Genomic DNA, 57,134 nt, shown 5'->3' on the forward strand with positions numbered 1-57,134 from the left:
GAAGATGCTGCCCCGCTCGACCTCGAAGTCGACGCCGCGCAGCACGTGAAGTTGCTCGTACGACTTCTCGACGCCCCGTACCCGGATGGCAGCTCGGGTGTTCACTGCTGTTCCTTCCGCTCGAGCTCGTCGATCGCCGCGGTGAGGCGGGCGCGTTCCTTGTCGATCCACTTCTTGCCGGTGTATGCCTGCGCGAACGTCTCGGCGAACTCGACCGGGTCGTCGCCGACGATCGTCCGCACCGGCGTGCCGTCGGCCGCGGCGCGCTCCCAGAGGTCGGCGAAGTCGCCGAACATTGCCAGCAGGGTGTCCCCGTCGGTGATCCCCCCGTAGTAGGTGAAGTACCGCTGGAATGCCTTCGCGGAGGTTGCGTACGGTTCGGGAAGGCCCTCGATGCGGGCCTTGTACTGCCGGAACTGCTTCTTCTGCTCGAGCGAGCCGGTGATGGCCTCGATCCACTTGGCGCTCATGGTCACTTCTCCCCTTTGTGGAGCCGTTCGATGCGTTCCGCGAGGAAGCTCCAGTTCCTCCAGAACTCGTTGAGTTGGGCGCGTCCCTGCGCGTTGAGGGTGTACACCTTTCGAGGCGGCCCCTTTTCGGACGGAACCTTTTCCACGTCGACGAGGTCCCGCTGCTCGATCCTGACGAGCAGCGCGTAGATGGTGCCCTCGGCGATGTCGGTGAACCCTTGATCGCGCAGTTGTGCGGTGATCTCGTAGCCGTAGGCGGGTTGTGTCGACAGGAGCGAGAGCACAATGCCCTCGAGGACCCCCTTGAGCATCTCGGTCGCCTGCTTGCCCATCGGATCTCCTCCTACTACTCGGTGTTGCTGACTACCGGTACAAAGTAACACTGAGTACCAGTAGATAGCAACACCAAGTAGTGGACGCGCGCCGGCCCCGGTTCCGGCGGGAACCCGAGCACAGAACGAATACGACCTACGAACGACGAAGCCGGACGACATGGGCGCGAATCGGTGCACCCATGCCGTCCGGCCGGCTCGTGGAATTCAGCGACGCTCGGCGAGCGACGACGCGTGGTGCTCGGGGGCGATCCGGTCGTCCGACGCGGGAGCATCGGGCGTCTCCGGATTCTCACTGCGCCCGCGGTACGTGCGATCGAGTCCGAACATGAAGAGGCCGGCGACGACGAGAACAGCGCCGAACAGGTAGTAGAGGGTCTCCGGGGTCCATCCTCCGTCGAGCAGGTAACCGGTGAGAATCGGCGCGACGATGGAGACGAGCCGGCCCACTCCGATCATGAGACCCACACCGGTCGCACGCACCGCCGCCGGATACACCGACGGGCTGATCGCATAGAACCCCGCGACGCCTCCGTTGGCTGCCATTCCGACACAGATGCACAGGACCATCCCCAGCGCGATGACCTCGAATCCGCTTGCATACGCGGCGAATACACCCGCACCGGCAAACATGAGCAGGGTGTTGACCAGTCGCGGCCGCAACACGACGGTCATGGCCGCGAATGCCAGCGCACCGACGACACCGCCGACGTTGATGAGAACCCCCGCCGTGGTGCCCGTACCCGCGTCACCGGTCACGTCGGTGAGCAGCTTCGGTGTCCAGGTGTTCGCGAAGTAGAAGGCCGCCATCAGGCACGAATATCCCAGCCACAGCAGTGCGGTGCGTCGTCCCATCAGCCCGGCGAACAGGCCGCCGCGCACACCCTGCACGCCGCGCGGGGCGGCCGGTTCCGGAAGCGCATCGGCCGTCGGGTATCCGAGTTTCGTGGCGATCGCGTTGTATCGGGCCAAAGCGTTCTTCGGACGCTTGTCGACGAGGTACTCGATGGATTCGGGCAGCGCGCGGACGACCACCAGCAGCAGGACCGCCGTCACCGCTGTGCCGAACACGAACGCGGACCGCCAGCCGAAGTGGGAGATGAGGACACCCGAGATCGCACCGCCGAGTGCCACGCCGGCCGGAAGGCCCGCCCCGTAGATGCCGAGTGTGACCCCGCGTCGCTTCTCGTTGCTGTTCTCGGAGACGAGGATGTTCAGGCTCGCGACGAGACCGCCGATACCGAGTCCGGCGAATGCCCGGAACACGATCAGCTGTTCGAGATTCATCGCCGCCGCGGACAGTCCCATTCCTATGGTCACGAGAACGAGGCACGCGATGGTGCCGCGGCGCCGTCCGATGCGGTCCGACAGCGGCGACAGGAAGAAGGCGCCGACGGCCATTCCGATCAGGCCGGCGCTGAGCAGATAACCGACCTCGACGGAGCCCAGGCCCCATTCCTTGCTCAGGTGCGGGGCGACGAACGCCATGATGAGGATTTCGAAGCCGTCGACCATGCACAGCAGGAAGCAGATCACGATCGTCCGGATCTGATAGGGGCGCATGGGTCGCGTGCGAATTGCTTCGCGGATGTCCATGTGACGGGCCTTTCGAGCAGTGTGGGGGGGTTCCAGCCGCCGCGCCGGATCCCGCGGGGCGAGAGCGCATGGGAGGGCACAGGGGCGCGAGCGAATCGACAGTGCGCAGAACATGCCGGTCGTTCGACAGGCGGGTGGATCACGTAGCCGGAGCGGTTACTCGACCAGGGCGCGGGTCACGGCGGGGCACCGTGGACACTCGCGGCGTGCCAAGAGTGACAGCGACCACCGCGGCTGTCAATTGCCGCTGCGCCGGGCCGGTCGTCACCGCGTCGATCTACAGTGGGTTGTGGCAACTCCCGAGACAAATCCGCTGCCGGCCCGCCCCGCGGGCACGCAGACCCTCTCGCGCGGACTGCACGCGCTGGAACTGGTGTCGAATTCCCCTGGCGGACTGACGATCCAGGACATCGCAGACCGGCTCGGCGTCCACCGCAGCATCGCGACGAGGCTGCTGACCACCATCGCCGAGCATCGGTTGATCAACCGGGGACCCGACGGCCGTTACCGGCCTGCGGGCGGGCTCGCGGCCCTCGCCGGGAGGGTCTACGCCGGCATGCGCGAGCAGGCGACACCGCTCATGCAGGAGCTCGCCGACCGGATCGGCGCGAGTGTGGCCCTCTTCGTCGCCGAGGTCGACGATGCTGTCGCGGTCACCGTGACGGAACCGGCGAACTCCAACGTCCGCGTCTCGTTCCGGCAGGGCGGCCGCCATCCGCTCGGCCGCGGCGCTGCCGGATACGCCCTGCTCGCAGCCCTGCCACCCCGCGAGAACGAGGATCCGCGGGTGACCGAGGGCCGTCGTGCCGGGTATGTCATGAGCTTCGGTGAGGTGGAGCGCGGCTATTGGGGTCTCGGCGTCCCACTGGCGCGACCGGCCAACGAGCCGGCCGCATGCCTGACCTTGATCAGCGCGTCGAAGGAGCTGCTCGAGAATTCCGTCGACGCGACCGTCTCGGCCGCAGCACAGATCAGTGGTTACGACATGTGACCTGCAGTTTCGTCAGCGACCCGCACCGGGCCTCCGGTGCGGGTCGCTTCGTTTCCGGGGCCGCCGAACGTCGGCCCGCCTTGACAGGGCGCGTGAGCTCGAGGTCACATAGTCGCATAGCGTGCACTTATCGCCGATATGCGTGCAAATAACGATCGAACGAAGGCTCAGGGTGCGTCACGGTCACGGGGCGACCGAACGCACCTACAAACCCGAAGGCGGGAACCGATGAACACCACGGAAGACTGCGACGTCGCCATCGTCGGAGCGGGACCGGTCGGCCTCATGCTCGCGAACATCCTCGGCATGTACGGCCACTCGGTCACCGTGCTCGAAGCCCTCGACGACCTGATCGACTATCCGCGCGGCGTCGGTCTCGACGACGAGTCCTTCCGCACCGTGCAGACCGTCGGACTCGCCGATGCAGTGCTGCCGCACACCAGTCCGCAACACATCATGCGACTGGTGAACGGCGCCGGGAAGGTCATCCTCGTCAACAATCCGCAGACCGACGAGTTCGGCTGGGAACGCAAACACGCCTTCATTCAGCCCGAAGTGGATCGTGCTCTGTACAACGGACTCTCGCGCTACGACAACGTTCGGGTGCTGTTCGGGCACCGAGTCGAAGATGTGGTGGAGGACACCGATGCGGTGACCGCGATCGCCGAGAACGTCGGTGCGGACGGAGAGGTGCACCGTCGTCGGATCCGGGCCCGGTATCTCGTCGGCTGCGAAGGCGGGAAGTCACCCACCCGCAAGCGTCTCGGCGTGACATTCGAAGGCGAATCCCCCTCCACGCGTTGGCTCGTCGTCGACGTGAACAACGATCCGCTCGGTACGCCGAACGTGTTCCTCGGCGCCGATCCGAAACGCCCGTACGTGTCCATCGGCCTGCCACATGCCGTGCGACGGTGGGAGTTCATGCTCCACGACGACGAGACCGAGGAGCAGGTCACCGACCCGGCGTTCGTCGAAAATCTTCTCGCCGAACATGTTCCGAACCCCTCGAGCCTCGAGTTCATCCGGCGTCGCGTGTTCACCCACCACGGACGCGTCGCCTCGCACTTCCGCAAGGGCAGGCAGATCATCGCCGGCGACGCCGCGCACCTGATGCCGGTGTGGCTCGGGCAGGGCTGGAACTCGGGCATGCGCGACGCCACCAATCTCGGGTGGAAACTGGCTTCCGTGCTGTCCGGGCAGGCCGGCGACGCCCTGCTCGACACCTACACGGACGAGCGCAAGGACCACGCCAAGGCGATGGTCGATCTGTCGCTCACCTTCGGCAAGTTCATCAAGATCACCAATCCGATCGCGGCGAGCGTCCGCGACGCGGCATCCTCGGCGCTCAACCTCTTCCCGCAGGTCAAGAGCTACTTCGCCGACATGCGCTTCAAGCCCATGCCCCGCTACCACCGCGGTGTTCTCGCCGACCCCACCACCCGTGACAGCGGACGCGCCCGTCCTGCACTCACCAGCAGACTGATCCCGGTGCGGACGGCGAACACGAAGGTCTCTCCGGTCGGTGTCCAGTTCCCGCAACCGCGGGTCACTTCCCGCGACGGCGCGAACCTCCTGCTCGACGACGTGATCGGCAACTGGTGGACGGTGATCGTGTGGGGCAACGACCCGACCGATATGCTGCCGCAGGACTCGATCGACAAGCTCACCGCACTGGGCGCCCGTCTCGTCGCCGTGGTCCCCGAAACGCAGCGGCACTGGATGGAACGCAGCGCCGATCCGCGTGTACTCGTCCTCGGCGATCACACCGGCAGGGTGAAGAAATGGTTCGACGACCGCCCCACCCCCATCGTCTTCCTGCGGCCCGACCGCTTCGTCGCCGGCGCGTGCCTGGCCCAAGACGCCCCGGCCACGCTCGACGCGATCCTCGCCGCGATGCACTTCACGCGGCGCCCCAGCGGCGCCGCGGCACCGCAGCCCGGGCGCGAGCCCGTCGACGCACTCTGATCCCCTCGTCTCCAGGAGCACACCGTGACCGACACCGTCACCATCCCCGACTACACCACCGACGCGTTCTTCGGTCTCGAGGACAAGTGGCTGCAGACCGCCGACGGCGAACTGACCCACTACCACGAGATCGGCGAGGGCACGCCCATCCTGTTCCTGCACGGCTCCGGCACCGGCGTGACCGCCGCCGCGAACTGGTGGCTCAACCTGCCCGCCCTCGGTGAGCACGGCCGTTGCATCGCCATCGACTCGATCGGCTACGGCCAGACCGTCGTTGCGGACGGCACCGAATACGGCATCCGCGAATGGGTGCGCCACGCCGTGCGCGTCCTCGACGCACTCGGCATCGAGAAGACCTGGATCGTCGGCAACTCGCTCGGCGGGTGGCTGGCGTTCCAGTTCGCCATCGACTTTCCGGAGCGGCTGCTCGGAATCGTCTCCATGGGAACCGGCGGAGCGAAGCTGACCGGCGCGCTGAAGTCGCATTCGAATCCCACCCTCACCGAGGAGGGGATCCGCAACACGCTCGAGATGTTCGTCGTGGACAAGTCCCTCGTCACCGACGAATTGGTGTCGTTGCGCTACAAGTCGGCACTCAACGACACCGCGTCGGACCGTCTCGCACAGGTCGTCGCGGCGCGCGACCGTGACCGCCACGAACTTCCGCTCGACTTCGATGTGCTCGCGCGACTGGAGATCCCCGTGCTGCTCATCCACGGCGTACAGGACGTCGTGATCCCGGTGTCACGCACGTGGGAGATCCTCAACGTCGTCCCGCACGCCGACGCCCACATCTTCAGCCGGTGCGGCCACTGGTCGCAGGTCGAGCGGGCGGAGGAGTTCAATGCGCTCATCGGCGACTACCTCGCCCGCCACGGCGTGGCACCCCGGGCGTGAGGTCGGCTCGATGACACAGGCACTGTTGTGCATGTCCCACAGCCCCCTGCTCGATCACGCGAACCCGCCGGCCGACACCAAGACCGCCGTCGAAGCCGCATTCGAACAGGCCAGAACGTTCGTGAAGGACTTCGATCCCGAGCTGATCGTCAATTTCGGTCCGGATCACTACAACGGGTTCTTCTACGACCTCATGCCGCCCTTCTGCCTCGGCTACAACGCGCGCGGCACCGGCGACTACGACTCGTACAGCGGCGAAATCGATGTGCCGACCGCCGTCGCCGAGGATCTCGCCCAGTTCGTCGTCGACCGCGGAATCGACCTGGCGATCTCACGCCGGATGGAGGTCGACCACGGCGCCGTCCAGCCGATGGAGATCCTGTACGACGGCGACGTGTCCGCGAAGCCGGTCCTGCCGGTGTTCGTCAACTCGGTGGCACGGCCGTTCGCGCCGATGTCGCGTGTCCGGGCGCTCGGCCGAGCCGTCGGCGAGTACTTCGCGGACGTGGACCGGCGCGTGCTGTTCATCGGATCCGGCGGCCTCTCCCACGACCCTCCGGTTCCGCAGTTCGCCACCGCCTCCGAAGCGCAGCGCGAATTCCTCACCGCTGGACGGAATCCCACACCGGAGTTCCGAGCCGCCCGGCAGGCCAACACGATCGAGACCGCGCGACGTTTCGCCGCCGGGGAAGCCGACATCATGGATCTGAACCCGGAATGGGATCGGGCCTTCCTCGACGTCTGCCGGTCCGGTCGGGTCGAGGACTTCGATCGATATACCGCCGACGACATGGACGCCACCGCCGGGCACTCCTCACACGAGGTGCGGACCTGGGTCGCCGCCTACTCCGCGTTGCGCGCGTGCGGGCCGTACCGGGTCGAGTACGAGTTCTACCGTCCCATCCGCGAGTACATCGCCGGGTTCGCGATCACCACGGCCCTGCCCGCCTGACCCCTCCGCCCCGTGCGTGGTTCTGGTAGCCGCTGCTACCGAAACCGCGCACGGGTCACAGGGTGCGGCGCAGGAACTCCACGATGTCACGAGCTGCGGTGTGGGCGGCGGGCGCGATGCCCGGAAGTGCCGCGAATCCGTGGATCGTGTCGGGATAGTCGTGGTGGTCGGCCGCGACGCCCGCCGCGCGCAATGTGGCGGCGTAGCGGAAACCGTGGTCGCGCAACGGATCGTGCCCGGCGGTGAGGATCAGCGCGGGCGGCAGCGACTCGTGTGAGGCGGCCCGGATCGGGGAGGCCCGCCAGTCCTCGGTGCCGTAACCGTCGCCGAGATACAGCCGCCCGAACGTCCGCATCTGCTTCGACGTGAGCAGCGGGGCGTTCGCATTGGCGGCCTCGGACGGCCACCGCTCGTACATCTCGACCGCCGGGTAGACGAGCACCTGGGCGCGCAGCGCGGGGCCGTCGGCGTCGCGGGCGTGCAGGGCCGCGACCGCCGCGAGGTTCCCGCCGGCGCTGTCGCCCATGACCGCGATCCGCTCCGGATCCCCGCCCAGCTCGGTGGCGTTCGACCGCACCCACTGCAATGCCGCCCACGCGTCGTCGACGGCGGCCGGATAAGGGTGTTCGGGAGCCAGCCGGTAGGTCGGGCACACGACGATCGCTCCGGCCTGCGCGGCGACACGACCGGCGATCCACCGGGACTGTTCGGGCGACCCGATACACCAGCCGCCGCCGTGGTAGTTCACCACGATCGGCCGGGGCCCGGCGTCGGCAGGGGTATGTATGCGCAACCGGATGCCGTTGTCGATGTGCCGGTCGGTCACGGCGACCCCCACCGCGTCGGTGCCGACGACCAGCCGACCCGGACGCGACGCGATCAGCCGGGCACGCCGCGCCCGCAGCGCGACCATCTGCGGTCCGTCGGACGGCTCACTGGCCAGGACCCGCAGGGCGGCACCGAACAGCCGGGTGCGGGCAGGCAGCGGCGTGACGGGGATCTGTTCCATCCAGCGAATATAGAAGGTCTTCGGCACGCCAAGGAGCCCCTCGCCCGATTTCCGGACGAGGGGCTCCTGTTCATCGGCTACCGCCTTATCGGACGACGAGTTCGCCGTCCTCCACCGCGACCGTCACGGCGCCGCCTTCGGCGAGTTCGTCGTCGAGCAGCAGGTCGGCGATGCGGTCGTCGACCTCGCGCTGGATGGCGCGGCGCAACGGCCGGGCTCCGAACTCGGGCTGGTGGCCGTGTTCGGCGATCCAGTCGACGGCGTCGGCTGCGATCTCCAGTTCGATACCCCTGGCCTGCAACCGCTCCCGCGACTCGTCGAGCAGCAGGTCGGTGATGCGGTGCAGCTGCTCGCCGTCGAGCTTGCGGAACAGCACGATCTCGTCGATGCGGTTGAGGAATTCCGGTCGCATCGATTCGCGCAGCCGGCCCATCACCCGGTCCCGCAGCGGCTTCTCGGCGGCTTCGGCGTCGCCGGTGGTGAAGCCGAGTGCCCCGCCGCGGCTGGAGATGATGTCCGAGCCCAGGTTGCTGGTCATGATCACCACGGTGTTGGTGAAGTCGACCGTGCGGCCCTGGCCGTCGGTGAGGCGGCCGTCGTCGAGCACCTGCAGCAGCGTGTTGAACACGTCCGGGTGCGCCTTCTCGATCTCGTCGAGCAGGACCACCGAGTACGGGTTGCGCCGTACCTGTTCGGTGAGCTGACCGGCCTCGCCGTAGCCGACGTACCCGGGAGGGGCACCGACGAGCCTGCTGACGGTGTGCCGTTCCCCGAACTCGCTCATGTCGACGCGCAGCATCTTGTTCTCCTCCCCGAACAGCACCTCGGCGAGCGCCTTGGCCAGTTCGGTCTTGCCGACACCGGTCGGCCCGAGGAACAGGAAGCTGCCGACGGGCCGGTGCGGATCGGCCATGCCGGCACGGCTGCGTCGCACCGCCCGCGCGACCGCGCGCACCGCCTCGTCCTGCCCGACGACCCGCTTGTGCAGTTCGTCCTCCAGGCCGCGCAGCCGGTCCTTCTCGGCCTGCGTCATGCGGGTCGCCGGGATTCCGGTTGCCCGCGAGACGATCTCGGCGATCAGTTCGGAGTTCACCTCGGGTGCGTCGACATCCTCGACGGCCGGGGTTCCGGCGTCGAGGCGGGCCTGCACGCGGGCGATCTCGTCGCGCAGACGCGACGCCTGTTCGTACTGTTCCGCCTTGACGGCCTCGTCCTTCTCGGTTTCGAGGGCCGCGAGACGGTTGCGCAGTTCGACGGTGTCGACGCGCGGGGTCCGCAACCGCAGGCGCGCACCGGCCTGATCGATCAGGTCGATCGCCTTGTCCGGCAGGTGCCGGTCCGGCAGATACCGGACGGACAGATCGACCGCGGCTTCGAGCGCGTCGTCCGTGTAGACGACACCGTGGAACTCGGCGTATCGGTCGCGCAGTCCGCGCAGGATCGCGACGGCGTCCGCGTGGGCGGGTTCGCCGACGGTGACCGGCTGGAACCGCCGCTCGAGCGCCGGGTCCTTCTCGATGTGCTTGCGGTACTCGTCGAGGGTCGTCGCGCCAACGACGTGCAGCTCGCCGCGCGCGAGTTTGGGCTTGAGGATGTTGCCGGCGTCCATGGCGCCTTCGCTGCCTCCGCCGCCCGCACCGACGACGGTGTGGATTTCGTCGATGAAGACGATCAGCTCACCGGACTGTGCGGTGATCTCGTCGAGCACGTTCGTCAGCCGTTCCTCGAAGTCTCCGCGGTAGCGGGTGCCGGCGACCATCGAGGTGAGGTCGAGCTGGACGATGCGCTTGTCGCGCAACGTGTCCGGCACGTCTCCGTCGACGATGCGCTGGGCGAGACCTTCGACGATCGCGGTCTTGCCGACTCCGGCCTCCCCGACGAGCACCGGGTTGTTCTTGGTACGCCGCGACAGGATCTCGACGGTCTGCTCGATCTCGTCGGCGCGGCCGATGACCGGGTCGATGTGCCCGTCGCGGGCACGGGAGGTCAGGTCGACGCCGAACTTGTCGAGGGTCGGGGTGGCGGACTCCGCCTGCGGCGCCGCCGCAGCCGGTTGCAGCGCTGCCTGCAGCGACTGCGGGGTCACCCCGAGCGACGCGAGCAGCCGGCCCGGTCCGCGGGTGCGGTCGGCGGCGAGCGCGAAGAACACGTGCTCGGGGTCGATGTAGGTCGAGCCGAGCGCGCGGGCGAACTGGTGCGCCTCGAGCAGCGCGGTCCGCACGGCGCCGCTGAGGGCCGGCGCGGTCGCGCCGTCCGCGACGCCCGCTTCCGGGAGTCGTTCGTCGACGGCCGCGACGACCGCGGCGGGGTCGGCACCGGAACGGGTCATGACCGTCCGGGCCGGGTCCTGCTCCGCCATGACGCGGAGGACGTGCAGCGCATCGAGATCGGCGTCGCCGCGTTCGGCGGCGAAACGGGCGGCAGCGGCCATGAGGTCCTGTGTGCCGCGGCTGAGGAAACGGGTGATGTCGATGCGGCCAGGGCCACCAGGCCCGAAGAATGACGGCATTCCGAAGCCTTTCTTCCGAGACTTGAGTCTTACGAACTCAACTAACGTGCCGAATACCCGATCAATTCCCGAGACAACGTGATCTGCATCACCTACTTGGTTGAGCACATCTATATTGCGCACAACATAACGGGGCGCTATGTTCTTCCTCGTGTCCGATGCTTTCACCCTCGACCAGCAGGTCTGCTTCGCCCTCTACAGAGCGTCGCGGGCCACCACCGCCGTCTACCGCCCCCATCTGGATCGGCTCGGCCTCACCTATCCGCAGTATCTGGTGATGCTGGCCCTGTGGGAGCGCGACGGTCGCGGTGTCCAGGACCTGTGCGACGCGCTCGACCTCGACACCGGCACCCTTTCGCCGCTCCTCAAGCGGCTCGAGACCGCCGGGCTGATCGAGCGACGCCGGCAGAGCACCGACGAACGCCGCGTCGTCGTGCACCTGACCGGCGCCGGCACCGACATGCGCTCGGGAGCGCAGGACATCCCGGAATGCATCGCCCGGGCCTCCGGGCTCGACATTCCGGAACTGCTCGCCCTGCGCGACACGCTCCACACCATGACCGCGGCACTCCGCACCACCTCGACTCACACGACAGGGAGCGCACGATGAACGTCCTCTACACCGCCGAAGCCCTCTCCACCGGCGCCGCCCGCAACGGCAGCGTCCGCACCAGCGACGGCCGGCTCGACCTGCAGCTCGCCATGCCCACCGAGATGGGCGGCTCCGGCGACGGCACCAACCCGGAGCAGCTGTTCGCCGCCGGCTACGCCGCGTGCTTCCACTCCGCACTGCAGCTCATCGCCCGCCAGGAGAAGGCCGACATCACCGATTCCGCCGTGGGCGCACGCGTCGGTATCGGCCCCAACGACGGCGGTGGTTTCGAGCTGACCGTCACGCTCGAGGTCACCCTCCCCAACGTGCCGCGCGACCAGGCGCTCGCGCTGACCGAGAAGGCGCACCAGGTGTGCCCGTACTCCAACGCGACCCGCGGCAATATCGAGGTCGCGCTCGAGGTGTCCGAAGACTGACCTCCGCCGCAGGCCCTACTGTGGTGGATGTGTGCAAGCAGGACGATTCGCGGCTCGCGCGGTTCACCGCGACCCTCGGTTTCGCCCTCGACGACTTCCAGCTCCGCGCGTGCCGGGCTCTCGACGACGGCCGGGACGTGCTGGTCTGCGCGCCCACCGGGTCCGGCAAGACCGTGGTCGGCGAGTTCGCCGCGACCCTTGCGCTCGCCGGTGAGGGCAAGTGCTTCTACACCACGCCGATCAAGGCGCTGAGCAACCAGAAGTACAGCGATCTCGCGGCACGCTTCGGCGACGACCACGTCGGCCTGCTCACCGGCGACGTCTCGCTGCGCCCCCACGCACCGGTGGTGGTGATGACGACCGAAGTGCTGCGCAGCATGCTGCACGGCGATTCCCCGCTGCTCGACGGGCTGACCCACGTCGTGATGGACGAGGTGCACTACCTCGCCGACCGCGACCGCGGCGCCGTGTGGGAGGAAACGATCCTCACGCTCCCGTCGGCCGTCCGGCTCGTGAGCCTGTCGGCGACGGTGAGCAATGCCGAGGAGTTCGGTGAGTGGATCGGCCGGATCCGCGGCCCGACGACCGTCGTCGTCGAGGAACATCGACCGGTGCCGTTGTGGCAGCACGTGCTGGCCGGTGGACGGTTGTTCGACCTGTTCTCCCCCGTCACCGGCACCGTCGACGAACAACTCGTCCGGTACATCGCGCACCGGCAACTCGTCGAGGCCGCACCCGCGATTCCCGGCCGGGGACGACGCCGTCGACGCACCGCCACCCCGGGGCCGGCCGGCGCCGATCGCCCGGAACTGGTGGCGCGACTCGAAGCCGAGGCATTGCTGCCGGCGATCTGGTTCCGGTTCAGTCGCTCCGGTTGCGACACCGCGGTCGACGAATGCCTGCGTTCGTCACTGCGCCTGACCGATGCCCACGACGTCGAGCGGATCCGCTCGATCGCCGAAAAGCACGTTGCGACAGTATCTCCCGCAGATCTCGACGCGCTGGGATACGTCGGGTGGCTGGACGGTCTCGAGCGCGGCTTCGCGGCCCACCACGCCGGCATGGTGCCGGTGTTCCGGCACGCGGTCGAGGAACTGTTCGGTCTGGGCCTGGTGCGCGTCGTCTTCGCCACCGAAACCCTCGCGGTGGGTGTGAACATGCCGGCGCGCACCGTCGTGCTCGAAAGGCTCGTCAAACCGACCGCGCACGGCCCAGAACGGATCACTCCCGGGGAGTACACGCAACTCACCGGCCGCGCCGGTCGCCGCGGCATCGACACCGAGGGGCACGCCGTGGTGCTGTGGACCCCCGAGGTGCAGCCGGCGACGGTCGCCGGGCTGGCCTCCACCCGCACCTATCCGCTGACCAGTTCGCTGCGGGTCGGCTACAACACGGCCGTGAACCTGGTGGACCGTCTCGGCGCGCCCGCCGCTCGCGACCTTCTGCGTCGGTCGTTCGCCCAGTTCCAGGCGGAGAAGTCCGTGGCGGCGCTCACCGCGGCGGCGCGCACGAACAGCGCGAGCCTGCACGAACTCGACCGTGAACTCGCTGCCGTCAAAGGGCTTTCGGAGTACCTGGCGCTGCGCGACCGGCTCGTCGCGGCACGTGGCGTGGCCGGTTCGGACGCGGTCACGGCGCTGGCCCGGGCCGTGCGATCCCATCCGGTGCACCGGCGCGGCGACCGCGATCGCCTGCTCACGCTCGCCGCCCGGCGCCGCACGCTCGGTGACGACACCGACGCGATGCGCATCCGCATCGCGGCCGTCACCGACCGCCTCACCGGCACGTTCGACGGCGTGCTGGCCCTGCTCGACGAACGCGGCCACGTCGTACTCGATCCGCACAGCGGGCGCGCCCACGTCACCGAGGAGGGCCACCGGCTGTCCCGGATCTATTGCACGAACGACCTTCTCGTCGCCGAATGCCTGCGCGGCGGCGCCTGGTCCGGACTCGCTCCGGCCGAGCTGGCGGCGGTCGTGTCGACCGTGATCGGCGAATCAGGACACCGGGTGCCGGCACGGTCCGGGGCGGCGACCGCCGCGGTGGACGAGGCGCTGCGCGCCACCGGGCGGATGTGGGCGGAACTGGCAGGAGCGGAGCAACGCCTCGGGCTCCCGGTCTCGCCCGAACCCGATCCGGTCGCGGTCGTCGCGATCCACCGGCTCGCCCGTGGCGACGGGCTGGCCGCCGCGATGCGCGCCGTCGACAGCGACGTCTCGGCCGGCGACCTACTCCGACGCTATCTGCGCACCCTGGACCTGATCGGCCAGACCGGGCTGTGCGACCGCGGTGCCCTGCCCGTGCCCGGCGCGTGCGCCACCGAGGCCGCGACCACGAACATCAGTTGAGCGAACACAGCTGTTCGGACAGATCCCACAACTGCCGCGCGACCGCGACGTCCTGGGAGCGGGCGTTCGACCGCACCCGGTGCGGGTGGCCACGGGTCTCGAACAGCTTGTCCGGCCCGTAGAACCCGCCGGGCACGACGTCCGGTGAGGTCGCCGCGTACAGCGACGGCAGCGCCCCCATCTCCGCGGACTGCCCGAGGATCGGGTTGCCGAGTTTCATCACCCAGTCCTGGAACGACTCGGTGTGGGACTGCAGATTCGTCCGCGCATATCCGGGGTGCGCGGCGACCGACAGCACGGTCGATCCCTGCGCGGTCAGCCTGCGTTGCAGCTCGTACGCGAACAGCAGGTTCGCCAGCTTCGACTGCCCGTACGCGAGCCAGCGCTGATAGCGGCGGCGTTCCCAGTTCAGGTCGTCGAGATCGATCCGCCCCGCCTTGTGGGCGGCGCTGGAGACGGTGACGACCCGCTCGGTGATCCGGTCGAGCATCAGATTCGTCAACGCGAAGTGCCCCAGGTGGTTGGTACCGATCTGCATCTCGAAGCCGTCGGCGGTCCGGCGCAGCGGCACCGCCATCACCCCGGCGTTGTTGACGAGCACGTCGACCTTCTCGATGCCCCCGGCGAACTCGCGCACCGACGCGAGATCCGCGAGGTCGAGCCGCCGTACCTGTGCGCGGGAGCCGATCGACGCGGCGACCGCCTCCCCTTTCGCCACGTCGCGGCACGCGAGGATCACGTCCGCGCCAGCCCCCGCGAGGGCCCGCGCGGTGTGCTCCCCCAATCCGCTGTTGGCGCCGGTGACGACGACGGTGCGACCCTGCTGATCCGGAATGTCCCCTGTGGTCCAAGCGGTCATGGCGGCCACCCTACGCCGAGCGGCACGCTGCGACGACACGTGCAGGAAACATCCCAGGGATACGGTCGCCGACATTCCGATCCCACACATGCGGCGTGCCGGAAGGACCGCTGCCCGAGCCGACGAGGAGCCCGCCGTGCCACCACGCCACCGTTCGGCTCTGCTCGCGCAGTTCGACGTCGCCGTCCCGGGCCGCCCGCAGCAGGCGATCCTCGACGAGTTGCGCCGCGTCGTGCTGTCCGGTTCGGCACCGCCGGGCACAGCGATCCCGGTCGGTGAGGTCGCGGACCTGTTCGGAGTGAGCCGGATCCCGATCCGGGAGGCGCTCAAGACACTGGTCGGTGAGGGTCTCGTCGACCATCGTCAGAACGGCGGTTACACGGTCGCGCGGCTGACGGCGGCCGAACTGCGCGAGATGTACCTGGTCCGGGAGACACTCGAGGCCGCGTCGTTGACGGCGGCGGTCGCGCACGCCACCGACGCCGATCACGAACTCGCCCGCGCAAGTCACGAGCGCCTCGAGCAGGCTGTCACCGAGAACGATCCGGTCGCCTATCACCGGGAGAGCCGGGTGTTCCACATGGCGCTGACCGTTCCGTCGCGCATGTACCGGCTGCTGCACATGCTCGAATCCGCCTGGAACATCACCGAACCCGTTCAGCCGATGGTGCACGTGACCGCCGCTCAGCGTGCCGTGCTGCACGCCGATCACGGACGCATGCTCGATTCCTTCCTCGCCCGCGACGTCCGGGGACTGCTCGCAGCGACCGAAGTCCACAATCGCCGGCTGGATTCGGCGATCGAGACCTTGCCGGTCGACACCGGCCTGCTGTCCCGCGAAGATATACAGTTCGAGTAATACGGCGGCAACACGGCGTCGATACCGTTTCGGGCATCGGACGTCACCGCCGCCGCTGGCGTTCCGGGCACACATCCTTCGCCAAGTAGTCGCCGAATCATTTTCTTCCACATGCGGATTCGTCGTCGGATTCCCGTCGATGCCAGGAGCACCCATGACCGATGTGATCGTATCCACCGCCGCCACCGGCGGGTCCCCGTCCATGCCGCCGTACGACCCGCGGCTGACGAACGACGACCTCGCCCCGCTGAAGGAACAGCGGTGGGGCTCGTACAACATCTTCGCCTTCTGGATGTCCGACGTGCACAGTGTCGGCGGGTATGTGACGGCCGGAAGTCTTTTCGCGCTCGGCCTGGCGAGCTGGCAGGTGCTGGTGTCGCTGCTGGCGGGGATCACGATCGTCTACTTCTTCTGCAACCTGGTGGCCAAACCCAGCCAGGTGACCGGTGTGCCCTATCCGGTGATCTGCCGCAGCGTGTTCGGCGTGCTCGGCGCGAACATCCCGGCCGTCATCCGCGGACTGATCGCGGTGGCCTGGTACGGCATCCAGACGTTCCTCGCGTCGGCGGCGCTGGATGTGGTGCTCGTGAAGCTGTTTCCGTCGCTCGCCCCGTACGCCGTCGTGGACGACTACGGATTCGCGGGACTTTCCGCCCTCGGATGGGTCAGCTTCCTGACCCTCTGGGTGCTGCAGGCGTGCGTGTTCTGGCGCGGCATGGAATCGATCCGCAAGTTCATCGACTTCTGCGGCCCCGCCGTGTACGTCGTGATGTTCCTGCTGTGCGGCTATCTCGTTTCCCAGGCCGGCTGGAGCGCGATCGACCTCAACCTCGGCGCAGTCACCCACACGGGCCTGGACGCGGTACCGGTGATGCTCGGCGCGATCGCGCTCGTCGTGTCGTACTTCTCCGGCCCCATGCTCAACTTCGGGGACTTCTCCCGGTACGGCAAGTCCTTCGCCGCCGTCAAGCGTGGCAATTTCCTCGGCCTGCCGATCAACTTCCTGGTGTTCTCCCTCCTCGTCGTGATCACCGCGTCGCTGACCGTGCCGGTGTACGGGGAACTGATCACCGACCCGGTCGAGACGGTCGCCCGCATCGACTCGACGTTCGCGATCGTCCTGGGCGCGCTGACCTTCGCCGTCGCCACCATCGGCATCAACATCGTCGCGAACTTCATCTCGCCGGCGTTCGACTTCTCGAACGTGAGTCCGCAGCGGATCAGCTGGCGAGCCGGCGGCATGATCGCCGCGGTCGGCTCGGTGCTGATCACGCCGTGGAACCTCTACAACAACCCAGACGTCATCCACTACACGCTCGAGACGCTCGGCGCGTTCATCGGGCCGCTGTTCGGCATCCTCATCGCCGACTACTACCTGGTTCGCAAGCAGAAGGTGCTCGTCGACGACCTGTTCACGATGTCCGAGAAGGGCGCCTACTGGTACCGCAGGGGATACAACCCGGCCGCAGTGATCGCCACGGTCGTCGGTGCCGTCGTCGCGATGATCCCGGTGCTGTTCAACGACGCCCCCGGCATGCACACTGCGGCGCAGTACAGCTGGTTCATCGGCTGCGGCCTCGGATTCGCCGTCTACCACCTCCTCGCAACCCGAACCCGGCTCGCGGTGCGCGTCCTCACCCCCGCACAGGAAGCTGCCTGATCCATGTTCATCAAGGTCGTCAACCCGAACACCACGTGGTCGATGACCGCCACCATCGAGGCGTGTGCCCGGACCGTCGCCGGTCCGGGCACACGCGTCGAAGCGGTCAGCCCGGCGATGGGCCCGCCCTCGATCGAGAGTCACTACGACGAATCCTTGTCTGTACCGGGAATTCTCGCCGAGATCGCACAGGGAGAACGAGACGGCGCCGACGGATACGTGATCGCATGCTTCGGCGATCCGGGACTGGACGCGGCACGCGAGATCGCCACCGGGCCGGTCGTCGGAATCGCAGAGGCCGCGATGCACACCGCGAGTTTCCTCGGTCGCGGTTTCTCGGTCGTCACCACCCTGGGCCGCACGGCGGGGCGGGCCCGGGACCTCGCCGACCGGTACGGACTGCGCGACGCCTGCCGGGGTGTGCACGCGTGCGAGATCCCGGTACTGGCACTCGAAACCGACCCCGACGCCCGCAAGATCGTCACCGAAGCATGTTTCGATGCGCTCGACTCGGACGGTTCGGACGCCGTCGTGCTCGGCTGCGCGGGAATGGCGGATCTGTGCGCGCAGATCTCCGCCGACATCGGCGCCCCGGTCGTCGACGGGGTCGCCGCCGCGACCCTGACGGTGCAGTCGCTGGTGACGATGGGCCTGGCGACCGGCAAACGCGGGGAGTTCGCTCCGCCTCCCCCGAAGCCGTACACCGGAATTCTGAAGGGGTTCACAACAGCCCGGTGAGCCGGCGTGACCCCTCGTGCAGAAATCGCAGCTGCTCGGGGTCGGCAGGCGACACACGCAGCGGGGACCCTTGCAGGCACAGCCCGCCGACGACCTCGGCGGCGTGGTTGCGGATCGGCACGGCCAGCGCCGACCGGCCCAACCGGCATTCCTGGTTCTCGAACGCGTGACCGTCGAGCTGCGTCTGCTTCAGTTCGACGCGCAGCACCTCCGGATCGCACACGGTGTGGTCGGTGAGACGGCGCAGTTCGAGCCCCACGCCCATCGCGGGATTGTGCGCGAGCATCACCTTCCCCAGCGCGTTCGCGTGGAGGTTCTTCGCGAGCAGCGCGATGCCGACGATCTCGTGATCGGGATCCTGATCGACGAACCGCAACCGGCCCCCGGCGAACGACGCCACGTGCAGGCCGAACCGGGTGTGCGACCGCAGGTCCTCGACGGTCTCGTGCAAGGTCGGCGAGGTGTCCGTCGCGACCGCGGCCCGGGACAGTTCGGCGGTGCGCCGGCCGAGCGCGAATCCGGACAGGTCCGGCACACGCACCAGGAACCCGTCCGCGACCAGCAGATTGAGCATGCGGTACGCGGTCGTGGGCGCGACCCCCGCGAACCGGGCGATCTCCTTCGCCGTCGCACCGGGACCGAGATGCGCCACCGCTTCGAGCATGACCAGTGCCTTGCGCACCGCTTTCGGCTGTTGTCCGCCGAACCCCACCTCGGTCTCGACGTGCGCCGTCATGCCCCGAGCCCCGCCCCGGGACGTACCGGCACCATCCGGGGCCGGCCGGCGTCGTCGAGCACGAGTTCGCCGGAACCGGGCAGCAGGTCGGCGGTTTCGACGCTGTCGAACGTGCCCATCGTCTCCAGGGATTCGGGCCGTAGGTGTTTCAGCACCCGCGCCCACACGATGCCGGACACACCGACGATCAGTACCGCCGCCGGTATCGCCCACCGGGCGTGGACGACACCGTCGAACACCAGATAGCCGAGCAGTCCCGCACCGACCGCGGCGACCCCCGCCGCCAGGACGGTCGTCGACGGCGCATCCTCGCCGATCCGGCACAGGAATCGCAGGCACGACACTGCGAGCAGGGTGTAGGCGGTGACGATCGCGACCTCGACGAACCCGTCGAAGGTGTTCGAATCCGTCACGAACACCTGCAGATACGCGCACGTGCCGAGCAGGCTCGCGACGGTGAACCAGGCGACGGCGACGTACGGGGTGCGCAGCCGCGGGTGGACCCGCGAGAGCGACTTCGGCATGGTGCCCTCGATTCCCATGGCCAGCAGCAGGCGCGACCCTGCCTGTGCGCAGCCCAGGGTGGAGGCGAGCCACGAGCAGGTCACGCCGATCTTCACCGCGATCACCATGCCCAGGCTCGCCCCGGACGCGGTGCCGTCGAAGTAGGCGGCGACGACCGCACCCGCATTCCCGGACATCGCTGCCCAGCCGGCGAAGACGAACACGGCACCGCACACCAGCGGGGTGACGAGCACCGCGCGCGAGACGGTTGTCAAGGGCCGCCGCGCCTCGGCTCCGAAGAAGGCGGCACTCTCGAACCCGGCCATGCTGAGCACGACCAGCATCGCGAGGAACGGCAGAGTTCCGGATATGGCAGGGGCACTGAGCGTTCCGTCGATGTCCGGGCCGGTGACCATCAGCACGCCGATCAGGACGAGGGAACACGTCTCGACGACGAGGATCGCCCGGGTCGCGAACCGCACGCCGCGCACCGCGATCACCGCGACCGTCACTGCGACCAGGACGGCAGTTGCGAGCAACGGTCCCGTTCCCGGCAGATCGATACCGAGCGCTGTGCCGATTCCCAGCAGGCTGATCGCGGCGTTCGCGAGCACCGAGATCGAGATCCCCAGATAGCCGAGCAGCAGCGCCGCCCCCACGGTCAAAGTCGCGCGGCGCGACAGACCGTGGAAAGCGAAGCTGTACAGCGATCCGGCGGCAGCGAGCCGCCGCGTGAACTGGGTGATGCAGTAGGCGACGGCGACGACGACCGCGGTGGTCCCGATGATCGCGGCCAGACCCCCGAAGCCGGGCTCCGCCGAGACGATCCACGCCGCGATGAAGATCATTCCCGTGGCGGGCGCGATCGTCGACAAGGACTGGCCGATCAGGTCCACCTGGGACAGCTGCCGTCGGCCCAGCGCCCGCAGCGGCGAGAACACCGGGGCCGCAGCCGGTGCGGTGTTCCGGGATTTCGCTATCGCCGCGGCGAGCGCGCCACCGATCCGCGAACCGCCTCCTCCACGCCTGCCGCTGCTCACCCGGCCACCGATCCCTTCGTGGCCCTTCATCCGACTCGGGCCGTCGGTAGGGACCGTAAGGACCGAATGTTTCACCGGGGTTTCCGACGGGATTCACCGCCGTGTGTGACGCGCCGGTGACCATCGTTGCGTTCACGTGACCCCAAGTGGAAATCCGGTTGCCCGCGAGCGTCCACACGGGATCCGGCTGCGGCCGTGCACACCCTCCCGGACTCCGGGCCGACTCCCTGATCTGCGCAGCTGTCGTCGAACGCGATCCGGTCCCGTTTCCACTCGGCGACCGCACAGTTGTTTCCTCCGCGCAGCGAAATCGCCTCATCACCTGGCCAGGATTGCCCCGACGACAGAGAGGACGTGGTTCATGTTCTGGGTGGTGGTCGCATCGATCCTCGGTGGGACGCTCCTGCTCGCGGGCATTCCGAAGCTCCGTGATCGGGGCGGTCTGCTGACGGTGGTGAACGGGTACCGGTTGCTGCCGGCCGGGGCGGAACGCGCGGTCGCGACGATGCTGCCGTACGTCGAGGTGCTCGTGGGTGTCCTGCTGCTCCTCGGGATCGGTGGGCGCTGGCCCGCTGCTGCGGCAGCGCTGCTGTTCGCGACGTTCACGATCGGGCTCACGGTGAATCTGGCACGCGGGCGCCGCGATCTCGACTGCGGCTGCTTCGCGTTCGGCGCCCATGAGGTGCCCCGCATCGGCTGGTTCCACGCCGCACGCGCTGCGTCGTTCACGGCGGCGGCGCTGGTGCTCACACGGGCCGGGTCCACCGACGTCACGGTGCCCGAACACCTGGCCGCGGTGGTCGGTGGCCTGTTGGGCGTGCTGGCCGTGGTCGCGGTCGTGCAGATCCGCGCCGTCGTGCACGTCGGCCGGCGCCCCGTCGACGACTACCTGACCGCCGCCTCGATCCGGTTGCGCGCCACGAGCACCGTCTCCCGCTACGGCTCGTGATTCCTCTATTCCCGAAACAACTTTCGTACAGACAGGACTGATCCGATGACGAACTTTCTGGTGGTGGCCGTCGCCGTGCTGACCGTCGCGGTCGCGCTGCTGTTCCTCATGACGCTCGCGCTCGCCCGGGAGATCGGCCGCGTCCAGGTCCGGCTCGGCCCCCTCGGGGCGCGGATGATGGACACCGGACCGAAGGTCGATCAGGCGGGCCCGTCGTTCGCCGGTCTCGTCGATCACGTCGGGCGCTCGGTGCGGGTCGGCGGTCACCGGGACAAGGCACAGCTGCTCATGTTCACCGCGCCGAGCTGCAGCACCTGCAAGAGCCTGCTGCCGGGTCTGCGCGCGATGGCCCGCGCCGAGTCCGGTCTCGACGTCGTGATCATCTCCGACGGAACACCCGAGGAGCATCGGGAGTTCTTGGCGGGCAGCAGTATCGGAACCGAACTCAGCTACGTCGATGCACGCGATGTCGGCATCGCCTACCAGGTCGGGACGACGCCGTACGGCGTGATCCTCGACGAGCACGGCAAGATCCGCGGCAAGGGCCTGACCAATCACATGGCGCAGGTCGAAAGCCTGCTCAATGCCCTCGAATCCGGCACGCCGTCACTCCAGCACCTCCACGCGCAGGCGAAGTCGGCCTGACCCACCCCAGAAGAAGGAGGCGTACCGCCATGCAACACAACGATCCAGGGCACCACGAGGTGACCGAGCAACGATATCCGGTCGACGAGGACACCGTCCGTGAGCAGGCCGCATGGATGGCCGGACAGGGTGGATCCTTCGTCAGCCGCACGGGGCGCAAACTGTCCGAACGCACTTCGCGCCGGTCGATGCTCAGCAGGATCGGCCGCTGGACGATGGGTGTCTCGGGTGTCGCGCTGATCAGTTCACTCCCGGTGACCCGTACCGCGCTGGCCCAGCCCGCCCCGGAACCGGCACCGCCGGCGCCGGAACCGATCCTCCCGACGTACGACGGGAAAGATCCTGCGGAATGCGAGTATTGGCGCTGGTGCAACATGGATGGCACCTCGTGCGCAGCCTGCAACGGCGGCGGCGTGACGACGTGCGCACCGGGCAGCAAGCCGGGCGCGGAGTTCTGGGTGGGCTGCTGCACGAACCCGGACACCGGAAAGACCTACCTGATCGCCTATTACGACTGCTGCGGCGCGCCGTCGTGTTCGAACGCGTTCTGCGGTGAGCCCGACATGCAGGCCATCATGTACAACCCGGTCTCCGGCAGCTACGACCAGGAGATCATCTGGTGCGTATCGGACGAGTCCCAGTCGTACACGTGCACGATGGCGCCGATCATCGGCGAGGATTGCCAGACCCGTCCCGCGGCGCGCCCGAAGGTCGGTGCCGGCGCATGAACACTGCACGAAACAAGCGTCTTTCGCGATCCGTCGCGGTCGCGGTCCCGCTCGCGGCCGCGCTCGTCCTCGCCGGATGCAGTTCGGACGACGACGCGTCGGCCTCGGGTGAGGTCACGTACCCGACCGTGCCGATCGTCGCGCCCGGCGACGGCATCTCCCTCGGCCACGACGACCAGGAGATCGGCGACACCATCCCGGAACCCGTGCACGTCGGGGAGATCGAGCCGATCAAGTCGACGGATCTGCTCGCCGTCGCCGGCGGCTTCGGAAAGCTCGAGCTCGGCGTCAACGCCCTCGACCCGGTGACCGGTGTCGCGGGCAGCCGCTTCGTGGTCGGCCCCGGCATCTGGGATCCGGTGATCCACGGCTTCGTCGGTGAGACCTCCGCCGATCCCGCCGTGCTCGCCGCCGAGGTGTGGCGCCCACGCGGATCGCGTGGCGCCGCGGACTTCACCGTCAGCACATACTCAGGCAACCTGCTCGAACCGGCCGAGACGCTGCTCCCCGACTACGCCCGCGTCCACTCGCGGCCGGGATCCAACGCCGTCACCTCCGACGGCAAGTTCTTCGTGACGTGGGACGACGGCCTGTACGGCGTCCGGGTCGTGGATCTGGAGGCGAAGAAGGAAAGTGGCTCCCTGCAGGTCATCGGGTGCGGTCCGTTCACGTGGCTCGACGGGCACGAGCTGTACAGCGTCTGCGAAGAAACTCGTGAGCTGATCCAGATCTCGATCGACGACGCGGGTGTGCCCACCGAAACGAACCGCGCCACGGTCCTGCCCGACGACTTCGTCAGCAACCGGAAGGCCACCTTCGCCGCCGACGCGAAGAAGGCGCTGCTGGTCGGAGCGAACGGAGACGTCTACGTCTTCGACTTCTCGAACGGTCTTCCCACGACCACGGTGACCCCGATCGGTAACGCCGGCCAGGGTTCGGGCCGCTTCTACGAGAACGTCATCGACAACACCGGAACCCGGATCGCCATCGAGTACACCGACACCGCGATCCACCCCCATTCCGCTCGGGGTGGTGACGTTGTGAAGATCGAACTGCACGACGCCTCCACCTTCGCTCCCGTCAAGACCCTCGACCTGGCGGCACTCGGACTCACCGGCATCGACAGCACGGTCTTCTCGGTCGACGGCAAGACGCTGTACGTGCTGGGCAGCGGACCCGAGGTGGACGGCGAAGCCAAGCAGACGATCGTCGGGATCGCGGCGGCCAGCGGGGACAAGGTCAGTTCGGTGGAGGTCACCGGCACCGTCGAAGACATCGGAACACTACTCACCCCTCAGGTTCTGGAATGACCCGATCAGGTCCGATCCTCGATCGTCCCGGCCCGACTCTCGGTCGCCGCAGTTTCCTCCGCATCGGCTCCCTCGGAGCCGGTGCGGTGGGCCTCGGGATCCTGGGTCTCGGTGCGGCGTCCTGCGGTTCGGCCGATGCGGCCGACGCAGGCGCACCACCCGACTACATTCTGCCCACCGATCCGGAGGTCGCCGTGGCCGAGCAGGCGCGCGGATGGAACGGAAAGGAGGTCCCCGTTGCCTTGGCCGCGGGTGTGGCCACCGTCGACCTCGGTGGCCGGCTCGTCGACACCTGGTCGTACGGCGGCCGGGCGGTGGCTCCGGAACTGCGGGCGAGCGTACGCGACAAGATGGTCGTGTCGGTGCGCAACGGCCTGGCGGTCGACACGACACTGCACTGGCACGGGATCCGGATCCGCAACGACATGGACGGTGCGGCCCCGGTGACGCAGGATCCGATCGGACCGGCGGGCGAGTTCGTGTACGACTTCGTCGTTCCCGACCCGGGAACGCACTGGTACCACTCGCACAGCGGCCTGCAGGCCGATCGCGGCCTGTTCGGTGCGCTCGTCGTCGAGGACCCGGACGACCGTTCCGGGGCGGACGTCGACGCGGTGCTCGTGCTCGACGACTGGGTCGACGGACTCGGCACCACCCCCGAGGCGGTGCTGGCCGCGTTGAATCCGGCGATGGCCGGCGGGCACGGTGGGCACGGCGGCGGTGCTCCCGTCGAGCACAGCGCCGGCGAGCAGTCGGTCGCAGCGGCTCTCGTTTCGGGCGGGCACGGGTCGTCGGTGCCGCTCGGCGGGATGACCCAGCACATCGGGTATCCGCTGCATCTGATCAACGGGCGGCCGCCGAACGATCCGGAGGTCGTCACGGCGGCCCCGGGCAGCCGGGTGCGGTTGCGGATCGTGAACGCGGCCGCCGAAACCCCGTACCGCTTCGCGATCGCCGGGCACGAACTGACGGTGATCGCGGCGGACGGGTTCGATGTCGCCCCGACCACCACCGACACGCTGATCATCGGGATGGCGCAGCGTTACGACGTGCTCGTCACGCTGAAGTCCGGGGCCTGGCCGGTCGTCGCGAAGGTCGAGGGCCGGGACGGCCACGCGTCGACCGTGCTGCGGTCGACCGACGCGGCTCCGCTTCCGAATCCCGATGTGGGTCCGATGATTCCGGAACTCGACGGCCGGTTGCTCGCCGAGAGTGCACTCCGGCCGACGGACGCGGTGCGGCTCGACTCGCGAACAGTCGACCGGGACTACCGCGTCGAGCTGATCCAGGCCGGGGACCGGTACGTGTGGGGCATGGCCGGACCCGACGCCGGGAAACTGGTGATGCGCCAAGGTGAACGGGTCCGCATCACGATGGCGAACAACACCACGATGTGGCATCCGATGCACACCCACGGGCACACGTTCGCCGTCCCCGATTACGGCGGACTGCGCCGGGACACCGTCAACGTGCTCCCCGGCACCGAGCTCGCGATCGAGTTCGACGCCGACAATCCGGGCGAGTGGATGTTCCACTGCCACAACGCCTATCACTTCGAAGCCGGCATGACCGCGAACCTGCGGTACATCCGATGAGAGGACACGCCGTGAAGAAACTGCTTCCCCTGGCCGCGGCACTGATCGCCACCGCCGGACTGACCGCGTGCGGATCGTCCGACGCGGCAACCGAACCCGCCGTCGTGATCGACGTCGCGAACATGTCGTACACGCCGGCGTCGGTCACCATCGAGAAGGGTCAGACCGTCCAGTGGCGGTTCGACGATCACGGGCTTCCCCACGACGTTGCCGGTGACGGCCCGCTCGACGGCGTGCTGCAGAGCGAGTTGCTCACGGAGGGAACCTACGAGTACACCTTCGACGAGACCGGCACGTTCACGTACCACTGCACGCCGCACTCGTCGATGGTCGGCACCGTGATCGTGCAATAGTGCAGGCGCGCAGAGCCCTTCGGCGCCACTGGATTCTCACCTGCGGTGCCCTCGCCACCACGGCGGCCGGATGTTCCGGACCGCCGGCGCCCGACGCGGTGATCGAGATCAGCAATGTGCAGTTCAGTCCGATGGACGCCACCGTGCCGGTCGGCGGCACCGTCGAATGGCAGTTCGACGACGGCGGGCTCCTCCACCACGTCGAGTCGCCGGGCGCGTTCGACAGCGGAATCTCCGGCGCCGGCACCTACACCCACACGTTCGACCACGCCGGCACCTTCGTCTACACGTGCTCGATCCATCCGTACATGACCGGCACCGTCACCGTCCGCTGAGACACAGCGGGGCGTTTCGAACACAGCAACCGATCCAGGAGGTTTCCGATGACCACCGTCCTGTCCCATCAACCGATCGAGACCGATCTTCCCGACATCCGTCCGACGCTCGAGGGTGCGTTGTCCGCGCGGGCACGCCTGGGCCTGGCGGCCGGTGCCGCCGTCGTCGGCGCGGGCGCCGCGACCCTCGCCGCACCGACGACGCCGACGGCACTGACCGCCGCGGTCGTCGGCGCCGGTCTCGTCACCTCCCTCGCCGCGAACTGGTCGACGTGCGGCATGTCGGTGGCCGGGGTCGTCGCGGCACCGAAACAGCCCGGACGCAAGGGCGCGTCGACGCCGCTGCGACGCCTGGCCTGGCACGCCCTCGGATCCGTGAGCACCGGCGCGGTCACCGGTGCACTGCTCGGCGCCGTCGGTTCGGTCACCGCCGCGCACCTGTCGTCGCTGTGGCTGTTGTTCGGGTGGGCCGTGTTCGCGCTCGCCTACGGCCTGCACGAGATCGGTGTGCTGACCATGCCGGCACCGATGCGACGGCAGCAGCTTCCCCGGCACCTGCGCCGGACCATGGCGCCGTGGAAGGTGTCGCTGCTGTTCGGCGCGATCATCGGCCCCGGGTTCATGATCTTCATCCGGTCCAGCGCGTACTACCTGCTGGTGCTCGGGGTTCTCGCGGCCGGGTCACCCGCACTCGGTGCGGCGATGTTCACCGTCGTCTCGCTCGGCCGGTGCATGCCGAGCGTCGCGGCCATCGTGCACACCCGGCGCGGCGGCTCGATGCCCGGCTTCCTGTCCGTGATGTGCGTCGTCGATCGTCGCGTGCAGGCCGTGACCGGCGCCGCTCTCGTCGGCCTGGCCTCGTTCGCCGCGCTCGCGCTCGTCTGACGTCCGGCACACGGGTACGGCGCCGAGTGCGCAGAAGTTGTCGCGGCGGCTCGGCGTGTCGCGACAACTTCTGCACGTTCACACCGGCTCAGAACTCGTAGTGGACGCCGGTCGCTCGTTCGGACAACTCCCACAGACGGCGCGCGGTCTCCGGGTCGCGGGCCCGGGACGACGCCGACGCGACGTGGGGTGAGCCGTACAGGCCGAGGAACCCGTCGGGCCCGACGTACCCGCCGCACAATCCCGGGTCGGTGGCCGCGAACACCACCGATTCGGCGCCCTGCGCGGGCGTGCGCTGCAGGACCCTCTTACCGAATCCGAACAGCCGGTCGAACCAGGTGCCGGTGTTGCTGCCGACCTCGGTCGCCGCATAGCCAGGATGCGCGGCGATCGCGCGCACCGGTGATCCGCTCGCCGCGAACCGTCGTTCCAGTTCGAAACTGAACAGCAGGTTCGCGAGCTTCGACTGCGCGTAGCCACCGGAACGGCTGTAGGGGCGGCGCTCCCAGTTCAGGTCGTCGAGATCCACGCGTCCGAGGCGGTGGGCAGCACTGGACACCGTGACGATCCGGTCGGTGATCCGTCCGAGCAGCAACCCGGTCAGCGCGAAGTGCCCGAAGTGGTTCGTGCCCACCTGCATCTCGAAGCCGTCGGCTGTCCGCTCCAGCGGCACGGCCATCACGCCGGCGTTGTTGACGAGCACATCGATCTTGTCGTGCGCCTCGCCGAGACCGGCGGCGAATTCGCGGACCGACGCGAGGTCGGACAGATCGAGCCGGCGCACGGTCGCGTTCGGCCCGATTTGTTCGGCGATGAGCTGTCCCTTGGCCACGTTGCGACCGGCGAGCACCACGCACGCTCCTGCCGCACCGAGGGCCCGGGCGGTAGCCTCACCCACACCGCTGGTGGCACCGGTCACCACGAAGGTGCGGCCCTCCAGCGACGGAACGTCAGGCGCCAATCGCGTTCTTCATCATCGGCAACATCGCCCACAGTTCGTCCTGCCAGTAGCCCCACGTGTGGGTGCCGACCGCCGGGAACGAGAAGTGCGCCGTGTCGATGCCCAACGTCGCGAGCCGGACCTGGAAGGCCCGGTTCTGCGCGAGCGCCAGCGCCTCGAGCCCCATCGCGTTGCTCGTGTTGAACGCGCCGACCAGGGAGTTCGGACGGTCGTACTCGCCGGGGAGACCGCTGGACGCGGAGACCCACATCGGCAGGCCGCGCATATTCGGTGCGGCGACGAACGGATCATGCCGCAGCCATGCCTTGTTCCACGGGGGTCCCCACATCGCGTCGGAGTTGTAGCCACCGGCATCGAGCATCGCGACGCGGACCGCTTCACGCATGCCGGGCGCCGACAGATTCAGGTAGCCGGACAGCGAACCGGCGAACGTGAACTGGTCGCGGTGGTAGGCGGCGAGGATCAGTGCCGCATTGCCGCCCATGGACAGACCGACGACCGCGTTGCTGTTGCGGCTGATGCCGTAGCGCGTCAGGTGGTCGGGCAGGTTCTGGGTGAGGAAGCTCTCCCACTTGTACGTGTAGGGCTGGCGGTTGAAGTTGCTCGGGGCGTACCAGTCGGCGTAGAAGCTGGACTGGCCACCGACCGGCATGACGACGTTGATGCCGTTGTCGGCGAGCCATGCGGCGTTGGTCTCGTGCTCCCAGCCGCTGACGTCGTCGGTGGCGCGCAGACCGTCGAGCAGGTACACGGCCTTGTTGCTGCCGTTGTTCGCGAACCAGATCCGGACCTTGATCTGGCCGACGCCGCCCGGCGCGGGCACCCAGTCCTCGGTGAAGCGGGAGTACGGGTCGGCCGAGGCCGTCCCGACACCGACGAACGCAACCGCCAGCGGCAGGATCACGGCTGCCACCAGCAGCCGAACCAGTGCACGGACCCCCCTCGGTCGCCGTCCGGTCATCGAAGAAGTTGTCACACCAAGCTCCCCACGTGTGTCTGCGTGCCCTGCTTGTCGGACACCGGCCACGCTCACGTCACAGCGGCAGGCCGCGGCACCTCCGGTGAGATGCCTGAAGGACTATCGATCACTCTTGCATTCCGTTACCGGCGTCTCAGCGTATCGTCACGGTCTCCATTCCTCACGGGAAGGACCGATCCGTGACCTGCAGGATACCGAAATGTCGCAGTTCGGAGGACATATCCGGCCGGTGCGATCGAGCGGGCGAGGTGGGAGCGCAGAACCCGTCCGTCAGCCTCCGGCGGACAGGACCGGTGCGAGCTCGTCCGAATAGAAGCGGAAGAACCCGTCGACATCCGGCCCCGCATTCACCAGCGCCAGGTGGTCGAAGCCGGCATCGGCATACGTGCGGATCTTCTCCAGGTGGCGTCCGGCATCGGGGCCGTACCCGAAGCTGTCGGCGATGTCCGACTCACGAACCACCGAGGAAGCCGCCTCGAAGTTGACCGGGTTCGGCAGCTCCGCCTGGACCTTCCAACCCGCCGCCGAGAAGCGGAACAGCTTGTGCGCCGATGCCAGCGCCGCCTCCTCCGTCGGCGCCCAGGACAACGACACCTCGGCATAACACGGCCCTGCGCCCCCGGCGTCCTTGTACCCGGCGATCAGATCGGGGTCGGCTTCCGTCGCGAACAGTCCGTCGCCCAGTTCGGCGGCGGTCCTCACCGCCGGCCCGCCCGAGCCGGCGACCACGATCGGGGGGAGCTCGTCGGGCAGATCGAACACGCGCGCGTCCTCGAGCTGGATGTGGCGTCCGTCGTAGCTGTGATAGCCGCCGCTCCACAACAGGCGGATCACCTCGATCGACTCGCGGAGCATCGCCGTTCGTGTCGCCGCTGCCGGCCAGCCGCGGGCCACGACGTGCTCGTTGAGTCTCTCGCCACTTCCCAGGCCGAGCACGAACCTGCCGTCGGACAGGAGAGCGGTCGTCGCGGCGGCCTGCGCGACGATCGCGGGGTGGTAGCGAACGAACGGGCACGTCACGCCGGTGGCCAGGCCGATTCTCGATGTCTTGGCCGCGATCGCCCCCAGTATCGACCAGGCGAATCCCGAGTGGTTCTGATCGTGCAGCCACGGATGATAGTGATCACTGATCTCGACGAAATCGAACCCGGCTTCCTCGGCACGCACCGCCTGGCGAACCAGCTCGGCCGGTGAGTACGCCTCCGCGAACAGCTTGTATCCGATCTTCACAGCATCTCCGTTCGGTTCTGCGGGCGCGCGCGGATCCTCCGGCGCGCGGGGCACCCTGGGTGGGGCTACCCGCCGCGGCGGTCCGTGAACCCGGGCGCTCCGACCCCGGCCCCCGGGCGACGGCGCGGACACGGGGGTGGCGGTTGCACGTGTCGCGACCACTACCGTGGCGATGTGCCCTCAGCCCCGCTCCCCGTCCGCGACGGCCTGAATCCGTCCCGATTGCGGCTGCCCGACGCCGGGGAATGGACGACGGTGCTCGAGTATCTGGTGGCGCGCTTCCCGCACGATGCCGCGCGCCTGCGCGAGAAGGTCACCCTCGGTGAGGTCGTCACCGGTAGCGGCGCCGCGATCACCGAGACCACGCCGTTCTCCGCTCGCGAGTTCGTGTTCCTCTACCGCGACCCACCGGACGAGGTGCCGGTACCGTTCACCGTCGACGTCCTGCACCGCGACGAGCATCTGCTCGTGGTGGACAAACCGCATTTCCTGGCGACGATGCCGCGCGGCGGATGGGTCACCGAGACGGCGCTGGTGCGGTTGCGCCGGGAGCTGGACCTGCCGGAGCTCAGCCCGGCGCATCGGCTGGACCGGCTCACGGCCGGCGTGCTGGTGTTCACCGTCCATGCCGGCGCTCGACGCGCATACCAGTCGTTGTTCGCCGAACAGCGCGTGCACAAAGAGTACGAGGCGCTCGCTCCCGTCTCGGACGACCTCGCGTTCCCGCGGGAGGTCCGCAGCCGGATCGACAAGCAACGCGGTGTGCTGCAGGCGCGCGAGGTTCCGGGCGACACGAACGCGGTCAGCCGGGTCGAAATCCTCGGCATCGACGGTGCGGTCGGACGGTACCGGCTGCTGCCGCGGACCGGCAAGACCCACCAATTGCGTGTGCACATGAATTCCCTCGGAATTCCGATCCTCGGCGATCCGCTGTATCCGAAGGTACAAGACGTTGCACCGCAAGACTTTTCGAATCCCCTGCGGTTGCTGGCCCGGAAGATCGAATTCGAGGATCCGTTTTCGGGTAGCCGGAGATACTTCGCGAGCCGACGAAACCTGGCAGCATGGAAGCACAGCACACCAGGACCCCGCTGATGACCCGGGCTCATGTCTTGGAGGACCCCATGGATATCGGCACCGTTTCCCGTACCTACGACGGCCGGATCGCGTTGCGGTTCCAACGCGCGTTCCACCAGTCGCCCGAGCAGGTCTGGCGTGCGATCACCGATCCCGATCTGCTCGGCGCGTGGTTTCCCGCGCGCGTCGATCTGATCCTCGAGCCCGGCGCTCAACTCCAGTTCTCGGCGACCGAGGAGCAGATCCGCAGGTTCGCCATGCCGGCCGACCACACCTCACACGGCACCGTGATCTCGGTCCATCCGGCCCAGATCCTCGAGTACATGTGGGACGCGGACGTCCTGCACTGGGAGCTGGTCCCGGACGGCAGCGGAGGTTGCTGGCTGACACTGACCCACACCACCGACGACGAGGACAATGCGTACGCCCACGGCGCCGGGTGGCATGCCGGCCTGGAGGTCGTCGAGGCCCAGCTCGACGGGCGCACGGTGGACTGGTCGATGTGGGACCGCGCCGAAGCGCTCGCCGAGCACTACCGGAACCCGGCGGACTGAACCACTCGGGAGCACCGAAGCGCTCGTCAGTGCCTCGACTCGCCGCCGCTCCGTCCGCCCTCGGAGGCGACGGTGGGCGGGACGGCGGCGTCGGCGTCGGACGCTGCCCCGGCATCGAACCCGGCTTCGGCTTCGGACACCGCATCGACGATCGCCCCGGCCCATCCGCCGACGGCGTCCCAGTCGCGGAAGTCGCCTGCCCGGCCGCCGGACATCCGCACGTGCATCCGTTCCCCCACGCTCAGTGCGTCGAGATCGAGTTTCCCCGCGAACATGCGGTGCTCGTTCGCACCTGTGCGGTGGCGGACGGTGGACACGTCGTACGGGTTGTTCACCGGCCGGTCCTGCTCCGCGATCGGCCCGGAAGAGAAGAGGAACACCGGGCGTCTGCGCAGTTCGGCGGCGTGTTCGTCGACGAATTCCTTCGCTGGGCGCAACCATCGGCCGCGGTAGACGGCACTGCCGATCACGACAGCGTCGTAACCGCTCACATCGCCCACGTCGTGGGGTTCGACGACATCGACCAGCGCACCGCGGTCGCGCAGCGCCGCTCCGAGTGCCGTGGCGATCTCCGCGGTCGAACCGTGTCTGCTCGCAGCCGACACCAGAATCCTCATCCAAGCCTCCAGAGCACCCACGTGCTTCCATGATCACCCGGCCGTCTCGCCGCAAAACAGGGTCCAAAGTCTCTACCCGTCGGCCCTGCGACCCGAAACCTGCGTTCCGTTCAGGACATTCCCACCAATCGGTGGCAGTGTGAACTCATACAGTCGATCTCGGCGGTGGACACCGCAGGAATGGGAGGACCGAGGTGACGACGACGAAACCGTCGGAGGTCGAGGCGGTGGAGGAAACGGAACGCAAGTACACCGCCGAGGCGAATCGGGAACTCCCCGACATCTCCGGATTGCCGGGTGTCGAGACACTCGTCGACGACCGCGTCGAGCTCTCCGCCCAGTACTACGACACCCGGGACCTGCGGCTGCTCCGCGCCGGGATCACCTTGCGCCGGCGGGAGGGCGGCGACGACGCCGGCTGGCATCTGAAACTGCCCTCGGGCATCGACACCAGAACCGAACTGCGCTTTCCGCTCGGTGACGACACGGGCACTCCCCCGCCGGAACTGCTCGGCCTGCTGCGAGGCGTGCGGCGCGGCCTGCCCGTCGAGCTCGCCGCTCTGCTCACTACCTCCCGTCGGCGCATCCGTGCGACCGCGGTCGACGGAACGGTGCTCGCCGAGATCGTCGTCGACGATGTGGTCGCGGTCCGCGCAGCCGACGACGGCCAGGTGCAGTGGCGCGAGATCGAGGTCGAACTCGGCGCGGACGGCTCGAAACACCCGGACGGCGCGGGCCTGCTCGACGCCGTCGACGACCGGCTCGCCGCGGAAGGAATCGAGCGCTCACCGAGCCCGTCCAAACTGCACCGGGTACTCGGCGATCTGATTCCCGGCGATCCGGAGGTCGGTGGTCCCGCCGGGTATCTGCGCGACTACCTCGCCACCGAACTGCGGGAACTCGAGCTCACCGACATCGGGGTGCGGCGCGCAGCCCCCGACTCCGTGCACAGCATGCGCAAGGCCGCTCGCCGCGCACGCAGCGCCCTGCAGACCTATGCCGGCGATCTGCACCTCGACGAGACAGCGGTCGAGGAGTTGCGGTGGCTGGGCCGCCGCCTCAGCCCGTCCCGCGATCTGGAGGTGCAGTGGGAGCGGCTGCTCGACCGGGTCGCCGAGATCGCGGTGGAAGCACATCGGGAACCCGCCAAGGCCCGCATCGACGAGTACTTCTCGAGACAGTCGGAGATCGCGGAAACCGAGGCGGTCGCAGCCCTGGATTCCGATCGCTACCTGCAGATGCTCGTCACTCTCGATGCCCTGATCGAGGACCTGACCGCCGCCCGGGGAGCCTCGCGCAAGGAACGCAGGGCCGAGACCCGCGAGCTGACGGGATCGCTCGAGCATCTGGCGAAGAAGGTGTCGAAGCGGGTCCGGGCCGTCGGTGACGCGGCGACCACGGACGAACGCGACGCCTTGATGCACCGGGCCCGCAAGGGCGCCAAACGGATGCGGTACGCCATCGAGGTCATCCGCCCCCTGCACCCGAAGCGCGCGGGCCGGGCCCTCGACCACTTCGACGCGTTCCAGGATCTTCTCGGCGAATTCCAGGATTCGGTGGTTGCCCGGGAGCACCTGCTCGACATCGTGTCCGAGCAGGGGCACGCGGCCGAGTCGAGCTTCGGCCTCGGCATCGCGTACCAGCACGAGGTTCTGCTCGGCGAAGCGCAGGCGGTGCACCTCGACGACGCGTGGAAGGAAGCGCTGCGCGCGGCGAAACCGCTGTGGAAGTGAGCGAGGCCCCGACATGAGCGACAACCGGAGCATGCGGGCGTGGCGGGTACTGACCCCGGGACCCGTCGCCGGTGGCCCCCTGCAGGCGTGTCGGGAGCCGCTGCCCGAGCCCGACGACGGCGAGTTGCTCGTGCGAGTGCTCGCGTGCGGGGTGTGCCGAACCGATCTGCACGTCACCGAGGGTGATCTGCCGGTGCACCGGAAGCATGTCGTGCCCGGCCACGAGGTGGTCGCCGAGGTGATCGGTGGTGACCTCGGCTCGCATTCCCTCGGGGACCGGGTGGGGATTCCGTGGCTGCGCAGCACGTGCGGACAGTGCCGGTACTGCCTGCGCGGTGACGAGAACCTGTGCCCGGCCTCCACCTACACCGGCTGGGACGCCGACGGCGGGTACGCCGAATTCGCGACCGTTCCGGCAGCTTTCGCGCTACCCCTGCCATCCGGGTACGACCCGGTGACGCTGGCGCCGCTGCTGTGCGCGGGCATCATCGGCTATCGAGCCCTGCTGCGCGCGGTCGTTCCACCCGGCGGCGTGCTCGGACTCTACGGCTTCGGCGGCAGCGCGCACCTGACGGCGCAGGTCGCACTGGCCCAAGGCATTCGGGTACACGTCATGACCCGCGGCGACGACGCGCAGCAACTCGCACTGGACCTCGGCGCGTCCTCCGCGCAGGGCGCGTACGACGCACCTCCGGAACCGCTCGACTCGGCGATCCTCTTCGCCCCGGCCGGGGAACTGGTGCCGACCGCGCTCGAAGCGCTCGATGCGGGTGGCACCCTCGCACTGGCCGGCATCCACCTGACCGACATCCCCACCCTGAACTATCAGCGACACCTGTTCCAGGAGAGGACAATTCGCAGCGTCACCGCGAACACACGCCACGACGCCCGCGAATTCCTCGCGTTCGCCGGCGAACACCCGCTGCACGTCACGACGACCCCGTACCCGCTCGACGAGGCGGACCGGGCACTCGCCGACCTGTCCGCGGGCCGCTTCGCAGGAGCAGCCGTGATCGTGCCGTAGACCACAACTCGGGCCCGCCCGGACCCGCTGCCGCAACGGATAAGCTCGATCATGCAGTACCTCACGAGAATGGAGGCTCACCGATGAGCACGCACGTGACCCAGGCCGTCGTTGCCGGTATCGACGGTTCCGACACCGCGACTGCCGCCGCCCGATGGGCCGGTGCCCTCGCCGCCCGGATGGAACTCCCCCTGCGCCTGGTCCACTCGCTCCCCAGCGAGGGCATCTTCTACAGCGAGTCCGCGGTGCTCATCCAGTCCCAGATGTTCGATCAGCTCAAGGCGGACGGCGAGAAGCTGCTCTCCGACGTCAGCGACCTGATCCGGGCCGAGCAGCCCGGCCTGACCGTCGAGAGCTACATCGGTCCCGGCCCCGCCACCAATTCGCTGCTCGAGGCCGCGGCCGATGCCCGTGTCGTCGTGGTCGGCGCGACCGGCGCGGGAGCGATCGAGAACTTCCTGCTCGGCTCCACCGTGCTGCGCGTCGCCAACCACGCACCGTGCCCCGTCGTGGTGTGGCGTGGCGACACCGCGAACCCGCTCCCGAACGACAAGCCCATCGTCGTGGGCGTGGACGGCAGTGAACTGTCCAGCACCGCGGTGTCCTACGCGTTCCGGCTGGCGGACACCCTCGGGGTACCGCTCGTCGCGGCGCACTCCTGGATCGGCGACGCGGCACTCGGCACCGGCGCGACCGCGACCCTCGTGGATTGGGAAGCGGTGCGGGAAGCCGAAACCGCCGTGTTCTCGGAGGCGCTGGCCGGCAAGCAGGACGAGTACCCCGACGTCGAGGTGCGGCGCGTCGTCGAACGCGGACCGGCTCCGAAGGTTCTGCTCGGCCAGCTCGACGACGCGCAGCTCGTCGTCGTCGGCAGCCACGGGCGCGGACAGTTCGCCGCGGCGCTGCTCGGTTCGACCAGCCAGAACCTGCTGCACAAGGCCCCGTGCCCGGTGCTGATCGCCCGCAACAGGTGATCCTTCCGTCGCGGTGGGCCGACGAAACCTTCGTCAGCCCGCCGCGGTGCCGAACAGGTAGCCGACGGCGAACGTGACGGCCATCGCAATCGCACCGCCGACCACGACCCGCAGCACCGCCCGCCCTCGCCGGGCACCACCGAGTCGCGCGCTGACGGTGCCGGTCAGGGCCAGCGCCACGAGCACCGCCACGAACGTGACGGGGATCCGCAGATGCTCCGGCGGAAGCACCACCACCAGCAGCGGAATCAGCGCGCCGATCGTGAACGACACCGCCGACGACAGCGCCGCCGCCCACGGATTCGCCAGGTCGTCCGGGTGGATTCCCAGTTCGACCTCCGCGTGGGCCGCCAGTGCGTTGCGTTCGGTCAGCTCCTTCGCCGCCGCCCGCGCGGTGTCCGGCTCGAGACCCTTGCGCTGCAGCAGTCCGGTCAGCTCCTCGAGCTCCGCCTCCGGCATCTGCTCGAGTTCGCGCCGCTCCGTGCGCAGCATCGCCCGTTCCGTGTCGCGCTGAGCGCTCACCGACACGTATTCGCCGAGCGCCATCGACACCGCACCCGCCGACAGGCCCGCGAATCCCGCGGTGAGGATGGCGGGCACGTCGGTGCTCGCCGCCGCGACACCCACGACGAGACCGGCAGTGGAGACGATGCCGTCGTTGGCACCCATGACCCCCGCGCGCAGCCAGTTCAGCTTCGCGGCGGTGCCCGTCCCGTGGGGTTCACGGACGTGACGGTCGGTGGATTCGCGAGTGGACACTCCGTCAGGCTATAACGTTGCGGCACAACACGGTAGCAATGCGAGCCTGTCCTCACCGGGGGTCACCAGGGGCCCGGACCGACCTCCCGGTCGAGGCGTTCGGCGTCGGGCAGGGTGCCGTCGGTCGTGTCGATCACCCGTGCCGACGGCCACTCCTCGCGGCGGTGCAGCTGCTCGTCGAGCACCGCCGGCGTCGCATCGGAGGCGTCTCCCCCGCGTTCCCGCCGGGAAACGATGCGGCGCAACAGGACTGCCGGGTCGGCGCAGCATTCGATCTCGACGGTGTCGGCGACCGCCTCGGCCCCGACCCGGCGCGCCGCGTCCCGCCGCGACTCGGACAGCCACGTCGCGTCGAGGACCACGGACGTGCCGAGCGACAGTGCGATCCGTGCCCGGCGCAACAGCTCGGCGTACGTCGCGTCGGTGTGTTCCGGCGTGTACAACCCGGAACCGACGTCGTCGCTCGCATCGGTCGCCGGGTCGAGTCCCGCGAGTTCCTTGCGGATCACGTCGCTGCGGAGCACCACCGCGTCGAGGTGCGTCCCGATCAACCGGGCCACGGTGGTCTTGCCGGTCGCGGACAGACCACCGACGAGCACGAGCCGGATGCGGCCGCGGTCGAGATTGCGGGCGACCTGCTCGAGCAACCCGAGCGAGACCTCCCGGGAGGCCGCGTCCCCCTGATCGTGGCGCAGCGCGGTGACCTTGGCACGCACCAGCGCCCGGTAGGCGATGTAGTGGTGCATCAGGGTAGTGGGGCACGCGTCCCCGGAGAACTCCGCGTACGCGCGCAGCAGCCGATGTGCGCCGGCCCGGTCGCCGAGGCGTTCGAGATCCATCGCGAGGAATGCGATGTCGAGTGCGCCGTCGCCGTAACGCAGTTCGTCGTCGAACTCGAGACAGTCGATGATGCGTGGGCCGTCGTCGAGGCAGAAGATGTCGTCGGCGAGCATGTCGCCGTGCCCGTCGACGGCACGGCCCTCGTCGATGCGCGCCGCGAACAACGGTGCCCGTCCCTCGAGGTACCGGTTCGCGGAGTTCCTGATCCGCGCGAGCAGCCCGGCGGCATCGATTCCGACCGGAAGGCGCTCGAGGTGGTCGAGGCTCTGGCGCCACAGATCCGTCAGAAAACCGATACTGGCACATCGATCGATGGCCGGGTCCCGGGGCGAGGCGGCGTGCAGTCCGGCAACCTGCCTGGCCACCGAATCGACGACGGTGTCGATGCTCTCACCGCGTGCGACGAGCGCGGCCAGCCGGCGCTCGTCCGGGAGCCGTCGCATCTCGACGAGGTGCTCGCAGACCTGCCCGTCGGGTCCGTGGACGTCGGCGACGCCCAGGTACACGTCGGGAGCCAGGCGCCGGTTGAGATCGACTTCCCGGTGGCACACGCTCTCACGGGCCGCGCGGGTGCGGTTGTCGAGGAAACCGAGATCGAGCGGTTTCTTCATCTTGTGGACCCGGTCGCCGACGAAGAACACCACCGACGTGTGGGTTTCCCGGATCTGCACGTACGGGCCGGTATCGGACACCGTCTTCCTCCGTTCCCGACACCCGCGGCCGGCGGCGGGCGCGTCGTGGTCAACCTTGCCTCAGCGTGCACCCGTTCGCGCGGCGACGCCAGAGCGTCGGTCCCGTAGTGTCGTTGTACCGAGCCGAGCCCTGTTCACGCGGTAGTTTGCTGTGGGGCGGTACGGCACACGGGGAGGCATGACTGTGAACGCGCAGCGCGACTCGGGGACATCGAGCTCGAGGACTTCGAACGGAGCGGCCGTCGTGGTCGCCGCCGCCACCACGTCGATCGAACGGGATCTGATCACCCGCTGGATGCGTTCCGGTGGCCTGCCGGCCGAATACTCTGCGAGCACCGAGAACTCCGGGGACACGACTCCCGCCGTCCTGGATCTCGACTCCCGGATCCTGACCACCGAGCTGGTGCCCCGCACCGACGACCCTCTGGTCGTGCCGGTGAAGGTGGTGTGGCTGCCCTCCGCGCGCGACGGTGCCCGCCGGGTGCGGTTCTCCGACGTGCTGGCGCTGACCAATCCGCGCAATCCGAACCGGCTGATCCAGCAGTGGCTGGTCGGCCGGTCCTCGGACCGGCACCGCATCGTCGTCGCCGAACCTGCGCGGCTGAGCGAGATGCGGGAGTCGCTGCACGCGGAGGACGGCGATCCGGCACCGGACTCGCTGGCCCGGCACATCATGCGGCGCGCGGTGGTCGCACTCGAACGCGCCGAACGCGCCGTCATCGGCGACCGGTACAAGGTGCCGCGCCTCGTGGCCGAGCAGATCATGGATTCGGGCTCGTTCCGCCGGCGCCTCGATGCGATCTGCGCCGAACACAACCTCACCCGCGAGGAAGTCGACTCGCGGGCGAGGGCAGCTCTCGGCGAACTCGTCGCCGTGCAGTCCCGCCTGGTGACCGACCTGTTCACGCAGGCGATGCGTCCGCTGCACTCGTCGGCGTGGAGTGTGCGCGCGGACGAGTCGGGACTGCGGGCGCTGCGTGAGCTCAACCGGCGGCGGCCACTGGTGTTCCTGCCGTCGCACCGCTCGTACGCGGACGCGTTCGTGCTCGGAGACATCCTCGCCAACAACGAGTTCCCGCGAAATCACCTGATGGGCGGCGCGAACCTGACGTTCTGGCCGATCGGGCCGATCGCCCGCCGCACCGGCACCGTGTTCATCCGCCGCAGCTTCGGTGACGACGCCGTCTACAAGGCGGCGCTCGAGGAGTACTTCGCCTATCTGCTGACGAAACGCTTCAACCTGGAGTGGTACTTCGAGGGCGGGCGTACCCGCACCGGCAAACTGCGGGCACCGAGATTCGGCCTGCTCAACTATGTGGCCAACGCGATCCGCTCCGGTCGTGTCGAGGACGCGATGCTGGTTCCGGTGTCGATCACCTACGAGGGGCTCGCGGAGGTCGCCGCCGTCGCAGCCGAGCAGACCGGCGCGACGAAGAAGCCGGAGGGACTGACCTGGTTGGCCCGCTACGCACGCAGTCAGCAACGCAGCGCCGGCAACGTGTACGTCCGTTTCGGCGAGCCGCTGTCGATGCGCGGGCTGCTCACCGGCGGCGGTGACCCCGAACTGTCCGAGCCGGCCGCGGACGAGACCGAGCATTTCGAACGGACACGCAAGGCGCTGCAGAAGGTCGGGTTCGAGGTCGCGGTCGGCATCAACGGTGCCACCCCGATCACGGTGAACTGCCTCGTGACGCTGGCGCTGCTCGGCGTGCGCGACCGGGCACTGACGCTCGACGAGGTGCGCGCTGTGATCGCCCCGGTGCGCCGGTACATCGAGGCCCGCGACGTGCCGCAGGGCGAACTGTCCGTCCTCGATGTCGAGGGCGGTCTCGCGACGGTGCTCGGCTCGCTCACCGACGCCGGGGTGGTCACCACCTACGCGGGGGGCGAGGAACCGGTCTACTCGATACATCGCGGTCAGCATCTGGTCGCGGCGTTCTACCGCAACAGCGGGGTGCACTGGTTCGTCAACCGCGCCATCCTCGAACTGGCGATCCTCCACGCACACGAGAATCCGGGTGGGAACCCGGTCCTGTCCGCGTGGGAGGAAGCCAAGAAACTGCGCGACCTGCTCAAGTTCGAGTTCTTCTTCCCGGATCGCGACACGTTCGAAGCCCAGATGCGCACCGAGCTGTCGCTGCTCGTCACCGAATGGAGCGACGAACTGCCCCGGTCCGAACAGGACGCGCTGACCGCGCTCATCGAGACCGGGTTCTTCATGGTGCACCGGACGCTCCGGTCGTTCTTCGACGCCCAGCTCGTGGTCGCCGAACGGCTGGCGTTGCGGGACCCGTCGCTGAAACTGGATCGCACCGCGTTTCTCGACGAGTGCGTGGCGGTCGGTACCCAGATGCTGCTGCAGGGCCGGTTGTACGGACCCGAATCGGTGTCGTCGGAGTTGTTCGCGACCGCGCTGCAACTGGCGGGCAATCGCGGTCTGCTCGACACCGGCGGCGAGGAGGTACGCGAGCAGCGCCGCGCGTTCGCCGCCGACCTGCTCGCGGTCGGTGAGCGGATCCAGCTCGCGGAGTCCCTCGACGTGTCGAACAGGAAGGCGGATCGGTGAACATCGAACAGGCACTGGAGCGGGTCCGGACCGGACCGCAGGGCCCGCGGATCGCGGCGTTCTTCGATTTCGACGGCACCATCGTGCACGGCTTCTCGGGAGTGCATTTCTTCCGGGACCGGCTGCTCGCCGGGAAGGTCAGTGCCGCGGAACTGGCGGGCACGATGCTCAACGGGCTCCGCGGCACCGACAGCGAATCCGATTTCGAACGGTTCGTCGCGGTCGCGTTCAAGGCGTGGGGCGGGCACACCGAGGACGAGCTGTACGAGATCGGGCAGCGCCTGTTCGCCTCGACGATCGCCGGGCACATCTATCCCGAAGCGTGGCAACTGATCAGGGCGCACCAAGCGGCCGGGCACACGGTGGTGATCGCCTCGTCGGCGTCCCGTTACCAGATCCAGGCGTCGGCGGATGCGCTCGGCGTCGACCGGATGCTCTACACCCCGCTGGAGGTGAAGGACGGGATCCTGTCCGGCAAGGTCGACGGAAAGTCACTGTGGCGCAGCGGTAAAGCCCAGGCCGTGATCGCCTTCGCGGAAGAACACGACATCGACCGCACCGAGAGCTACACCTATTCGAACGGTGGTGAGGATGTCGATTTCCTTGCCACGACCGGCAATCCGACGCCCACGAACCCGGACGGCACGCTCGTGAGGGCAGCCACCGAACGGCAGTGGCCGATTCTGCGGTTCCGGCCCCGCGGGACTCCCGGCGCGAAGGAACTCGTGCGGACCGCCGCGGCGTACGGCGGTCTCTTCGGTTCGGTCTGGACCGGCATCGGCCTGGGCATCGTCAATCGCAGCAAGAAGGTCGCGCTGGATTCGATGCTCGGCATCGGCTCCGACGTGTCCCTCGCCCTGGCCGGTGTCGACGTGCGCGTACACGGCGAATCCAACGTGTGGCTGCGGCGGCCGGCGGTGTTCATCTTCAATCACCAGAGCCAGCTCGATCCGGTGATCCTCGCGAAGGTGCTGCGACACGACTTCACCGGTGTCACCAAGAAGGAGATGGCGAACGATCCCCTGTTCGGGCCGTTACTGCGTTTCGTCGGTGCGGCGTTCGTCGACCGCAGCAACACCGATCAGGCGAAGGCCGCCCTCGGGCCGGTCGTGGACACGCTGCGCGGCGGCACCTCCGTGGTGATCGCCCCCGAGGGCACGCGCTCCCTGACCCCCGAGATCGGGCGGTTCAAGAAGGGTGCTTTCCACATCGCGATGCAGGCCGGCGTACCGATCGTGCCCGTCGTGATCCGCAACGCCGGGGAACTGCTGTGGAAGCACTCCACCCTGGTGCGGTCCGGCACCGCGGACGTCGCGGTTCTCGAACCGATCGACGTGAGCGACTGGACACCGCAGAACCTCGACGAACGCATCCGGGACGTCGAGGACCTCTACCGGCGAACCCTCGCCGATTGGCCTGCGGTTGTATAAGGACATGAGCGAAACCGATTCCGGCGAGCCGTACGACGCCGACGGGGACCGCGACGACGACACCGGCGGTCGCGACGACAGCGGCCGGGACGGAGGGAAGAACGACGCACAGGGACGCGACGAGCAGGCAAAAGGTCGCGGCGGCGGGAATCCCGAGAGCGCGAACCTCGACGACAGCGCGGATCTCGGCTCCAGCGAGAACGCCGACGACAGCGAGAACGGAAACGGGAACGGGAACGGCCTGAAGCCGGCTCATCGGCGGTACCTGAAATGGATCGTCGGGGTTGTGCTCGTCATCGTCCTGACGGTCGAGGCGATCCTGATCTGGCCGGAACTGTCGAGCAGCGTGAAAACTCTCGGCGACCTGCACTGGCAGTGGGTCGTCGCCGCGATCGGGGCGTCACTGCTCGAGATGTCGAGCTTCGCGCGGGTACAGCGCACACTGCTGTCCGCGGCCTCCGTCACCGTCACGCAGCGCCAGTCGCTGGCCGTCTCCTATGCCGCGAACTCGATGAGCGTCACCCTCCCCGGCGGGCCCGTCCTCGGCACCACCTTCACGTACCGGCAGATGCGCAAATGGGGCGCGAGCCCGGTGGTCGCGACGTGGCAGCTCGTGATGGCCGGCCTGCTGCAGGCCGCAGGCCTGGCGCTGCTGGGACTGGTCGGTGCTCTCCTCGTCGGCGCGGCCACCAACCCCTTCTCCCTGATCTTCTCGATCGGCGGGTTCGCCGCCTTCGTCGTGCTCGTGCAGTATGCGGCGAGCAATCCCGGATCGCTCGAGTCGATCGGCATCATCGCGCTGCGCGGCTTCAACCGGCTGCGCAAGAAGCCGGAACACACGTGGGTGCGGGCCTGGAAGCGGATCGTCGACCAGCTCGGCGCGGTCCAGCTGGACCGTCCGCACACGCTGCGCGCGTTCTCCTGGTCGATCCTCAACTGGTTGTGCGACGGGGCGTGCCTGGCGTTCGCGGCGTACGCGATCGGCGGGACTCCCAGCCTGGCCGGGATCGCGGTCGCCTACGCGGCCGGAACAGCGGCGAGCCGCGCGATTCCGCTGCTGCCCGCCGGTCTCGGGGTCATGGACGCGGTCCTCGTCCCCGCGTTGACCGCGAGCGGCATGACCGGCGCGCAGGCCCTGTCCGCCGTCGTCGTGTACCGGCTGATCAGCTTCCTGATGATCGCGGTCATCGGGTGGGTGGTGTTCGCGCTCCGCTATCGGGGAGCACCGGCCGACGACGAGCCCGGCCCCGATCTGGGCACGTTGTGGAAGGACGATTGAGGTTCGGTCACGGCAGGTGCATGAGCTGTCCTGCCAGCCCGAACAACCGGTTGGCGAGTTTGACGACGGGAATTCCCAGCGGCAGCAGCAGGATGGTCACGCACAGCAGCGCACCGACCAGCCACACCACCGCAGCCAGGATCCCCACGACCGTGCCGAGCACGGCGGTCAGCAGTCCGACCACAACCCCGAGCAGTCCCTTCAACGCTCCCATGACGCACTCCAGGTGAGGAATCCCCTGCTCTCAGTGTCCTCCTCCGATGGTCCCGTGAGCTGGGGTCGCCGCGATCGATGCCGTTCCGATTCGGGCACACGAGACACTTCGTTTACATAACGCAGTAGCGCCTCGCTGGCCTCCGCCCTCCTCGTGTGGTCTCCTGTCCGTAGCACTCTCAACTATCACTTGAGACTTTAGGGTTTCGGGTGTGGACGACCCTCTGTCCCGACACGCACAGGAGAAGTTCATGACACGCAGGACCACCCGTCGCCGGACGCGTCTGACGAGTGCCGCAGCCGCCGTCACGGCGGCCGTCGCACTCGCCCTCCCCGCCGTTGCGACCGCGGACCCCGTCGTGCCTTCGGAACCCGCCCCGGCTGCCGAGCCGTCGCCGGCCGTCGCCTCCCTGTCCGCAGTACTCGACAGCCTGCGCGGAACGGCCGGGGTGGACCCCGCTGCCGTCGCGGCCGCGGAAGCGATCGCCGGCGCACGCGGCGGGGTCACCGACGTCGCCGACGCGAACCCCGTCACCGCCTACCAGGAGGCGGTCGATTTCCTGCGCAAACTCGGTATCGAGCCGTTCCTGTACCCGACCGGCGCGCCCTTCTGCAACAACGAGAGCGGCCTGCCGCTCGGGATCGCCCCGGCGGTCGCGGGTGCGGTCCCCGGCGCCTGGCCGAACCTGCATCCGGTACCCGCCCTTCCCGCATTGAACGCCGTCGACGCCGGTCAGACCCTGTTCGCGTTCGTCCCGGCCGGCGTGGTCGACGGCGAGGACACCACCGGCATGCAGGTCGCCTGGTTCAACGTCAACACGCTCCAGGGCGGCACGGTCCCGATGGGCACGATCGGCGAGGCGGCCGAAGCAGCGGTGCCGGGCGGGGTTCCGGACATGTTGCGCCCCGTCGTCACCGAGGCCATCGCACAGTTCTTCTCGAGTGCCGTCCCGCTGGGCGGGGTTCGTGTCGCGCCGGTCGACACCGGCTCGGGAACCGTACTCGCGGCCGTGTTCGGCACGGTCACCAACGGCGAGACGTCGTGCTTCTTCCTTCCGACCGTCGGGATCGTCGACGTTCCCGCCGCCCCCGCCGGGTAGTCCGGGACGTCCCCAACCGACCCGGTCCCGCGAGCCGCGGGGCCGGGTCAGCCCGCTTGCTGCATCCGCTCGAGCCGGGAGAACACCAGTCCGACGGCCGTGTCCATGTGCGCGATGACCTGCTCCGCCGACTGCCGCCCCGCCGCCCAGCTCACCAGGCTCGACATCCACACGTCGGTGATGATGCGGACGGCGTTGAGCAGTTCCTCGGTGATGGTGTCGATACCCGCCGCGCGCGCGTACATACCGGTGATGACCTTGCCGAGCCGGTCCAGCTCGGCCGACGACGACGCGTCGGCGAACATCGCGGCACGCACCAGCGCGTCGTACAGCCGGGGCTCACGCTCGAGTTGCGCCAGCGCCCCGTGCAGTACCCACATGACGCGTTCCTGCGGCGACGAGCCGGGTGTGTGCTCGGCGTCGAAGTGTTCCGCGAATTGTTCGAACAGTTCCAGCATCGCCACCACGAGCAGGTGGTTCTTCGACGGGAAGTAGCGGTAGACCGTGCCGAGCGCGACTCCCGAGCGTTCCGCGACCGCGCGCATCTGCACCGCGTCGTATCCGCCCTCCGAGGCGAGTTCCTTCGCCGACGCGATGATGCGGTCGTACCGGGCTCGTTGCGCGGGCCGCAATCCCGCACCGGGCCGCGCCTCGGCCTGCGCTTCCGCCCCCGACGTCGACTCCTTCGCCATCACCGTCACCTTCCGTGTGGTCTACCGGACCAGCGTAGTGGAGCGATACCCCCGGTCCTCCCGTACTCCACCGCACGGTGAGGCACCCTCACGCGTCGTACTCCGCCGGGAGCCGGAGCACGCGACGACCACGCCCGGGCCAGGACGAACACCGCAGCCGGACACAAAATCAGACACCTGTCCAAAAAGTCCTTCCCCCGGCGGGTAGAACGCGTTACATTTCTTGGCAGTCACCGGAAAAGAGAGGGAGCACCGTGCGCCACGGCATCACCCTGTTCACCAGCGATCGCGGGATCCGCCCCGAAACCGCCGCGAAGGCCGCCGAAGCCCACGGCTTCGACAGCTTCTACGTGCCCGAACACACCCATATTCCGATCAACAGGGAATCGGCCCACCCCGGAACCGGCAACGAGACGCTGCCCGACGACCGCTACATGCGCACCCTCGATCCCTGGGTGACGCTGGGCCTGGCCGCCGCCGTCACCTCGACCATTCGCCTCGGCACGTCCGTGGCGCTGCCGCTCGAACACGATCCGATCACCCTGGCCAAGACCATCGCCACCCTCGACCACCTCTCCGGCGGCCGCGTGGTCCTCGGCGCCGGATTCGGCTGGAACGCCGAGGAACTCGCCGATCACGGCGTCGACCCCAAGAAGCGACGTACCGCGCTGCGCGAGTATCTCGAGGCGATGGCCGCCCTGTGGACCCAGGACGAAGCCGAATACCACGGCAGATTCGTCGAATTCGGCCCCAGCTGGGCATGGCCCAAGCCCGTCCAACAGCCGCGTCCGCCGATCCTGCTCGGCGCCGGCCCCACCGACCGCAACTTCGAATGGATCGTCCGCTCCGCCGACGGCTGGATCACCACCCCGCGCGACCGCAACATCGACGAGCACGTGCTGCGCCTGCAGAAGATGTGGACCGAGGCCGGCCGCGACGGCAGCCCCGAGGTCCTGGCCCTGGCCGGGCGGCCCGACCTCGACGAACTGCGCGTGTGGCGCGAGGCCGGCGTCACCGAGGTGGTCTTCGGTCTGCCCGATCGTTCCGAGGACGAGGTCCTCGCGTACATCGAACGCCTCGGCACCACGATCTCCGGATACTGAAACCCGTACGACCAGAACGGATCACAATGACCTCCACTCCCCTGCACCCCCTGCGCGCCGACGAGATCCCCGCCTGGGACCTCGAAGCCGACGTCGTCATCGCCGGCAACGGCATCGCCGGTGTCTCCGCGTCCATCGAGGCCGCGCGTGCCGGAGCCGACGTCCTGGTCCTCGAACGTACCGGCGGTTGGGGCGGAGCGGCGTCACTGTCGGGCGGCATCCTGTACCTCGGCGGCGGCACCCCGCTGCAGAAGGCACTCGGCTTCGAGGACACCCCCGAGAACATGAAGGCGTTCATGACGGCTGCGCTCGGGCCCGGCACCGACGAAGCGAAGATCACCGAGTACTGCGACGGCAGCGTCGACCACTACAACTGGCTGGTCGAGAACGGTGTCGTTTTCAAGGAGAGCTTCTGGGGCGAACCGGGCTGGGAGATCCCGGGTGACGACGGCCTCATGTACTCCGGCGGTGAGAACGCCGCGCCGTTCAACGAGATCGCCACCCCCGCGCCCCGTGGGCACGTGCCGCAGATGAGCAACAAACGCACCGGCGAGCAGGGCGGCGGCTACATGATCATGAAGCCGCTCACCGAGACCGCCGAAAAGCTCGGTGTCAGAGCAGAATACGACGTGCGCGTGCAGCGCCTTGTCGTCGACGACAGCGGCCGCGTCGTCGGCATCTCCGCCAAGCGGTACGGCAAGGACCTGCACGTGCGGGCACGGCGCGGCGTCGTCCTGGCGACGGGCAGCTTCGCGTACAACAAGGAGATGGTCGAGGCGTACGCGCCGAACCTGATCGGCCGGCCCGGTGCCGCCATCGAGGAACACGACGGTCGCGCCATCCGCATGGCGCAGGCACTCGGCGCAGACCTCGCGCACATGGACGCCACCGAGGTCGCGTTCTTCGGTGATCCGCAACTGATGGCACGCGGCATCCTCGTCAACGCCCGCGGGCAGCGGTACGTGCCGGAGGACACCTACCCCGGCCGGATCGGACAACTCACCCTCTTCAGGAACGACAATGAGGCCTTCCTGATCATCGACGAGGCATCCTACGAGGAAGGTTGCGCCGCAAGGAGTTCCACTCCGTTCTTCCGGTTCCGCCCGAAGTGGGTGGCGGAGACGGTCGGGGAACTCGAATCGGAGATCGGCCTGCCCGCCGGAACGCTGCAGGCCACCGTCGACGTGTACAACCGCCACGCCGAGAACGGGCAGGACCCGGTGCTCGGCAAGAAGAGCGAGTGGGTCAAACCCATCGGCACCCCGGTCGCGGCGCTGGACCTGCGCAACTTCACGGCCGGTTTCACGCTCGGTGGCCTGCGCACCAGCGTGAACTCGGAGGTCCTGCACGTCTCCGGCGACCCGATCCCCGGCCTGTTCGCGGCCGGTCGCTGCACGTCCGGTGTGTGCGCCGGCGGGTATGCGAGCGGAACCTCGCTCGGCGACGGCAGCTTCTTCGGCCGCCGCGCCGGCATCTCCGCCGCCAAGAGCTGACGCCCCCGCGCTCCCTGGTGATGGGAACCTTCAGTCGGACAGGCCGAATGAAGGTTCCCGTCACCGTCAGAAGACGGTGCCGAGGTCGCGGCGCATGATGTCGTCGGCGCCGAACTCCGCGAGCGCGGCGATCGTCATCGACGGATTGCAGGCACCGGTCGAGCCGGGGATCTTCGCCCCGTCCACGACGTACAGCCCGCGCTGCCCGTGCACCCGGCCCGCGTCGTCGCACACCGACTCGAAGGTGGCACCGCCGAGCGGATGGAAGGTGTTGACGTCCAGCGAATTCACGTCCAGGACGATCGCAGCGGGCCCGACGACCTGCCGGATCCGCGATTCGATCGCGCGGGTCAGGTCACGGTCGTACGCCTGGTCCCAGGTCAGCACCGCATCGTCGAGCGAGCCGTCGTAGTGCCACCGGCCGAGTCCTTTCACAGTGCCGAATCCGATCACCGAGGTGGTGCCCAGATCGACCGGGAACGGGACCGGGCCGGTCACGATGGTCAACGCGCCCGCCGGGTTGCCGAAATCCCGGAACCCGACGCACGCCGGACCGCCCTGGAACGCCCCGGGACTGAGCAGCGGCGTGGTCACCGAGAAGACCCGGTCGCCGTTGTTGCCCCACCCGGTACCGACACCGTCCGGCAGATCCGGCACCAGTCCCTTCGCCTTCGACTTGACGAGCAGCCTTGTCGTACCGGGTGACCCGGCACCGAGGAACAGCGCGTCCGCGACGATCCGCTTGCGTTCGACGACGGTACCGTCGGTCGCGAGCCGGTCGGTGTGCGCAATCCACCGTCCGTCGGCGCCGCGTTCGATGTCGTTGACGCGATGGAGGGTTTCGAGGTGGACGTTCCCGGTGGCCTCTGCTTCGGCGAGCCACGTGACGTCCACGGAGAACTTGCCGCCGTTGTTGACCCCGTAGATGAGGTCACCGTTCGTGTACGACGGGGACAGCTCCCCGGTGAGCTCGCGGCGCGCGAAGTCCCAGTCGATGGGCATCGGCACCCGGAACGTGTCCAGGCCCTCGGCGGCGGCACGTTCGAGGAACTGCCGTGAGGACCGGTACTTCTCGTGGTACAGCAGGTCGTCGGGGATCGTGGCCAGATGCAACGTCCGGGCCACCCGTGGGAAGTACTCACGGTCGAGCAGTTCGTAGTCGATGCGCGGGGAAACCGACTCGGCGAACTGCTCGCCGCCGGGCTGCAAGGTCATCCCGTGATACAGCAGTGAACTGCCACCGACCCCGGCACCGCACAGGATGTCGATGCCGTTGCCCTTCACCCGTTCCATCAATCCGGTGTACGGCAACGACGGGATCGGCGGGGCACCGGTCATCACCGGCAGCGGCGACAGCCACGACGCACGGTGATCCGGCGACAGCATGTGCGGGAAGGTCTCGGAGTTCGGTCCGGTGGGCCAGCGCAGACCACGTTCGAGCACGAGCGTCTGCACGCCCGCGCGTCCCAGGTGCGCAGCGGTGATCGCACCCCCGAATCCGCTGCCGATCACCACGGCGCGGTGGTGTTCCTCGGTGACCTCTGCCCGGGCTCGCGGTGTGCGGGCAACGGTCAGGGTGAGTGCGGCAGCCGCGGCGCCGCCCAGCAAGGTCCGGCGCGACAGCACAGTATCCACGTAGGGTCTCCTCGCGGGATGGACCGGCCCGCGACGGAACGATCCGCGCGGGCCGGTAAGTCAGATGGTATGGTGCGCCTCGGTTTTCGACGCATACTCGTGCGCCCAGCGATAGTCGGGCTTGCCGCTGGGGGTACGCTCGACGATCTCGGACAACCAGATCGACCGCGGAATCTTGTAACCGGCGAGCGTGTTGCGGGCGTGCCGCTCGACGTCGTCGAAGTCGAGCACACCGGCCTCACGCGAACGGACCACCGCCGCGACCCGCTGCCCCCACCGTTCGTCGGGCACACCGATGACGATCGCGTCGTACACCGCCGGATGCGCCTTGAGGACCGCCTCGACCTCCTCGGCGAACACCTTCTCCCCACCGGTGTTGACGACCATGTTGCCGCGTCCCAGCAGTGTGATCGTGCCGTCCGCCTCGGCACGGGCGCGGTCGCCCGTGACCACGACCCGCTCGCCGTCGATCACCTTGAAGACCTCGGCGGACTGCATCGGATCGTTGTAGTACCCGAACGGCACGTGACCCTTCTTCGCGAGCCTGCCCTCGCCCCGGGCGACAGGGCGATCCTCGTCGTCGACGACGAACGAGCCCCGGCCCGCGCCGATCCGCGGACCACTGTCCTGCGCGAGACCCTTTCTGGCGATGCCGATTCCGCTGAACCCCGTTTCCGAGGAACCGACCGAATCGGAGATGAGCACGCCGGGAATCGCGTCGAACATCGCGTCCTTGACCGACTGTGAGAACAAGGCCGCGCCGGAGGCGACCACACCGAGCCCGGTGGCGTCGTAGCCGCCGTCGGTGAGCGCGTCGACGAGCGGCCGGCCCATCGCGTCCCCGGTGATCACCATGACCTGCGGACGGTGACGCTGCACGATCTCCCACGTGCGGTGCGCATCGAAGTGGTTGTCGAGGATCACCGTGTTGCCCGAGAACAGCGAGTTGCACGTGGTCATCAGCGCGGAGGTGTGGATGAGCGGCGGCAGCAACAACCACCGGCCCGATTCCGCGGCGGCGGTGGCCAGGCGGGACTGATGGTACTCGTCCGGGACCGGTTCGCCGCTGTAGAAGTCGGATCCACCCCCGAGGACCCGCCAGATGTCCTCCTGACGCCACACCACGCCCTTGGGGCGCCCGGTCGTACCGCCGGTGTAGATGATGTAGAGGTCGTCACCGGACCGGGGACCGAAGCCGCGTTCCGGTGAACTCGAGGCGAGCGCGGCCTCGTACGTCGAAGAGGTCTCCTGCCGGTCGCCGACGACCAGACTGTGCCGCAGTTTCGGCACCGCGGGGAGCACATCCTCGACGACCTGCGCGTACGCACGGTGGAACACGAGCGCGTCGAGTTCGGCGTTGCCGTACAGGTACGCCAGTTCGTCCGAGGTGTAACGGTAGTTGACGGTGATCGGCACCGCCCGGATCTTGAAAGCGGCGAAGATGGTTTCGACGGCTTCGATCGAATTGTGCAGGTGGACACCGATGTGGCTGCCCTCGCCGAAACCGGCGGCGGTGAAGTGATGGGCGAGCCGGTTCGCACGGGCGTCCAGTTCCCGGAACGTGACCTGCCGGTCGCCGACGATCAGCGCCACACGATCCGGCACCGCATCGACGGCGTGTTCGAACAGGTCCGCAAAGTTGTGGGCCACGCAGAGATCCTTTCGGGTCGCGCGCTCAGACCACAGTGAGCGGCAAGGGAATTCCTCGATCTGCAAAGACGAAACTCGATCCCGAGCTGAACCTGGTGATAGCGACCTCACCACATTCCTTCGCGGGAGCGGATTCGACGATCACCTCGACGATGAGCGCATCGGCGTCCTCTGCCACGACCCGCACAGAGAAATGCGGATCCACGCCGCGCACAAGAGCATTCAGCGCCTCGAGGTGCTCGCCGTCGACGAGTGCCGGCCAGGCACCGTCCGTGTGCGCTCCGCCGCTGCGCCGGATACGCAACTCGAGCCTCTGCCCGTCGAACCGGATGTCGCGGTGGACGTACTGCTGCGGCGCGAACATCGGATGCACCGACAGCACCGTCGCCAGACCGTCGAGGTCGCCGGGCAGGCCGAGCGCCTTCCGGATACGTTCGGAGGTCAGCCCCGCGATACCGGTGAGCTGCTTGCGGGTGATCGCCAGGGCCGACTCCTCGTCGGTGCGTTTGCGCACGCCCGACAGGAACCCGAGGGTGAGCAGGTGCTGCTGCAGGCACACCTCCTCCGCGATGCGCACGAGTGCCGACCGGGAGAAGTCGCCGAACCGCACGTCCGACAACAGCGGACCCGCATAGTCGGCGTTGCCGTCGTCCGCCGGGTCGATGGGACTCAGTTCGACCGCGACCGCGGCCGAGCGCCCGAGGGCCTCGGTGTGCGGCTCCATTTTCGGTGGCACATGCGACGGATCGATGACGACCGTCCAGGCGCAGTGCGGGTGACGGTCCTCGGGCCGGCGCGGCGGCCGGTGGATCGGCCGCACCTGGGCGTGCGGATTGGTGGCCAGCGCGGTCGCATCGAACGTCGGATCCTCGATGTCGTGGCACATCGATGTCACGTAGTCGTCGCCGAGCGGCTCCACATCCATGAGCGCACCGCAGTGGTCGAGCCAGAACTCCCCGTGATTCGCGTCGTCGACGCGGTACCGGAAGTCCATGAACTGTGGCGGGGCACCGATGTCGAGTTGCAGCCCCTTGAAAATCGTGACGACGTCGTCACCCTCGTACCCCAGCGCACGCTGCATGCGCCGGGTGTACCAGGGGCTCGACGCCTGCCACTCCTCGATCGCGACCTCCGCCATGCCCTCGCGGCCGAACGCCGAGATCAGGTGCGCCATCCCGGACCGGTCGATGAGCTGACCGCACAACAGCAGTTCGGGAACGAGAACCGCCAGATCGCGGCGCGAGAGCGCCGCGAACGACTGCGCGACCCCGTCAGCGGTGCTCACCACAGCGGAACCGGCGACTTCCCGACGGGGTACCAGCCCGGGAGCTTCTCGCCGGACACGGACCGCTCGATGCGCTTGTTCATACCGTCGGACAGCGCTCCGGCGGTGATCATCTCGAGGAACAGGTGCGAGACGTTCCCGAAGTCGAAGAAGTCGCGCTGCCAGGACCACTGGAAATCGCCGCCGTAGCGGAACCAGCTGCCGCCGATACCCTGCACGGTGTAGTGCGACCCGTCCTCACGGGTGGCGTCGGCGACCTGCTTCCAGAGACCGATCACGTCGCCGGTGCGCTCGTCGACGACGAACTGCTGATAGGGGTACTCCCAGCCGTCGAGGCCGTCCATCTCCTGACCGAGGGCCAGTTCACGGATCTCCTCGCGGCCGACGGCCATGAACTCTTCCTTCGGGCCGTAGTTCCATCCGTAGGTGGCGTCCTCGGTGTACATGTCCGCCAGGGGCTTCCAGTCGCCGTCGGCCTCGGCGCGCTTGTTTGCATCGATCCAGCGCTGGATCATCTCGTCCAGCTCGGCACGATCGAACGGGGCCATGGTGTCTCCTGTAGTCAGTCGTCGACGATGCTCAGTGCTCGGGTGGGGCAGTACTTGACGGCCGCTTCGACGTCGTCGCGCAGCCTTTCCGGGACGGTGGCCATGAGAACCTCCACCGTCCCGTGTTTCGCGACCGTGAAGACGTCGGGTGCTTCCATCGAACACATGGCGTGTCCTTGGCAGAGGTCGAGATCCGCTTCGATCTTCACGGGGTTCCTCACTTCCGGGCGCGACGGCGGTACCGGACCGCGCACGGCTGCGCGAGTTGCACCACCATCTTGGAATGGTCGTTGTGGTACGAGTCGGCGGGCTGCGCCATCTCGAATTCGAAGTCGCGCAGCAGGATCGAGAAGATCGCTTTGAGTTGCATGAGCGCGAACGCGGCGCCCACGCAGCGGTGGCGGCCGGCGCCGAACGGAATCCACGTCCAGCGGTTGACGATGTCCTCCTGGTTCGGGTCGATGTAGCGGCCCGGGTCGAAGGTATCGGGGTTCGGGAAGTCCTCGGGGATCCGGTTGGAGATTGCCGGGGTCGCGCCCACCAGGTCGCCGTCGGCGATGCGGTAGCCACCGACCTCGTAGTCACCGCGGGCGACGCGCAGCAGCAGGATCAGCGGCGGATGCAGCCGCAGCGTCTCCTTGAGGACAGCTTCGAGCACCGGGATCTGGCGCAGTGCATGGAAGCTCACGTCGGCACCGTCGGCGTAGAGGGTGTCGAGCTCGGTGGTGACCTTCGTCAGGTACTCCGGGTTGCGCAGCAGTTCGATGAGCGCCCACGCGGCCGTACCGGACGTGGTGTGGTGCCCGGCGAACATCATCGAGATGAAGATGCCGGTGACCTCGTCCGCGCTGAACCGCTCGGTCCCGTCCTCGTTCTTGATCGAGACGAGCACATCGAGCAGGTCGCGATCCTCCTTGCCCTGTGGCGGATTCACGATGCGGCCGTTCATGATCTCCTGGACGAGATCGACCAGACCCCTGCGTGCTTCGTCGCGGCGGCGGAAGCTCTCGATCGGGGCATACGGGTCGACGAATGCCAGTGCGTCCGTCCCCTTCTCGAGATCGTGGTAGAGGTGCGCGAAACGGTCGTCGAGTTCGTCGCGGAACTTCTTGCCGATCAGGCAGGACGAGGACGTGTAGATGGTCAGCTCGGCGAAGAACTCGAGCAGGTCGATCTCGCCCTCGTCGCCCCAGCCCGCGATCATGTCCTGGACTTCGCGGTCGATGGTGGCGGCATGCCCCTTCATCTGCTCGCCGCGCAGTGCCGTGTTGTGCAGCATCTCCTTGCGCCGCTCCGGGCTGGCGTCGAAGACCACCCCTTCGCCGAAGACAGGCTTCATGAACGGGTAGGCGGCCTGCTGATCGAGATCCTCGTCCGCTGCCCGGAAGAAGAACTCGTTGGCCTCGGCCCCCGACAGCAGCACGACCTTCTTGTCGGCGAGCTGGAAGACACCGACGTCCCCGCACTCCTCGCGGACCCGCTTCATCAGCGCGATGGGATCGGTGCGCAGTTCCTCGAGGTGGCCGTGCTCGTGTTCGCCTCCGGAGACGCGGAGCGGAGCCGTCGCGGTGGTGGTCATGCCTGGTCCTTCCGGTCGTCGTTCCTGCGCAGCGGCGCTTCGGGCTGGACCTCGACGAGCACGATGTGGGCGCCGCGGGGCGCCGACACCACCGACACCGCGGCCGCGGCGATGTCGGAGGCCCGCAGGAGATAGGGATGGCGCGCCAGACCCCAGTGGATCCAGTCCTCGAGCAGCGGCCCGACGACCTCTTCCGGCTGGTCCATGCCCGCCGCGGTCTGGGTGGGGCCCGGACGCACCGTGGAGGCGCGAACACCGGTGCCCTCGAGTTCCATTCGCATCTGGCGCACCAGGGCTTCGAGCCCGGTCTTGGCGCCGATGTAGGCGCCGGCGCGGGGCCGTGCCTCGACGGCACAATCGGAGCCGATGACCACGAAATCACCGCGGGCGCGGGCGATCATCCCGGGCACGACCCGGTGCGCGAGACGCTGGGTGCCGCCGAGATGCACGTCGACCTGGAATCCGAAACGGGCCGGGTCCATCTCGTGCACGAGCGCGAAGTCCATGTCGCCGGCTCCGGAGATCACGATCTCGGTCGGGCCGTGCGCGGCCTCGGCAGCGGTGACGAACGCGTCGACGGACTCGGTCGACGAGACGTCGAGGAAATGTGCGATCGCCTGGCCGCCCTCGGCGCGGATCTTCTCGGCGATGGCCTCGCACTCGTCGACGCGGCGTGCACCGAGGGCGACGGGGTGCCCCAGTTCGGCCAGGGCGTACGCGGTGGCGGTGCCGATTCCGGAGGAGGCGCCGCTGACGATCGCGGGCCGGCGCGCCGGATGGGGTTCGAATCTAGGCATGGCGGCGGGTCACTTTCAGGGGCAGCGCGGCGAAACCCCGGACGTTGGTGGAGTGGACTCGTTCACAGCGGTCGAAATCGACGTCGTAGTCGGCGACGTGGCGGGCGAACTGCTCGAGCGCAATGTTCGCTTCGAGCCGGGCGAGGTGCGCACCGAGGCAGAAGTGTACTCCCCCACCGAAACTCGCGATTTTGCTTGTGCTGTCGCGGCCGATCCGGTACTTGTCGGCATCCTCGAACACCTCGGAGTCGCGGTTGGCGGATCCGATGAGCAGCAGCACCTTGTCGCCTTCGGCGATGGTCCGGTCGTGCAGTTCGATGTCCGCGGCCGCGGTACGCGCGACGATCTGACTCGAGGTGTCGTAACGCAGCGTCTCCTCGGTCCAGTCGGGTGCGCGCTCCGGATCCCGCAGGACGAGCGCGGCCTGGTCCTTGTCGACCGCGCCCCAGTAGAGGGCGTTGCCGAGCAGTTTGGTGGTGGTTTCGTTGCCTGCGACGACCATCAGGAACATGAACCCGATGATCTCGTCGTCGGTGAGCCGGTCGCCGTCGATCTCCGCGTCGAGCAGCGCCGACGTGAGGTCCTCGGTGCGCCGGGCGCGGCGTTCGGTGAGCATGTCGGCGTAGTAGCCGACGAGGTTGAGCGAGGCCTCCATCGCAGCGACCGGAACGTCGAGGACGCCTTCTTCGCGGTGCACGACGAGGTCGGCCATGCGGCGAATTTCGGCGCGGTCCTGCTGGGGAACACCCATGAGTTCGGAGATCACGTCCATCGGCAGCTTGCCGGCGAACTCGGCGATCCAATCGAATTCGCCTGTCTCCACAGCAGGTTCGAGGTATCCGAGCGTGAGTTCGAGGATGCGCTCCTGCATGTCGGCGACGCGCCGCGGTGTGAAGCCCTTCGAGACGAGTTGACGCATCCGCATGTGCCGCGGGTCGTCCATCGCGAGGAAGGACATCACCTTGTGCGCGTGCGGTCCGTAGGCGGACGGATCGAGGGACACACCGTTGGCACTGGAGAGCCTGGTGTT

54 protein-coding genes (2 of these 54 cut by a window edge) are annotated in these 57,134 nt (G+C 68.4%); 29 read left to right on the forward strand and 25 right to left on the reverse strand.

All coding sequences use genetic code 11. The features are described from left to right. The 4 genes from A8G15_RS16600 to A8G15_RS16615 all read right to left on the reverse strand — a co-directional run. Window positions 1–105, reverse strand: partial view of an ABC transporter ATP-binding protein gene (locus A8G15_RS16600; RefSeq protein ID WP_068161747.1) — the beginning only. It extends 684 nt beyond the left edge of the window; 105 of the gene's 789 nt are visible here — the first part of the coding sequence; it begins with the start codon at window positions 103–105; its stop codon lies off the left edge, out of view. Then, the gene (locus A8G15_RS16605; protein WP_068161752.1) at window positions 102–470 is read right to left on the reverse strand and encodes a DUF1048 domain-containing protein; all 369 of its coding nucleotides are present in this window, start codon (window positions 468–470) and stop codon (window positions 102–104) included. Before A8G15_RS16605 ends, A8G15_RS16600 begins: the two co-directional genes overlap by 4 nt. Before the next feature lie 2 nt (window positions 471–472). Further along, a complete protein-coding gene (locus tag A8G15_RS16610; RefSeq protein ID WP_068161754.1) occupies window positions 473–802 on the reverse strand; it encodes a PadR family transcriptional regulator in 330 nt (109 codons plus the stop codon). Window positions 803–1,009: 207 nt separating this feature from the next. Continuing rightward, window positions 1,010–2,512, reverse strand: a complete 1,503-nt coding sequence (locus A8G15_RS16615; protein ID WP_082899954.1) for an MFS transporter — start codon at window positions 2,510–2,512, stop codon at window positions 1,010–1,012. Between the two features lie 175 nt (window positions 2,513–2,687). On the opposite strand from A8G15_RS16615, the gene A8G15_RS16620 reads away from it, so the two are divergent. The 4 genes from A8G15_RS16620 to A8G15_RS16635 all read left to right on the forward strand — a co-directional run bounded on the left by A8G15_RS16620 (window position 2,688) and on the right by A8G15_RS16635 (window position 7,203). Further along, on the forward strand, window positions 2,688–3,389 hold the full coding sequence (locus A8G15_RS16620; protein ID WP_245687872.1) for an IclR family transcriptional regulator: 702 nt from the start codon (window positions 2,688–2,690) through the stop codon (window positions 3,387–3,389). Window positions 3,390–3,617: 228 nt separating this feature from the next. Then, complete coding sequence (locus A8G15_RS16625; RefSeq protein ID WP_068161762.1) at window positions 3,618–5,354, forward strand: bifunctional 3-(3-hydroxy-phenyl)propionate/3-hydroxycinnamic acid hydroxylase; 1,737 nt, start codon at window positions 3,618–3,620, stop codon at window positions 5,352–5,354. A 24-nt stretch (window positions 5,355–5,378) separates the two neighbouring features. Continuing rightward, on the forward strand, window positions 5,379–6,251 hold the full coding sequence (locus A8G15_RS16630) for an alpha/beta fold hydrolase (protein WP_068161765.1): 873 nt from the start codon (window positions 5,379–5,381) through the stop codon (window positions 6,249–6,251). A 10-nt stretch (window positions 6,252–6,261) separates the two neighbouring features. Further along, on the forward strand, window positions 6,262–7,203 hold the full coding sequence (locus tag A8G15_RS16635) for a 3-carboxyethylcatechol 2,3-dioxygenase (RefSeq protein ID WP_068161768.1): 942 nt from the start codon (window positions 6,262–6,264) through the stop codon (window positions 7,201–7,203). A gap of 55 nt (window positions 7,204–7,258) precedes the next feature. Here A8G15_RS16635 and A8G15_RS16640 read toward each other — a convergent pair whose 3' ends face one another. Both A8G15_RS16640 and A8G15_RS16645 read right to left on the reverse strand, forming a co-directional pair. Then, window positions 7,259–8,212, reverse strand: coding sequence for an alpha/beta hydrolase (locus A8G15_RS16640; protein WP_068161771.1), 954 nt, complete (start codon window positions 8,210–8,212; stop codon window positions 7,259–7,261). An 85-nt stretch (window positions 8,213–8,297) separates the two neighbouring features. Then, a complete protein-coding gene (locus A8G15_RS16645) occupies window positions 8,298–10,721 on the reverse strand; it encodes an ATP-dependent Clp protease ATP-binding subunit (protein WP_068161774.1) in 2,424 nt (807 codons plus the stop codon). A gap of 151 nt (window positions 10,722–10,872) precedes the next feature. Between A8G15_RS16645 and A8G15_RS16650 the strand changes: the two genes are divergently transcribed. From A8G15_RS16650 to A8G15_RS16660, 3 genes are read left to right on the forward strand one after another with little or no spacing between them, the layout of a single operon-like run. Continuing rightward, the gene (locus A8G15_RS16650) at window positions 10,873–11,331 is read left to right on the forward strand and encodes a MarR family winged helix-turn-helix transcriptional regulator (RefSeq protein ID WP_281180693.1); all 459 of its coding nucleotides are present in this window, start codon (window positions 10,873–10,875) and stop codon (window positions 11,329–11,331) included. Then, complete coding sequence (locus A8G15_RS16655; protein WP_068161780.1) at window positions 11,328–11,750, forward strand: organic hydroperoxide resistance protein; 423 nt, start codon at window positions 11,328–11,330, stop codon at window positions 11,748–11,750. Before A8G15_RS16650 ends, A8G15_RS16655 begins: the two co-directional genes overlap by 4 nt. Window positions 11,751–11,779: 29 nt before the next feature. Beyond that, window positions 11,780–14,098: a DEAD/DEAH box helicase gene (locus tag A8G15_RS16660; protein ID WP_068161952.1), complete on the forward strand. Its 2,319-nt coding sequence runs from the start codon at window positions 11,780–11,782 to the stop codon at window positions 14,096–14,098. Here A8G15_RS16660 and A8G15_RS16665 read toward each other — a convergent pair. Beyond that, a complete protein-coding gene (locus tag A8G15_RS16665; RefSeq protein WP_068161783.1) occupies window positions 14,091–14,957 on the reverse strand; it encodes an oxidoreductase in 867 nt (288 codons plus the stop codon). The genes A8G15_RS16660 and A8G15_RS16665 overlap by 8 nt on opposite strands. Window positions 14,958–15,093: 136 nt before the next feature. On the opposite strand from A8G15_RS16665, the gene A8G15_RS16670 reads away from it, so the two are divergent. The 3 genes from A8G15_RS16670 to A8G15_RS16680 all read left to right on the forward strand — a co-directional run bounded on the left by A8G15_RS16670 (window position 15,094) and on the right by A8G15_RS16680 (window position 18,214). Continuing rightward, window positions 15,094–15,816 (forward strand): GntR family transcriptional regulator, encoded by a 723-nt coding sequence (locus A8G15_RS16670; RefSeq protein WP_068161954.1) that lies wholly within the window; start codon window positions 15,094–15,096, stop codon window positions 15,814–15,816. A gap of 154 nt (window positions 15,817–15,970) precedes the next feature. Next, complete coding sequence (locus A8G15_RS16675; RefSeq protein WP_068161787.1) at window positions 15,971–17,476, forward strand: NCS1 family nucleobase:cation symporter-1; 1,506 nt, start codon at window positions 15,971–15,973, stop codon at window positions 17,474–17,476. A gap of 3 nt (window positions 17,477–17,479) precedes the next feature. Further along, the gene (locus tag A8G15_RS16680; RefSeq protein ID WP_068161790.1) at window positions 17,480–18,214 is read left to right on the forward strand and encodes an aspartate/glutamate racemase family protein; all 735 of its coding nucleotides are present in this window, start codon (window positions 17,480–17,482) and stop codon (window positions 18,212–18,214) included. On the opposite strand, the gene A8G15_RS16685 is transcribed toward A8G15_RS16680, so the two are convergent. Then, a complete protein-coding gene (locus tag A8G15_RS16685; RefSeq protein WP_068161794.1) occupies window positions 18,198–18,950 on the reverse strand; it encodes an IclR family transcriptional regulator in 753 nt (250 codons plus the stop codon). The two genes, A8G15_RS16680 and A8G15_RS16685, sit on opposite strands and share 17 nt — an antisense overlap. Further along, entirely contained in the window at window positions 18,947–20,494 is a 1,548-nt protein-coding gene (locus tag A8G15_RS16690; protein WP_245687873.1) for an APC family permease, read from the reverse strand. The genes A8G15_RS16685 and A8G15_RS16690 overlap by 4 nt, the downstream gene beginning before the upstream one ends. 361 nt (window positions 20,495–20,855) lie before the next feature. Between A8G15_RS16690 and A8G15_RS16695 the strand changes: the two genes are divergently transcribed. Genes A8G15_RS16695 through A8G15_RS16730 form a run of 8 tightly spaced genes read left to right on the forward strand, consistent with a single transcriptional unit; the run spans window position 20,856 to window position 27,294 of the window. Then, the gene (locus tag A8G15_RS16695) at window positions 20,856–21,443 is read left to right on the forward strand and encodes a MauE/DoxX family redox-associated membrane protein (RefSeq protein ID WP_068161796.1); all 588 of its coding nucleotides are present in this window, start codon (window positions 20,856–20,858) and stop codon (window positions 21,441–21,443) included. 45 nt (window positions 21,444–21,488) lie between these two features. Continuing rightward, window positions 21,489–22,088 (forward strand): redoxin domain-containing protein, encoded by a 600-nt coding sequence (locus tag A8G15_RS16700; protein ID WP_068161799.1) that lies wholly within the window; start codon window positions 21,489–21,491, stop codon window positions 22,086–22,088. A gap of 29 nt (window positions 22,089–22,117) precedes the next feature. Beyond that, on the forward strand, window positions 22,118–22,816 hold the full coding sequence (locus tag A8G15_RS16705; protein ID WP_068161802.1) for a methylamine dehydrogenase light chain: 699 nt from the start codon (window positions 22,118–22,120) through the stop codon (window positions 22,814–22,816). Further along, the gene (locus A8G15_RS16710; protein ID WP_068161805.1) at window positions 22,813–24,126 is read left to right on the forward strand and encodes a hypothetical protein; all 1,314 of its coding nucleotides are present in this window, start codon (window positions 22,813–22,815) and stop codon (window positions 24,124–24,126) included. The genes A8G15_RS16705 and A8G15_RS16710 overlap by 4 nt, the downstream gene beginning before the upstream one ends. Continuing rightward, on the forward strand, window positions 24,123–25,721 hold the full coding sequence (locus A8G15_RS16715; RefSeq protein ID WP_068161809.1) for a multicopper oxidase family protein: 1,599 nt from the start codon (window positions 24,123–24,125) through the stop codon (window positions 25,719–25,721). Before A8G15_RS16710 ends, A8G15_RS16715 begins: the two co-directional genes overlap by 4 nt. A gap of 11 nt (window positions 25,722–25,732) precedes the next feature. Continuing rightward, a complete protein-coding gene (locus A8G15_RS16720; protein WP_068161812.1) occupies window positions 25,733–26,074 on the forward strand; it encodes a cupredoxin domain-containing protein in 342 nt (113 codons plus the stop codon). After that, window positions 26,074–26,409, forward strand: a complete 336-nt coding sequence (locus A8G15_RS16725) for a cupredoxin domain-containing protein (protein ID WP_425415098.1) — start codon at window positions 26,074–26,076, stop codon at window positions 26,407–26,409. The genes A8G15_RS16720 and A8G15_RS16725 overlap by 1 nt, the downstream gene beginning before the upstream one ends. Window positions 26,410–26,457: 48 nt before the next feature. Beyond that, the gene (locus tag A8G15_RS16730) at window positions 26,458–27,294 is read left to right on the forward strand and encodes a methylamine utilization protein (protein ID WP_068161814.1); all 837 of its coding nucleotides are present in this window, start codon (window positions 26,458–26,460) and stop codon (window positions 27,292–27,294) included. A gap of 88 nt (window positions 27,295–27,382) precedes the next feature. On the opposite strand, the gene A8G15_RS16735 is transcribed toward A8G15_RS16730, so the two are convergent. The 3 genes from A8G15_RS16735 to A8G15_RS16745 form a co-directional block, all read right to left on the reverse strand. Then, window positions 27,383–28,255: an oxidoreductase gene (locus A8G15_RS16735; RefSeq protein ID WP_068161817.1), complete on the reverse strand. Its 873-nt coding sequence runs from the start codon at window positions 28,253–28,255 to the stop codon at window positions 27,383–27,385. Continuing rightward, window positions 28,245–29,216: an alpha/beta hydrolase gene (locus tag A8G15_RS16740; protein ID WP_068161819.1), complete on the reverse strand. Its 972-nt coding sequence runs from the start codon at window positions 29,214–29,216 to the stop codon at window positions 28,245–28,247. The genes A8G15_RS16735 and A8G15_RS16740 overlap by 11 nt, the downstream gene beginning before the upstream one ends. A gap of 288 nt (window positions 29,217–29,504) precedes the next feature. After that, window positions 29,505–30,464 carry a TIGR03557 family F420-dependent LLM class oxidoreductase gene (locus A8G15_RS16745; RefSeq protein ID WP_068161822.1) on the reverse strand — a complete coding sequence of 320 codons (960 nt, stop codon included), beginning with the start codon at window positions 30,462–30,464 and terminating at the stop codon, window positions 29,505–29,507. Window positions 30,465–30,638: 174 nt separating this feature from the next. Between A8G15_RS16745 and A8G15_RS16750 the strand changes: the two genes are divergently transcribed. Both A8G15_RS16750 and A8G15_RS16755 read left to right on the forward strand, forming a co-directional pair. Beyond that, complete coding sequence (locus A8G15_RS16750; protein WP_068161825.1) at window positions 30,639–31,559, forward strand: pseudouridine synthase; 921 nt, start codon at window positions 30,639–30,641, stop codon at window positions 31,557–31,559. A 29-nt stretch (window positions 31,560–31,588) separates the two neighbouring features. Beyond that, entirely contained in the window at window positions 31,589–32,095 is a 507-nt protein-coding gene (locus A8G15_RS16755; RefSeq protein ID WP_068161828.1) for an SRPBCC domain-containing protein, read from the forward strand. Window positions 32,096–32,121: 26 nt separating this feature from the next. Here A8G15_RS16755 and A8G15_RS16760 read toward each other — a convergent pair whose 3' ends face one another. Further along, complete coding sequence (locus A8G15_RS16760; protein ID WP_082899956.1) at window positions 32,122–32,712, reverse strand: flavodoxin domain-containing protein; 591 nt, start codon at window positions 32,710–32,712, stop codon at window positions 32,122–32,124. A 194-nt stretch (window positions 32,713–32,906) separates the two neighbouring features. Between A8G15_RS16760 and A8G15_RS16765 the strand changes: the two genes are divergently transcribed. From A8G15_RS16765 to A8G15_RS16775, 3 genes are all read left to right on the forward strand, one after another. Beyond that, window positions 32,907–34,445, forward strand: coding sequence for a CYTH and CHAD domain-containing protein (locus tag A8G15_RS16765; RefSeq protein WP_068161832.1), 1,539 nt, complete (start codon window positions 32,907–32,909; stop codon window positions 34,443–34,445). A 31-nt stretch (window positions 34,446–34,476) separates the two neighbouring features. Next, a complete protein-coding gene (locus tag A8G15_RS16770) occupies window positions 34,477–35,469 on the forward strand; it encodes a zinc-binding alcohol dehydrogenase family protein (RefSeq protein ID WP_068161961.1) in 993 nt (330 codons plus the stop codon). 83 nt (window positions 35,470–35,552) lie between these two features. Further along, the gene (locus tag A8G15_RS16775; RefSeq protein ID WP_068161834.1) at window positions 35,553–36,443 is read left to right on the forward strand and encodes a universal stress protein; all 891 of its coding nucleotides are present in this window, start codon (window positions 35,553–35,555) and stop codon (window positions 36,441–36,443) included. A 33-nt stretch (window positions 36,444–36,476) separates the two neighbouring features. Here the strand turns inward: A8G15_RS16775 and A8G15_RS16780 are convergent, their stop codons facing one another. Together A8G15_RS16780 and A8G15_RS16785 are read right to left on the reverse strand one after the other, a co-directional pair. Next, complete coding sequence (locus A8G15_RS16780; protein ID WP_068161836.1) at window positions 36,477–37,202, reverse strand: VIT1/CCC1 transporter family protein; 726 nt, start codon at window positions 37,200–37,202, stop codon at window positions 36,477–36,479. Window positions 37,203–37,264: 62 nt separating this feature from the next. Continuing rightward, window positions 37,265–38,734 carry a bifunctional aminoglycoside phosphotransferase/ATP-binding protein gene (locus A8G15_RS16785; RefSeq protein ID WP_068161839.1) on the reverse strand — a complete coding sequence of 490 codons (1,470 nt, stop codon included), beginning with the start codon at window positions 38,732–38,734 and terminating at the stop codon, window positions 37,265–37,267. Window positions 38,735–38,912: 178 nt separating this feature from the next. Here A8G15_RS16785 and A8G15_RS16790 point away from each other — a divergent pair, with 178 nt between their 5' ends. Genes A8G15_RS16790 through A8G15_RS16800 form a run of 3 tightly spaced genes read left to right on the forward strand, consistent with a single transcriptional unit; the run spans window position 38,913 to window position 44,009 of the window. Continuing rightward, a complete protein-coding gene (locus A8G15_RS16790) occupies window positions 38,913–41,300 on the forward strand; it encodes a glycerol-3-phosphate 1-O-acyltransferase (RefSeq protein WP_068161842.1) in 2,388 nt (795 codons plus the stop codon). Next, window positions 41,297–42,730 (forward strand): HAD-IB family hydrolase, encoded by a 1,434-nt coding sequence (locus A8G15_RS16795; RefSeq protein ID WP_068161845.1) that lies wholly within the window; start codon window positions 41,297–41,299, stop codon window positions 42,728–42,730. The genes A8G15_RS16790 and A8G15_RS16795 overlap by 4 nt, the downstream gene beginning before the upstream one ends. Before the next feature lie 4 nt (window positions 42,731–42,734). Next, complete coding sequence (locus tag A8G15_RS16800) at window positions 42,735–44,009, forward strand: lysylphosphatidylglycerol synthase transmembrane domain-containing protein (protein WP_245687874.1); 1,275 nt, start codon at window positions 42,735–42,737, stop codon at window positions 44,007–44,009. Window positions 44,010–44,016: 7 nt separating this feature from the next. Here A8G15_RS16800 and A8G15_RS16805 read toward each other — a convergent pair whose 3' ends face one another. Continuing rightward, window positions 44,017–44,223 (reverse strand): hypothetical protein, encoded by a 207-nt coding sequence (locus tag A8G15_RS16805; RefSeq protein ID WP_068161848.1) that lies wholly within the window; start codon window positions 44,221–44,223, stop codon window positions 44,017–44,019. Between the two features lie 250 nt (window positions 44,224–44,473). On the opposite strand from A8G15_RS16805, the gene A8G15_RS16810 reads away from it, so the two are divergent. Further along, window positions 44,474–45,322: a hypothetical protein gene (locus A8G15_RS16810; RefSeq protein ID WP_068161966.1), complete on the forward strand. Its 849-nt coding sequence runs from the start codon at window positions 44,474–44,476 to the stop codon at window positions 45,320–45,322. A gap of 47 nt (window positions 45,323–45,369) precedes the next feature. Here A8G15_RS16810 and A8G15_RS16815 read toward each other — a convergent pair whose 3' ends face one another. Next, entirely contained in the window at window positions 45,370–46,014 is a 645-nt protein-coding gene (locus A8G15_RS16815; RefSeq protein ID WP_068161968.1) for a TetR family transcriptional regulator, read from the reverse strand. Window positions 46,015–46,268: 254 nt separating this feature from the next. On the opposite strand from A8G15_RS16815, the gene A8G15_RS16820 reads away from it, so the two are divergent. Next, window positions 46,269–47,117, forward strand: coding sequence for an LLM class F420-dependent oxidoreductase (locus tag A8G15_RS16820; protein WP_068161852.1), 849 nt, complete (start codon window positions 46,269–46,271; stop codon window positions 47,115–47,117). A 26-nt stretch (window positions 47,118–47,143) separates the two neighbouring features. Further along, complete coding sequence (locus A8G15_RS16825) at window positions 47,144–48,610, forward strand: FAD-dependent oxidoreductase (RefSeq protein ID WP_068161854.1); 1,467 nt, start codon at window positions 47,144–47,146, stop codon at window positions 48,608–48,610. A gap of 66 nt (window positions 48,611–48,676) precedes the next feature. Here A8G15_RS16825 and A8G15_RS16830 read toward each other — a convergent pair whose 3' ends face one another. The 8 genes in view from A8G15_RS16830 to A8G15_RS16865 are tightly spaced (at most 60 nt apart) and all read right to left on the reverse strand, a layout consistent with a single transcriptional unit that may run on beyond the window. Then, window positions 48,677–50,245: a GMC oxidoreductase gene (locus tag A8G15_RS16830; protein WP_068161857.1), complete on the reverse strand. Its 1,569-nt coding sequence runs from the start codon at window positions 50,243–50,245 to the stop codon at window positions 48,677–48,679. Window positions 50,246–50,305: 60 nt separating this feature from the next. Further along, on the reverse strand, window positions 50,306–51,895 hold the full coding sequence (locus A8G15_RS16835) for an acyl-CoA synthetase (protein WP_068161859.1): 1,590 nt from the start codon (window positions 51,893–51,895) through the stop codon (window positions 50,306–50,308). Between the two features lie 25 nt (window positions 51,896–51,920). Then, window positions 51,921–53,180 (reverse strand): hypothetical protein, encoded by a 1,260-nt coding sequence (locus A8G15_RS16840; protein ID WP_425415099.1) that lies wholly within the window; start codon window positions 53,178–53,180, stop codon window positions 51,921–51,923. After that, complete coding sequence (locus A8G15_RS16845) at window positions 53,177–53,728, reverse strand: Cif family virulence factor (RefSeq protein WP_068161864.1); 552 nt, start codon at window positions 53,726–53,728, stop codon at window positions 53,177–53,179. Before A8G15_RS16845 ends, A8G15_RS16840 begins: the two co-directional genes overlap by 4 nt. Window positions 53,729–53,742: 14 nt before the next feature. Then, entirely contained in the window at window positions 53,743–53,937 is a 195-nt protein-coding gene (locus A8G15_RS16850; protein WP_068161867.1) for a ferredoxin, read from the reverse strand. A gap of 8 nt (window positions 53,938–53,945) precedes the next feature. After that, window positions 53,946–55,307, reverse strand: a complete 1,362-nt coding sequence (locus A8G15_RS16855; RefSeq protein WP_068161870.1) for a cytochrome P450 — start codon at window positions 55,305–55,307, stop codon at window positions 53,946–53,948. Continuing rightward, window positions 55,304–56,104, reverse strand: coding sequence for an SDR family oxidoreductase (locus tag A8G15_RS16860; protein WP_068161873.1), 801 nt, complete (start codon window positions 56,102–56,104; stop codon window positions 55,304–55,306). Before A8G15_RS16860 ends, A8G15_RS16855 begins: the two co-directional genes overlap by 4 nt. Continuing rightward, a protein-coding gene (locus A8G15_RS16865; protein ID WP_068161877.1) for a cytochrome P450 crosses the window boundary here: on the reverse strand, window positions 56,097–57,134 show its 3' portion. The gene runs 189 nt beyond the window's last position; only the last 1,038 of its 1,227 coding nucleotides appear in the window; its start codon lies off the right edge, out of view; its stop codon occupies window positions 56,097–56,099. Before A8G15_RS16865 ends, A8G15_RS16860 begins: the two co-directional genes overlap by 8 nt.

It is taken from the genome of Rhodococcus phenolicus, assembly GCF_001646785.1.
Taxonomy (GTDB): Bacteria; Actinomycetota; Actinomycetes; order Mycobacteriales; family Mycobacteriaceae; genus Rhodococcus; species Rhodococcus phenolicus.

Excerpts from the sequence above, each read along its gene's own strand:
- A8G15_RS16800 (WP_245687874.1), top strand. The coding sequence starts at position 42,735 with ATGAGCGAAACCGATTCCGGCGAGCCGTACGACGCCGACGGGGACCGC.
- A8G15_RS16815 (WP_068161968.1), bottom strand. The coding sequence starts at position 46,014 with ATGGCGAAGGAGTCGACGTCGGGGGCGGAAGCGCAGGCCGAGGCGCGG.
- A8G15_RS16715 (WP_068161809.1), top strand. The coding sequence starts at position 24,123 with ATGACCCGATCAGGTCCGATCCTCGATCGTCCCGGCCCGACTCTCGGT.
- A8G15_RS16610 (WP_068161754.1), bottom strand. The coding sequence starts at position 802 with ATGGGCAAGCAGGCGACCGAGATGCTCAAGGGGGTCCTCGAGGGCATT.
- A8G15_RS16810 (WP_068161966.1), top strand. The coding sequence starts at position 44,474 with ATGACACGCAGGACCACCCGTCGCCGGACGCGTCTGACGAGTGCCGCA.
- A8G15_RS16855 (WP_068161870.1), bottom strand. The coding sequence starts at position 55,307 with ATGACCACCACCGCGACGGCTCCGCTCCGCGTCTCCGGAGGCGAACAC.
- A8G15_RS16675 (WP_068161787.1), top strand. The coding sequence starts at position 15,971 with ATGACCGATGTGATCGTATCCACCGCCGCCACCGGCGGGTCCCCGTCC.
- A8G15_RS16615 (WP_082899954.1), bottom strand. The coding sequence starts at position 2,512 with ATGTTCTGCGCACTGTCGATTCGCTCGCGCCCCTGTGCCCTCCCATGC.
- A8G15_RS16760 (WP_082899956.1), bottom strand. The coding sequence starts at position 32,712 with ATGAGGATTCTGGTGTCGGCTGCGAGCAGACACGGTTCGACCGCGGAG.
- A8G15_RS16700 (WP_068161799.1), top strand. The coding sequence starts at position 21,489 with ATGACGAACTTTCTGGTGGTGGCCGTCGCCGTGCTGACCGTCGCGGTC.
- A8G15_RS16845 (WP_068161864.1), bottom strand. The coding sequence starts at position 53,728 with ATGGCCCCGTTCGATCGTGCCGAGCTGGACGAGATGATCCAGCGCTGG.
- A8G15_RS16825 (WP_068161854.1), top strand. The coding sequence starts at position 47,144 with ATGACCTCCACTCCCCTGCACCCCCTGCGCGCCGACGAGATCCCCGCC.
- A8G15_RS16705 (WP_068161802.1), top strand. The coding sequence starts at position 22,118 with ATGCAACACAACGATCCAGGGCACCACGAGGTGACCGAGCAACGATAT.
- A8G15_RS16605 (WP_068161752.1), bottom strand. The coding sequence starts at position 470 with ATGAGCGCCAAGTGGATCGAGGCCATCACCGGCTCGCTCGAGCAGAAG.
- A8G15_RS16680 (WP_068161790.1), top strand. The coding sequence starts at position 17,480 with ATGTTCATCAAGGTCGTCAACCCGAACACCACGTGGTCGATGACCGCC.
- A8G15_RS16640 (WP_068161771.1), bottom strand. The coding sequence starts at position 8,212 with ATGGAACAGATCCCCGTCACGCCGCTGCCTGCCCGCACCCGGCTGTTC.
- A8G15_RS16710 (WP_068161805.1), top strand. The coding sequence starts at position 22,813 with ATGAACACTGCACGAAACAAGCGTCTTTCGCGATCCGTCGCGGTCGCG.
- A8G15_RS16695 (WP_068161796.1), top strand. The coding sequence starts at position 20,856 with ATGTTCTGGGTGGTGGTCGCATCGATCCTCGGTGGGACGCTCCTGCTC.
- A8G15_RS16635 (WP_068161768.1), top strand. The coding sequence starts at position 6,262 with ATGACACAGGCACTGTTGTGCATGTCCCACAGCCCCCTGCTCGATCAC.
- A8G15_RS16645 (WP_068161774.1), bottom strand. The coding sequence starts at position 10,721 with ATGCCGTCATTCTTCGGGCCTGGTGGCCCTGGCCGCATCGACATCACC.
- A8G15_RS16625 (WP_068161762.1), top strand. The coding sequence starts at position 3,618 with ATGAACACCACGGAAGACTGCGACGTCGCCATCGTCGGAGCGGGACCG.
- A8G15_RS16805 (WP_068161848.1), bottom strand. The coding sequence starts at position 44,223 with ATGGGAGCGTTGAAGGGACTGCTCGGGGTTGTGGTCGGACTGCTGACC.
- A8G15_RS16755 (WP_068161828.1), top strand. The coding sequence starts at position 31,589 with ATGGATATCGGCACCGTTTCCCGTACCTACGACGGCCGGATCGCGTTG.
- A8G15_RS16860 (WP_068161873.1), bottom strand. The coding sequence starts at position 56,104 with ATGCCTAGATTCGAACCCCATCCGGCGCGCCGGCCCGCGATCGTCAGC.
- A8G15_RS16685 (WP_068161794.1), bottom strand. The coding sequence starts at position 18,950 with ATGACGGCGCACGTCGAGACCGAGGTGGGGTTCGGCGGACAACAGCCG.
- A8G15_RS16790 (WP_068161842.1), top strand. The coding sequence starts at position 38,913 with ATGACTGTGAACGCGCAGCGCGACTCGGGGACATCGAGCTCGAGGACT.
- A8G15_RS16665 (WP_068161783.1), bottom strand. The coding sequence starts at position 14,957 with ATGACCGCTTGGACCACAGGGGACATTCCGGATCAGCAGGGTCGCACC.
- A8G15_RS16770 (WP_068161961.1), top strand. The coding sequence starts at position 34,477 with ATGCGGGCGTGGCGGGTACTGACCCCGGGACCCGTCGCCGGTGGCCCC.
- A8G15_RS16740 (WP_068161819.1), bottom strand. The coding sequence starts at position 29,216 with ATGACCGGACGGCGACCGAGGGGGGTCCGTGCACTGGTTCGGCTGCTG.
- A8G15_RS16775 (WP_068161834.1), top strand. The coding sequence starts at position 35,553 with ATGAGCACGCACGTGACCCAGGCCGTCGTTGCCGGTATCGACGGTTCC.
- A8G15_RS16655 (WP_068161780.1), top strand. The coding sequence starts at position 11,328 with ATGAACGTCCTCTACACCGCCGAAGCCCTCTCCACCGGCGCCGCCCGC.
- A8G15_RS16730 (WP_068161814.1), top strand. The coding sequence starts at position 26,458 with ATGACCACCGTCCTGTCCCATCAACCGATCGAGACCGATCTTCCCGAC.